This window comes from Gilliamella sp. wkB308 (genome assembly GCF_001690185.1).
GTDB classification, from domain to species: Bacteria; Pseudomonadota; Gammaproteobacteria; order Enterobacterales; family Orbaceae; genus Gilliamella; species Gilliamella apicola_I.
The window spans coordinates 1-57,671 of record NZ_LZGN01000034.1; the positions used below are offsets into that span (position 1 = coordinate 1).

General features: G+C 36.6%; 48 protein-coding genes, 1 tRNA gene, 1 rRNA gene and 1 pseudogene (1 of these 51 running past the window's edge). 25 read left to right on the plus strand and 26 right to left on the minus strand.

Features of this window, described 5'->3' with window-relative positions; translation table 11 throughout:
• The 11 genes and pseudogenes from A9G10_RS04630 to tsaE all read right to left on the minus strand — a co-directional run.
• Positions 1–1,429, minus strand: a 16S ribosomal RNA gene (locus tag A9G10_RS04630); the annotation flags it as partial.
• A gap of 299 nt (positions 1,430–1,728) precedes the next feature.
• Entirely contained in the window at positions 1,729–2,910 is a 1,182-nt protein-coding gene (purT, locus tag A9G10_RS04635) for a formate-dependent phosphoribosylglycinamide formyltransferase (protein ID WP_065558449.1), read from the minus strand.
• Between the two features lie 75 nt (positions 2,911–2,985).
• Entirely contained in the window at positions 2,986–4,284 is a 1,299-nt protein-coding gene (locus A9G10_RS04640) for an adenylosuccinate synthase (RefSeq protein ID WP_065558450.1), read from the minus strand.
• Positions 4,285–4,302: 18 nt separating this feature from the next.
• On the minus strand, positions 4,303–5,250 hold the full coding sequence (hflC, locus tag A9G10_RS04645; RefSeq protein WP_065558451.1) for a protease modulator HflC: 948 nt from the start codon (positions 5,248–5,250) through the stop codon (positions 4,303–4,305).
• A 10-nt stretch (positions 5,251–5,260) separates the two neighbouring features.
• The gene (gene hflK, locus A9G10_RS04650; protein ID WP_065558452.1) at positions 5,261–6,466 is read right to left on the minus strand and encodes an FtsH protease activity modulator HflK; all 1,206 of its coding nucleotides are present in this window, start codon (positions 6,464–6,466) and stop codon (positions 5,261–5,263) included.
• A 23-nt stretch (positions 6,467–6,489) separates the two neighbouring features.
• Positions 6,490–7,785, minus strand: coding sequence for a ribosome rescue GTPase HflX (gene hflX / locus A9G10_RS04655; protein WP_065558453.1), 1,296 nt, complete (start codon positions 7,783–7,785; stop codon positions 6,490–6,492).
• A 21-nt stretch (positions 7,786–7,806) separates the two neighbouring features.
• A complete protein-coding gene (gene hfq, locus A9G10_RS04660; RefSeq protein WP_065558454.1) occupies positions 7,807–8,052 on the minus strand; it encodes an RNA chaperone Hfq in 246 nt (81 codons plus the stop codon).
• A 292-nt stretch (positions 8,053–8,344) separates the two neighbouring features.
• Positions 8,345–9,256 carry a tRNA (adenosine(37)-N6)-dimethylallyltransferase MiaA gene (miaA, locus tag A9G10_RS04665; protein WP_065558455.1) on the minus strand — a complete coding sequence of 304 codons (912 nt, stop codon included), beginning with the start codon at positions 9,254–9,256 and terminating at the stop codon, positions 8,345–8,347.
• Positions 9,253–11,124: a DNA mismatch repair endonuclease MutL gene (mutL, locus tag A9G10_RS04670; protein WP_065558456.1), complete on the minus strand. Its 1,872-nt coding sequence runs from the start codon at positions 11,122–11,124 to the stop codon at positions 9,253–9,255. Before mutL ends, miaA begins: the two co-directional genes overlap by 4 nt.
• Before the next feature lie 20 nt (positions 11,125–11,144).
• Positions 11,145–11,849 (minus strand): annotated as a pseudogene (locus A9G10_RS04675) (N-acetylmuramoyl-L-alanine amidase); the annotation flags it as partial.
• A 41-nt stretch (positions 11,850–11,890) separates the two neighbouring features.
• Positions 11,891–12,376, minus strand: a complete 486-nt coding sequence (tsaE, locus tag A9G10_RS04680) for a tRNA (adenosine(37)-N6)-threonylcarbamoyltransferase complex ATPase subunit type 1 TsaE (protein ID WP_065558458.1) — start codon at positions 12,374–12,376, stop codon at positions 11,891–11,893.
• A gap of 133 nt (positions 12,377–12,509) precedes the next feature.
• Here tsaE and tusB point away from each other — a divergent pair, with 133 nt between their 5' ends.
• The 3 genes from tusB to A9G10_RS04695 all read left to right on the plus strand — a co-directional run bounded on the left by tusB (position 12,510) and on the right by A9G10_RS04695 (position 14,600).
• The gene (gene tusB, locus A9G10_RS04685) at positions 12,510–12,791 is read left to right on the plus strand and encodes a sulfurtransferase complex subunit TusB (protein WP_065558459.1); all 282 of its coding nucleotides are present in this window, start codon (positions 12,510–12,512) and stop codon (positions 12,789–12,791) included.
• 134 nt (positions 12,792–12,925) lie between these two features.
• Positions 12,926–13,489 (plus strand): Sua5/YciO/YrdC/YwlC family protein, encoded by a 564-nt coding sequence (locus tag A9G10_RS04690; protein ID WP_065558460.1) that lies wholly within the window; start codon positions 12,926–12,928, stop codon positions 13,487–13,489.
• Between the two features lie 4 nt (positions 13,490–13,493).
• Complete coding sequence (locus A9G10_RS04695) at positions 13,494–14,600, plus strand: anhydro-N-acetylmuramic acid kinase (RefSeq protein WP_065558461.1); 1,107 nt, start codon at positions 13,494–13,496, stop codon at positions 14,598–14,600.
• Between the two features lie 6 nt (positions 14,601–14,606).
• Here A9G10_RS04695 and A9G10_RS04700 read toward each other — a convergent pair whose 3' ends face one another.
• Both A9G10_RS04700 and hda read right to left on the minus strand, forming a co-directional pair.
• Positions 14,607–15,386 (minus strand): Cof-type HAD-IIB family hydrolase, encoded by a 780-nt coding sequence (locus tag A9G10_RS04700; protein ID WP_065558462.1) that lies wholly within the window; start codon positions 15,384–15,386, stop codon positions 14,607–14,609.
• A gap of 1 nt (position 15,387) precedes the next feature.
• The gene (gene hda / locus A9G10_RS04705; RefSeq protein ID WP_081299048.1) at positions 15,388–16,071 is read right to left on the minus strand and encodes a DnaA inactivator Hda; all 684 of its coding nucleotides are present in this window, start codon (positions 16,069–16,071) and stop codon (positions 15,388–15,390) included.
• Positions 16,072–16,646: 575 nt separating this feature from the next.
• Between hda and mnmG the strand changes: the two genes are divergently transcribed.
• Both mnmG and rsmG read left to right on the plus strand, forming a co-directional pair.
• Positions 16,647–18,539 carry a tRNA uridine-5-carboxymethylaminomethyl(34) synthesis enzyme MnmG gene (mnmG, locus tag A9G10_RS04710; protein ID WP_065558464.1) on the plus strand — a complete coding sequence of 631 codons (1,893 nt, stop codon included), beginning with the start codon at positions 16,647–16,649 and terminating at the stop codon, positions 18,537–18,539.
• Complete coding sequence (gene rsmG, locus A9G10_RS04715) at positions 18,517–19,125, plus strand: 16S rRNA (guanine(527)-N(7))-methyltransferase RsmG (protein ID WP_065558465.1); 609 nt, start codon at positions 18,517–18,519, stop codon at positions 19,123–19,125. The genes mnmG and rsmG overlap by 23 nt, the downstream gene beginning before the upstream one ends.
• Positions 19,126–19,158: 33 nt before the next feature.
• Here the strand turns inward: rsmG and A9G10_RS04720 are convergent, their stop codons facing one another.
• The gene (locus A9G10_RS04720) at positions 19,159–20,394 is read right to left on the minus strand and encodes an N-acetylmuramoyl-L-alanine amidase (protein ID WP_065558466.1); all 1,236 of its coding nucleotides are present in this window, start codon (positions 20,392–20,394) and stop codon (positions 19,159–19,161) included.
• A 1,065-nt stretch (positions 20,395–21,459) separates the two neighbouring features.
• Between A9G10_RS04720 and miaB the strand changes: the two genes are divergently transcribed.
• The 12 genes from miaB (at position 21,460) to ispC (ending at position 34,485) form a co-directional block, all read left to right on the plus strand.
• Entirely contained in the window at positions 21,460–22,887 is a 1,428-nt protein-coding gene (gene miaB / locus A9G10_RS04725; protein ID WP_065558467.1) for a tRNA (N6-isopentenyl adenosine(37)-C2)-methylthiotransferase MiaB, read from the plus strand.
• A 64-nt stretch (positions 22,888–22,951) separates the two neighbouring features.
• On the plus strand, positions 22,952–23,431 hold the full coding sequence (locus A9G10_RS04730; RefSeq protein WP_065558468.1) for a zinc-ribbon domain-containing protein: 480 nt from the start codon (positions 22,952–22,954) through the stop codon (positions 23,429–23,431).
• 24 nt (positions 23,432–23,455) lie between these two features.
• Positions 23,456–24,472 carry a PhoH family protein gene (locus A9G10_RS04735; protein ID WP_065558469.1) on the plus strand — a complete coding sequence of 339 codons (1,017 nt, stop codon included), beginning with the start codon at positions 23,456–23,458 and terminating at the stop codon, positions 24,470–24,472.
• Positions 24,433–26,427, plus strand: a complete 1,995-nt coding sequence (gene mrdA / locus A9G10_RS04740) for a penicillin-binding protein 2 (RefSeq protein WP_081299051.1) — start codon at positions 24,433–24,435, stop codon at positions 26,425–26,427. The genes A9G10_RS04735 and mrdA overlap by 40 nt, the downstream gene beginning before the upstream one ends.
• Positions 26,428–26,429: 2 nt before the next feature.
• Positions 26,430–27,536 carry a peptidoglycan glycosyltransferase MrdB gene (gene mrdB, locus A9G10_RS04745; RefSeq protein ID WP_065558470.1) on the plus strand — a complete coding sequence of 369 codons (1,107 nt, stop codon included), beginning with the start codon at positions 26,430–26,432 and terminating at the stop codon, positions 27,534–27,536.
• Positions 27,537–27,550: 14 nt separating this feature from the next.
• Positions 27,551–28,732, plus strand: a complete 1,182-nt coding sequence (locus tag A9G10_RS04750; protein WP_065558471.1) for a serine hydrolase — start codon at positions 27,551–27,553, stop codon at positions 28,730–28,732.
• 588 nt (positions 28,733–29,320) lie between these two features.
• Positions 29,321–30,058, plus strand: coding sequence for a 30S ribosomal protein S2 (gene rpsB, locus A9G10_RS04755; protein WP_065558472.1), 738 nt, complete (start codon positions 29,321–29,323; stop codon positions 30,056–30,058).
• Positions 30,059–30,146: 88 nt separating this feature from the next.
• Complete coding sequence (gene tsf, locus A9G10_RS04760) at positions 30,147–31,007, plus strand: translation elongation factor Ts (protein ID WP_065558473.1); 861 nt, start codon at positions 30,147–30,149, stop codon at positions 31,005–31,007.
• A 120-nt stretch (positions 31,008–31,127) separates the two neighbouring features.
• On the plus strand, positions 31,128–31,862 hold the full coding sequence (pyrH, locus tag A9G10_RS04765) for a UMP kinase (protein ID WP_065558474.1): 735 nt from the start codon (positions 31,128–31,130) through the stop codon (positions 31,860–31,862).
• A gap of 29 nt (positions 31,863–31,891) precedes the next feature.
• Positions 31,892–32,449 carry a ribosome recycling factor gene (frr, locus tag A9G10_RS04770; RefSeq protein ID WP_065558475.1) on the plus strand — a complete coding sequence of 186 codons (558 nt, stop codon included), beginning with the start codon at positions 31,892–31,894 and terminating at the stop codon, positions 32,447–32,449.
• A 178-nt stretch (positions 32,450–32,627) separates the two neighbouring features.
• Entirely contained in the window at positions 32,628–33,293 is a 666-nt protein-coding gene (gene deoC, locus A9G10_RS04775; RefSeq protein ID WP_065558476.1) for a deoxyribose-phosphate aldolase, read from the plus strand.
• 10 nt (positions 33,294–33,303) lie between these two features.
• Complete coding sequence (gene ispC, locus A9G10_RS04780; protein WP_065558681.1) at positions 33,304–34,485, plus strand: 1-deoxy-D-xylulose-5-phosphate reductoisomerase; 1,182 nt, start codon at positions 33,304–33,306, stop codon at positions 34,483–34,485.
• Here the strand turns inward: ispC and A9G10_RS04785 are convergent.
• Positions 34,482–35,033, minus strand: coding sequence for a sugar O-acetyltransferase (locus tag A9G10_RS04785; protein WP_065558477.1), 552 nt, complete (start codon positions 35,031–35,033; stop codon positions 34,482–34,484). The genes ispC and A9G10_RS04785 overlap by 4 nt on opposite strands.
• Positions 35,034–35,037: 4 nt before the next feature.
• On the minus strand, positions 35,038–35,997 hold the full coding sequence (locus A9G10_RS04790) for an aminoimidazole riboside kinase (protein WP_065558478.1): 960 nt from the start codon (positions 35,995–35,997) through the stop codon (positions 35,038–35,040).
• Between the two features lie 283 nt (positions 35,998–36,280).
• On the opposite strand from A9G10_RS04790, the gene A9G10_RS04795 reads away from it, so the two are divergent.
• The gene (locus A9G10_RS04795; RefSeq protein WP_065558479.1) at positions 36,281–37,750 is read left to right on the plus strand and encodes a glycoside hydrolase family 32 protein; all 1,470 of its coding nucleotides are present in this window, start codon (positions 36,281–36,283) and stop codon (positions 37,748–37,750) included.
• A 45-nt stretch (positions 37,751–37,795) separates the two neighbouring features.
• Here the strand turns inward: A9G10_RS04795 and A9G10_RS04800 are convergent, their stop codons facing one another.
• Positions 37,796–38,800: a LacI family DNA-binding transcriptional regulator gene (locus A9G10_RS04800; protein WP_065558480.1), complete on the minus strand. Its 1,005-nt coding sequence runs from the start codon at positions 38,798–38,800 to the stop codon at positions 37,796–37,798.
• 200 nt (positions 38,801–39,000) lie between these two features.
• On the opposite strand from A9G10_RS04800, the gene A9G10_RS04805 reads away from it, so the two are divergent.
• Together A9G10_RS04805 and cysE are read left to right on the plus strand one after the other, a co-directional pair.
• Positions 39,001–40,248 carry an oligosaccharide MFS transporter gene (locus A9G10_RS04805; protein WP_065558481.1) on the plus strand — a complete coding sequence of 416 codons (1,248 nt, stop codon included), beginning with the start codon at positions 39,001–39,003 and terminating at the stop codon, positions 40,246–40,248.
• Positions 40,249–40,420: 172 nt separating this feature from the next.
• Positions 40,421–41,251, plus strand: a complete 831-nt coding sequence (gene cysE, locus A9G10_RS04810) for a serine O-acetyltransferase (protein WP_081299088.1) — start codon at positions 40,421–40,423, stop codon at positions 41,249–41,251.
• A 4-nt stretch (positions 41,252–41,255) separates the two neighbouring features.
• On the opposite strand, the gene A9G10_RS04815 is transcribed toward cysE, so the two are convergent.
• The 5 genes from A9G10_RS04815 to recN are packed head-to-tail and all read right to left on the minus strand — an operon-like array spanning position 41,256 to position 46,119.
• Entirely contained in the window at positions 41,256–42,092 is an 837-nt protein-coding gene (locus A9G10_RS04815) for a mechanosensitive ion channel domain-containing protein (RefSeq protein ID WP_065558482.1), read from the minus strand.
• A gap of 54 nt (positions 42,093–42,146) precedes the next feature.
• A complete protein-coding gene (gene slmA / locus A9G10_RS04820) occupies positions 42,147–42,740 on the minus strand; it encodes a nucleoid occlusion factor SlmA (RefSeq protein ID WP_065558483.1) in 594 nt (197 codons plus the stop codon).
• A complete protein-coding gene (gene dut / locus A9G10_RS04825; protein ID WP_065558484.1) occupies positions 42,737–43,195 on the minus strand; it encodes a dUTP diphosphatase in 459 nt (152 codons plus the stop codon). Before dut ends, slmA begins: the two co-directional genes overlap by 4 nt.
• Positions 43,179–44,408, minus strand: a complete 1,230-nt coding sequence (coaBC, locus tag A9G10_RS04830) for a bifunctional phosphopantothenoylcysteine decarboxylase/phosphopantothenate--cysteine ligase CoaBC (protein WP_065558682.1) — start codon at positions 44,406–44,408, stop codon at positions 43,179–43,181. Before coaBC ends, dut begins: the two co-directional genes overlap by 17 nt.
• A gap of 49 nt (positions 44,409–44,457) precedes the next feature.
• Positions 44,458–46,119, minus strand: coding sequence for a DNA repair protein RecN (recN, locus tag A9G10_RS04835; RefSeq protein WP_065558485.1), 1,662 nt, complete (start codon positions 46,117–46,119; stop codon positions 44,458–44,460).
• 337 nt (positions 46,120–46,456) lie between these two features.
• Here recN and A9G10_RS04840 point away from each other — a divergent pair, with 337 nt between their 5' ends.
• The 3 genes from A9G10_RS04840 to metF all read left to right on the plus strand — a co-directional run bounded on the left by A9G10_RS04840 (position 46,457) and on the right by metF (position 50,451).
• Complete coding sequence (locus A9G10_RS04840; RefSeq protein ID WP_065558486.1) at positions 46,457–47,008, plus strand: YagU family protein; 552 nt, start codon at positions 46,457–46,459, stop codon at positions 47,006–47,008.
• Positions 47,009–47,189: 181 nt separating this feature from the next.
• Positions 47,190–49,463, plus strand: coding sequence for a 5-methyltetrahydropteroyltriglutamate--homocysteine S-methyltransferase (gene metE, locus A9G10_RS04845; protein ID WP_065558487.1), 2,274 nt, complete (start codon positions 47,190–47,192; stop codon positions 49,461–49,463).
• 112 nt (positions 49,464–49,575) lie between these two features.
• A complete protein-coding gene (metF, locus tag A9G10_RS04850; RefSeq protein ID WP_065558488.1) occupies positions 49,576–50,451 on the plus strand; it encodes a methylenetetrahydrofolate reductase [NAD(P)H] in 876 nt (291 codons plus the stop codon).
• Between the two features lie 37 nt (positions 50,452–50,488).
• On the opposite strand, the gene A9G10_RS04855 is transcribed toward metF, so the two are convergent.
• The 3 genes from A9G10_RS04855 to carA form a co-directional block, all read right to left on the minus strand.
• Positions 50,489–50,565: transfer RNA gene (locus A9G10_RS04855), tRNA-Met, on the minus strand.
• 390 nt (positions 50,566–50,955) lie between these two features.
• On the minus strand, positions 50,956–54,171 hold the full coding sequence (gene carB, locus A9G10_RS04860; RefSeq protein ID WP_065558489.1) for a carbamoyl-phosphate synthase large subunit: 3,216 nt from the start codon (positions 54,169–54,171) through the stop codon (positions 50,956–50,958).
• Between the two features lies 1 nt (position 54,172).
• Positions 54,173–55,333: a glutamine-hydrolyzing carbamoyl-phosphate synthase small subunit gene (gene carA, locus A9G10_RS04865; RefSeq protein ID WP_065558490.1), complete on the minus strand. Its 1,161-nt coding sequence runs from the start codon at positions 55,331–55,333 to the stop codon at positions 54,173–54,175.
• A 269-nt stretch (positions 55,334–55,602) separates the two neighbouring features.
• Between carA and argF the strand changes: the two genes are divergently transcribed.
• Positions 55,603–56,613, plus strand: a complete 1,011-nt coding sequence (gene argF / locus A9G10_RS04870; RefSeq protein ID WP_065558491.1) for an ornithine carbamoyltransferase — start codon at positions 55,603–55,605, stop codon at positions 56,611–56,613.
• A 97-nt stretch (positions 56,614–56,710) separates the two neighbouring features.
• A complete protein-coding gene (locus tag A9G10_RS04875) occupies positions 56,711–57,214 on the plus strand; it encodes a phosphatidylglycerophosphatase A family protein (RefSeq protein WP_065558492.1) in 504 nt (167 codons plus the stop codon).
• A gap of 109 nt (positions 57,215–57,323) precedes the next feature.
• On the opposite strand, the gene nadK is transcribed toward A9G10_RS04875, so the two are convergent.
• Positions 57,324–57,671: the final stretch of an NAD(+) kinase gene (gene nadK, locus A9G10_RS04880; protein ID WP_065558493.1), read on the minus strand. 531 nt of this gene lie beyond the right edge of the window; 348 of the gene's 879 nt are visible here — the last part of the coding sequence; the start codon falls outside the window, past its right edge; it ends in the stop codon at positions 57,324–57,326.

Sequence of the window (57,671 nt, forward strand, 5' to 3'; positions counted from 1 at the left end):
TCTGGTGCAACCCACTCCCATGGTGTGACGGGCGGTGTGTACAAGGCCCGGGAACGTATTCACCGTGACATTCTGATTCACGATTACTAGCGATTCCGACTTCATGGAGTCGAGTTGCAGACTCCAATCCGGACTTAGACGTACTTTCTGAGGTCCGCTTGCTCTCGCGAGGTCGCCTCCCTTTGTATACGCCATTGTAGCACGTGTGTAGCCCTGGTCGTAAGGGCCATGATGACTTGACGTCGTCCCCACCTTCCTCCGCTTTATCAACGGCAGTCTCCTTTGAGTTCCCGACCTAATCGCTGGCAACAAAGGATAAGGGTTGCGCTCGTTGCGGGACTTAACCCAACATTTCACAACACGAGCTGACGACAGCCATGCAGCACCTGTCTCACAGTTCCCGAAGGCACTCCAGCATCTCTGCCAGATTCTGTGGATGTCAAGACCAGGTAAGGTTCTTCGCGTTGCATCGAATTAAACCACATGCTCCACCGCTTGTGCGGGCCCCCGTCAATTCATTTGAGTTTTAACCTTGCGGCCGTACTCCCCAGGCGGTCGATTTATCGCGTTAGCTTCGGAGCCCATCACTCAGGGCAACAAACTCCAAATCGACATCGTTTACAGCGTGGACTACCAGGGTATCTAATCCTGTTTGCTCCCCACGCTTTCGCATCTCAGCGTCAGTATCTGTCCAGAAGGCCGCCTTCGCCACCGGTATTCCTCCACATCTCTACGCATTTCACCGCTACACGTGGAATTCTACCTTCCTCTACAATACTCCAGATAACCAGTTTTAAGTGCAATTCCCAGGTTGAGCCCGGGGCTTTCACACCTAACTTAATTATCCGCCTACATGCCCTTTACGCCCAGTCATTCCGATTAACGCTCGCACCCTCCGTATTACCGCGGCTGCTGGCACGGAGTTAGCCGGTGCTTCTTCTGTAGCTAACGTCAATTGCATGCACTTTTCATACACACAACTTCCTCACTACCGAAAGTACTTTACAACCCGAAGGCCTTCTTCATACACGCGGCATGGCTGCATCAGGGTTCCCCCCATTGTGCAATATTCCCCACTGCTGCCTCCCGTAGGAGTCTGGACCGTGTCTCAGTTCCAGTGTGGCTGGTCATCCTCTCAGACCAGCTAGAGATCGTCGCCTTGGTGAGCCCTTACCCCACCAACTAGCTAATCCCATATGGGTTCATCAAATGGCGCACGTCCTTGCGGAACCGTACTTTGGTCTCTCAACTTTATGCGGTATTAGCAGTCGTTTCCAACTGTTGTCCCCCTCCATTTGGCAGATCCCCATACCTTACTCACCCGTCCGCCACTCGTCATCAAGTGCAAGCACTCATGTTACCGTTCGACTTGCATGTGTTAAGCCTGCCGCCAGCGTTCAATCTGAGCCATGATCAAACTCTTCAATTTAAAGTTTGATGCTCAATAACTGTCTCTGACATATTCAAATGAATCTTCAGTGTCACTTATCAAGACTTAATTTTTTCAGTCCGTAGACTTTATTCTTTCGTCTCGCAAGTGCCCACACAGATTGTCTGTTTCTTCTTTTTAAAGAGCTGACAGCTTTTTTACCTTATCAAGTTTTGTTGATTTAGTTTGCTGTCTCAAGGGTTGCGTATGTTACTCACTTCACTTGATGTCGTCAACCCTTATTTTGGTTTTTTTATTATTTTTGGGTCGAGTGATTGCTTTTTATTCAAAACAAGGCGTTATAGTATAAATTTTATCTGATTTGTAACCTGTTTAGCTTTTTCTATCGCATCGTTTATATTATTTGCTCTTGCTAATGCAACTCCCATTCTTCTTACCCCTTTAACCTCAGGTTTACCAAACAGTCGTAGATCGGTTTGTTCAACGCTTAGTGCTTTGGCCAAATGAATATAAGAAACTTGATTTGAGTCACCTTCTACCATTAAAACAGCAGACGCACTCGCCCCATATTGTTCAATCGTTGGAATAGGCAATCCTAAAATAGCTCTTACATGTAACGAAAATTCGGATAGATTTTGTGATATTAAAGTCACCATTCCTGTGTCATGAGGACGAGGTGAAATTTCACTAAACCATACTTGATCACCTTTTACAAATAACTCAACCCCAAATAATCCTCTACCACCTAATGCTTCCGTTATTTTTGATGCAATCTCTTTTGCTAAGTTTAGTGCTTGGGATGACATGTGTTGTGGTTGCCAAGATTCACGATAATCACCATTTTCTTGTCGATGTCCAATCGGTTCACAATAAGATACGCCATTAATATGTCTTACTGTTAATAAGGTAATTTCATAATCAAAATCGATAAAACCTTCAATAATGACTTTACCACTGCCTGCTCGCCCACCTTCTTGAGCATATCGCCATGCAGATTCTAGGCCATTATTATTTTGTAATAAAGATTGTCCTTTACCAGATGAACTCATTACAGGTTTAATCAAACAAGGAAAACCAATTTCAGTAACGGCTTTTTCAAACTCTATAAAATTTGTCGCAAATCGATAAGGAGAAGTCGGTAATTTTAATTTTTCAGCGGCTAAACGACGAATCCCTTCTCGATCCATCGTTAATTGCGTTGCTTTTGCGGTAGGAATAACAGTAAAACCTTGTTGTTCTATTTCTACTAATGTATCCGTTGCAATGGCTTCAATTTCTGGCACGATATAATCTGGTTTTTCTTTTTCAATTACACTTTTTAGCTCATGACCGTTTAACATGTCGATAATATAGTAACGATGCGCAACTTGCATTGCAGGTGCGTTGGCATAACGATCAACGGCAATCACCTCACAACCAAACCGCTGTAATTCAATAGCAACCTCTTTAGCCAGTTCACCTGCACCACAAATTAAGACTTTCGTCGCCGTTACCGATAATGGCGTTCCTATTTTAGACATACTTTCCTCAACCACAATTATTTATTTGCAAAAACAAAAAATCGGGATAATTTCCCGATTTTTATTAATTTATTATTAAGCTTGGTATGGATCACGTAGAATCATCGTTTCACTTCGATCAGGGCCCGTTGAAATAATATCAATTGGCGTCTCGGTTAATTCTTCAATCCTTTTAATATAAGCTTTTGCTGCTTGTGGTAAAGCATCATAGCTTTTAATACCAAAAGTTGACTCGTTCCAACCAGACATCGACTCATAAACAGGTTTAACTAAACTCCACTCTTCAGCCGAAGCTGGGGCGTTTTTTATCACATCGCCATTAGGTAATTGATAACCCACACAGATTTTAACTTCTTTTAATCCGTCTAATACATCAAGTTTAGTTAAACAGAAACCTGAAACCGAATTAAGTTGCACTGCTTTTCTAACAGCGACCGCATCAAGCCATCCTGTACGGCGACGGCGTCCTGTTGTAGCACCAAATTCATTCCCTTGTTTACAAAGATACTCGCCAACCTCATCGAAAAGTTCTGTTGGAAAAGGGCCCGCGCCAACACGAGTAGAATAAGCTTTTACAATTCCCAGAACATAACCGACATAACGAGGTCCAAAGCCTGAACCCGTTGCTACCCCACCAGCAGTAGTATTTGATGAAGTCACAAAAGGGTAAGTACCATGATCAATATCAAGTAATGTACCTTGTGCACCTTCAAACATAATTCTTTCGCCTTTTTTGCGAGCTTCTTCTAACAGTGCAGGAATATCAGCTATCATGGCAATTAAAATATCAGCAATCGCTAATGTGTCATCTAGCACTTTTTGGTAGTCAACCGCTTCTGCTTTGTAATAGTTGACTAATTGGAAGTTATGATATTCCATCACTTCTTTCAATTTTTCTGCAAATGCTTGGCGATCACGTAAATCGCCTACACGAAGACCACGGCGAGCCACTTTATCTTCATATGCCGGACCAATCCCACGACCTGTTGTCCCAATCGCTTTAGTTCCACGGGCTTTTTCACGAGCTTGATCAAGCGCAATATGATAAGGCAAAATTAAAGGACATGATTCCGAAATGAGTAATCTTTCTTTAACAGGTATGCCTTTATCTTCTAACTCTTTCATCTCTTTCATTAAAGCATCAGGACAAAGTACAACACCATTGGCAATGATACTAATAACATCATTACGTAATATTCCTGAGGGAATAAGATGTAATACTGTTTTCTCACCATTAATGACTAATGTATGTCCTGCATTGTGCCCACCTTGATAACGGACAACATATTTTGCTTTTTCTGTGAGTAAATCAACAACTTTACCTTTGCCTTCATCACCCCATTGTGTTCCTAACACAACAACATTATTACTCATAGACTTTTACTCATTCTGTTAGTTATTAGATTTTAATTTCATGTATTGAAAAAATTCACTATCTGGACTAATGACCATTACATCATTACCAGAAAAACTTTGTTCATAAGCTTTTAAGCTTCGAATAAAACTAAAAAATTCTCTATCCTTACCAAAAGCATCCGCATAAAGTTTAGCTGCAACGGCATCACCTTCACCACGAATCGCACGTGATTGACGTTCAGCTTCCGAAAGTATTTTTGTTTCTTGTAATGTCGCATCTGCTCTAGTCTCTTCGGCTTTTCTCACACCTTCAAAACGCTTATCTCGTGCAATAACTTCACGTTCAGCTCGCATTCTGGCATAGATAGAACCAGAAACTTCAGCAGGAAAGTTAATTTGCTTAATTCGCACATCGATAACTTCAACACCAAATGCACGTAAGCTTGTTTTATTACTTTCTATTTCTTTATGTTCATCCGATGATACATTTTCAGTTACTTCTTGAACACCGCCATTTAGCGCATCTTTAACGCGATTCATCAAAGAATTACGAGATTGTGTATCCGCATTAGAATCATTGATAATATCTTTATTACTTAATTTACCAATCTCAGCACGTAAACGACCGTTTAGTCTTGCTAATAATAAGTCTTCAACATTATTACCACCAGCGACTGTTTCATAATAACGATTGAAATCAATAATTTTCCATTGCACAAAATAGTCGACGATTAATTCTTTCTTTTGCACATTAAAAAATCGTTGTTCTTTATTGTTATTAGAGCTATTAGTCGTTTGAATTTTGGCATCAATTACTTTAACTGTATCCATGCCCGGGATTTTAAAATGTAAACCAGGCTCAGATAATCCAATGATTTTATTGAATCTTAAAACAACACCTCGTGTACCTTCTTCAATAACATAAACGCTTGAAATATATACACCTATTAATATTAAAACTATAGGAATTAATAATTTTCGCATAATTTTCTCCTTAACGTCCCATAGTCCGCGTAGTATTTCTTACGCTGTTTGAGTTATTGTTACTGTTATTTGCTTTTGGTGATTCAGATGCCGTTTGAGACTGATTTTTTACGGCATCAGAAGAAGACACATTAAAATTATAATCACTAGTGATACTTGATGATGTTGATGGATTAGAATTTGTCATTTCTTTATTTTGAAATAACTTTTCTAAAGGTAATACCATAATGTTACCACTTTTATCATTAACAATGACTTTATTGGTTTTGGTTAATACTCTTTCCATTGTTTCAATATACAAACGTTCTTTAGTGATTTCAGGAGCTGCTTTATATTGAGGTAGGATTTTTTCGAAGCGCGCAACATCACCCGCTGCTTCAAGTTCAACACGGACTTTATAAGCATTAGCATCGGCCAAAATTCTCGCTGAGCGACCTTCTGCTTGTTGCACAATTTGGACTTTATCTGCTTCAGCCTTTTTAATTTCACGCTCACTATCACCTTGAGCACGAATAGCATCATCATAAGCATCTTGAACTTCATCTGGTGGACGCGCTACTTGGAAGTTCAAATCAACAATATTTATACCCATATCATAATGCGTAATCACATTGACTAATTCATCTTTAGTACTACTTTCAAGTACAGAGCGTCCATCTGAAATAATTGCGTCAATATTTGAACTACCGACAGCGGTTCTAAGTGCACTATCAGCCGCTTGTCGCAGACTATCTTCTACATTTGTGACATTGAATAAATATTTTAGAGGATTATTAATACGATATTGTACGTTCATCTCAACAAACACTAGATTTTCACCTGTCGTGACGATAAATCCTTTTACATTGAAATTTTTAGTACCTTGAGTATCAACAGGATAAACTTTGTCTACTAATGGTATTCTCCAATTCAATCCGGGTTGAATAATTTCAGGTTGAACTTGACCAAAACGAGTAATTACACCACGTTGGCTTTGATTTATGGTGTAAAAACCACTTGCCCCCCAGATAAGGAGTAAAATGATAAGTATGACAACAATAATGACACTTAGCGGAAATTTATTAGCCGAAGATCCGCCATTGTTGCCTGAATTACCTTTTTTTAAGAGGTCATTAATTTTATCAAAAAAACCGCCGGATAAGTTAGATGGTTTTTTATTATTATTACCCCATGGATCGTTATCTTGTCCGTTATTGCCGGGCTGATTCCACGCCATATTTTATATGCTCCATTAAACAATTAGTTGTTATTTTGCGTATTGATTAAGTATAACAGATCTGGCTCTTGTTTACACAAACGGTTCCATTCAATTGCAGGCATTCTTACATCTAAATGGAAGCTACCATCGCTATTAATTACTTCGTGTTCAACTGCATTTAGCTGATATAGACGGCTTCTTAGTTTTGCTAAATGAATTGGTAAGTTTAATTGGCAAACTTGAATTTGCCTAGCAAGTCTTTCTGTTAATGCCGTAAATAAGAGATCTAATCCTAAACCATTTTCAGCAGAAATCCAAACACGAATTGGTACACCATTTGAATCACGATCAATACTTGGCTGTTTATCTTCGATTAAATCAATTTTATTCATGACTAATAATGTTGGAATTTCATCAGCGTCTATTTCCAACAAAACCTCATCAACCGCTTGCATGTTATCTAAAAAGTTGGGATCAGCGGCATCAACAATATGTAATAATAAAGCTGCTTCTTGAGTTTCAAGCAAGGTTGCTTTAAATGCAGCAATAAGATCATGCGGTAAATGGCGTATAAAACCAACCGTGTCAGCCAGCACGACTTCACCTACATCATCAACAACTATTCGGCGTAAAGTTGGATCAAGTGTTGCAAATAATTGATCTGCGGCATAAACATCCGCATGTGTTAATGTATTAAACAGTGTTGATTTACCGGCATTAGTATAACCCACTAAAGATATAGTCGGAATATCTGCTTTATTTCGAGATTGTCTGTTTTGATTGCGCTGTTTTTCAACTTTGGCAAGTTTAGATAAGATTAATTGAATACGATGACGAATTAATCGTCTATCGGTTTCTAATTGAGTTTCACCTGGACCTCTTAACCCAATTCCCCCTTTTTGTCGCTCAAGATGAGTCCAACCACGAACTAAACGTGTCGATAAATACTGTAATTGAGCTAATTCAACTTGTAATTTTCCTTCATGGGTTCTTGCGCGTTGTGCAAAAATATCAAGAATCAATCCAGTTCTATCGATAACACGACATTCACACAATTTTTCGAGGTTTCGTTCTTGGGTAGGCGTTAGGGTATGATTGACTAAAATAACAGAGGCATCTAATTCTTTCACTTTTTGAGCAATTTCAATAGCTTTACCTTCACCAATAAAATATTTGGCTTGAGGCAACTTTCTTGAAGTTGTCACGATATCGAGAATATCTATCTGAGCTGAAGAAACTAATATTTCAAACTCTTTAAGATCCTCAATATCGCTTTCTTTAGGAAAGAACACATGCACTAATAAGGCGGATTCACCACCTTTATATCGTTCAAACAATCGAACTCTCCACTGAATTTATCAGCTTTCAGCTTCCTCTTCAGGCTGAGATACCAACCCTGAAATAGGTCTTGATGGTACGACTGTTGAAATAGCATGTTTGTAAACCATTTGGCTTACCGTATTCTTTAATAAAATAACAAATTGATCGAATGATTCAATTTGACCTTGTAATTTGATCCCGTTGACTAAATAAATTGAGACAGGAATATGCTCGCGACGAAGCAAATTTAAATAAGGATCTTGTAATGACTGCCCTTTTGACATGAGTTTATCCTTTATAGATGAAATAATAATGAAGATAAAATAATTGTAAATGCAAAAAATAATAGTATTTAATGCGACATAAGATACTTCTGTATTATCAAAATAACATAAAAAGCATCGCTATAAAACTAACGAAAAGCGATTAATGCACAAATAACTAAAATTTTAATGTATTTAAACTAAAAAATACAAAAATTATACCGAATCTTGACAATTATCCAAAAAATTTTAAGAAAATGCAATTTTCTATTCTAACTTAAAAGGTTAAAAAAGAAAATTAAAACAATTGACATCATTCTATTTTTTGGAAAACAGAATCCATATTATCCCCATTTAACCATGTGATTGGTTGCTTCCAGCCCCTGAGCCAGGTAATCTGTCTTTTCGCTAATTGCCGTGTGGCACAAATCCCTTTAAAGACCATTTCATCATAACTTATTTCACCACTTAAATATTCCCACATTTGACGATAACCGACACAACGTATAGAAGGTAAATTTGGATGTAAATCTCCACGTTCCATTAATCGTTTAACTTCATCTTCAAAGCCGAGTTCTAACATTTGTAAAAAACGTTGTTCTATACGTTGATGCAACTCCGCTCTATCTGGTGGCATGATGGCAAATTGCATAATATTGTAAGGTAATAGTTCACCACTATGTTGTGTCAATTCAGTTAAACTTTTTCCGGAAATTAAATAAACTTCCAAAGCACGATTAAGACGCTGTGGATCATTAGGATGAATTCGACTTGCCGAAACGGGATCGACTTTTTTTAACTCTTCGTGAATCGATTGCCAACCATATTTATTGGCTTTTTCTTCAATTTGCTGACGTATTTCACTATTCGCTGCTGGCAGAGGTGAAAGCCCCTCAATTAAAGCTTTGAAATAGAGCATCGTTCCCCCCACTAATAGTGGAATTCGACCATTATTCAAGGTGTTTTCAATTGCTGAAATCGCATCAGATCGAAAATTTGCAGCAGAATAACTTTCAGATGGATCGCAGATATCAATCAATTTATGAGGATATTTTTGTAATTCGGATTGTGTAGGTTTTGCTGTGCCAATATTCATTCCACGATAAATAAGCGCAGAATCCACACTAATTATATCGATAGGATAACGATCATAAAGCGCCATAGCAAAGGCCGTTTTACCTGATGCAGTGGGCCCCATTAACGAAATAATTTTTGGTTTACTCATAATAAAATTGATTGGGTAATAGTTTGAATATCAATAGTGTATAAAAACGTTTCTTGATCTAACAGTTTAATATCTATCTGTTCTAATTGAGCAAGCAATTGAATTACGTTAGCTACACTCCAACTAACCATACTGTTATCTTCGCATTCAATAGCTAACCAACTGGCAATTTGAGTAGGATCGATAGTTGTATTTTCAGCTGATAAAAAAGTAATTAAAGCTGGTAATAACTGTTGCCAATTTGTCGTACGTAACATTTTAGGAACGTTTTGCAAATGTAATTTTGCTTTTTCAAAATAAAAATCAAAGCCTAAAAAGGTTAATTGTGCCTTATAGTGAGTTAGAACTTGCTCTTCTTTGCGATTAATTAAAATGGTTAATGGAATCAGTAGTTTTTCAGATTCTTGCGATAATAATTTAATCGCATTCACTTTTTGCTTTGCAACAGCTAGCTTCATTAACATTAGTTTTTGCTCACTGTCTTCGTATTTTTCAAGTAATGCGATATCGGGTTGAATAACAGTTAAAACTCGACCAAATTGCACTAATGATGAACTATCAAATTGGTGTTGTAATGATGACTGTAAAGGTGTTGTTCGTTTCGGGAATAAAGTTTCAATCACCGCTTTTTGTGGTTCAGTAATGTGATGTTCCTGTGGTAAATCAATCTGTTGTTTTTGTTTTTGATTCTGACTGTTTTGCTGGGCATCAACATTAACAAGTTGTCCGTACAGTGCATTATTTTCTTTTACATTATTGGTTATCTTTTGAGGAAATGGCTTATTGGTAGAATAAGATGTCAGGTTAGTTTGTCGATTAAAAATGTTATCACCCGCCGCTTGTCTATTCGGTGTAATAGCGATTTTAGTTTGATTATCCTCTAAAGGTAATATGGATTCAACTGACGACTCCAATGCCATAACAATAGTTTGATAAACAAAATCATGAACAAGTCTAGCCTCATGAAAACGAACTTCATGTTTAGCTGGATGAACATTCACATCAACTTGCTTTGGATCAAGCTGTAAAAATACAACATAACTTTGTTGTTCATTTGTACGACTTACATAAGCTTGCCGTAAAGCGTGATTAAGTAATTTATCTTTAATTACGCGCCCGTTAACATAAAAATATTGTAGATCGCTTACTTGACTACTTGCAACCCATCCTTGAATCAACAAATCATCATGTTGCCAATCTAACTTGACTGCTTTTTGAATGAAAGCACGTCCACACACTGATTCAACGCGCTTGTCTAACTCAGATGCACGATATTGTTTAACTAATTTACCATTATGTTGCAAGTTAAATGTCACATCAGGACGCGCCAACGCAATACGTCTGATAAACTCTTCAATATGCATAAATTCTGTTTTTTCGGTTTTCAAAAAGCGACGTCTAGCAGGTGTATTATAAAATAGATCCAATACTTCAACTGTTGAACCCACTGGATGTGCTGCAGGTTTAATGGTGGGGGACATATCACGACCTTCAGCATAAACTTGCCAGGCTTCAGATTGTTCAGCAGTACGAGAAGTTAAAGTTAATCGAGAAACTGAACTGATACTAGCAAGCGCTTCTCCTCTAAATCCAAGACTTACAATCGCTTCCAAGTCATCTAAAGTATTAATTTTGCTGGTTGCATGACGAGCTAACGCTAAGGCTAATTCACTTTTATTAATTCCACAACCATTATCTCGAACGCGGATTAATTTACATCCACCCTGTTCCAAATCAATATCAATTTGCGTACTACCAGCATCTAAACTATTTTCAATTAATTCTTTAATAACCGACGCCGGACGCTCTACCACTTCGCCAGCTGCAATTTGATTTGCTAACTGAGGTGATAGAATATGAATAGCCATTAATGTCTTTCTCCAAATTTAGGATTTTGCTTTACATAATTTTTTATACCTAGATAAATTGCTTTGGCAATTTTATCTTGATGCGCACTACTACCAATTAATTTTTCTTCGCCCACATTTGATATAAAACCAACTTCAATTAAAATTGATGGAATATCTGGGGATCGCAATACACCTAAACTTGCATGCTCAGGTTTATTTTTATGCAATTTGATTGTACCATTCATCGCTTTTAACACTTGTGTCGCTAACTCATAGCCTACACGTTGTGAATAAGAAAATTGCAAATCAAGTACCGCTTGACTTAAATGAGCATCATGTCCATCGCTTAGTGCATCACCTGCGCCACCTAATAATTGTGACTGTTTTTCCTCTTGCTCAATCCAACGACCAAGTTCAGTATCAGCTCGCTTAGTTGATAATACCCACACTGAGGCACCAGTAGCACTACGATTCGGCGCTGCATCAGCATGAATTGATATAAGCAAATTAGCTTTACTATTACGCGCAATCTCTGAACGTTTGGATACCGAAATAAAATTATCACTCGTTCGAGTTAATACACCTTTAAATTTTGGATCGCTATTGAGTAACGTAGTCAGTTTTTTAGCAATAGAAAGGGTTACGGTCTTTTCATATAATTTATTTTTACCTATCGCACCTGAATCTTTGCCACCATGTCCTGCATCAACAGCAATCACCACTTTAGCAGCATAAGCAGAACTGCAAAGCAACAATAACATCATAAAAGTAAATAGTTTTTTCATCATGTATTCGCTAAGTGTAGTTGATTAATAATAGCTTGACCTTTTTCCGTTTTTGCCAATAAAGTTGCTGTGCGTTCAAGTTTTAAATAGCTTAAATGAACTTCGATATCTGCAATTGGCAAAATGCCTTGTGCTTGCTGTGGCCACTCTATTAAAGAAATAGATCGCGAAGCAAAATATTCACGAATCCCCATAAACTCAAGTTCTTCTGGATCATAAAGCCTATATAAGTCGAAATGATAAACCGAAAATTCATCAAATTGATATGATTCCACTAAGGTATAAGTTGGACTTTTTACATTACCAACATGCCCTAATTGTTGTAAAAAACCACGACTAAATGTTGTTTTTCCAGCACCAAGCTCACCAATTAAATAAATGACTATTGTACTATTATTATTCAATAAATAACTTAAACACTGCTTTGCTAACTGCTTTCCAAAGAAGATGGTTTGTTGTTCGTCGGCTAAAATAATAGGTTTCATAACGGATATTTTGCTTAATAAATAGTTGTTATTATATACTAATAACCTTTAAAGATGTACTAACCAAAATGAACTCAATTTTTGAGTGAATTTTAACTTTAATATCATGTCTTGACATAATAAGTGAAAAAACATGCTACATACTATTTCAACGGATAACCAATCAATAATCGATCCACAACTTATCTGTGCCCAAGATGCGGTCTTATTTTGGCAAAATGGCGTATTTGTTGCGTTACAAAATACTCCTGTGCTTAATGCTATTTTAGAAAAAACTCAACATTGTTATATTTTAGATAATGATATAACAGCGCGTGGACTTGATCCGTTTATTGATAAAAGATTGCATATCATTAATATGCAACAGATGGTTGAATTAACCGTTCAATATTTTCCCCAAATGAATTGGCAATAATCAAGTAACCTTGTTAACTTTGATTTTTACTTCCTGTATCAACAATATTTCAAAATAGACAGAGCCAATTTGCAATTCAATACACCTCGGTTTAATATGATTTTCATATCCTATAATTCTATATCCAACTGTAAATGGTAAATTTATTATCAATAAAAGAAATTAATGGCTTGCTAAAAAAAGGCGAAGTTGTTGCTTATCCAACCGAATCCGTTTTTGGATTGGGATGCGATCCTGATTGTCAAACCGCAGTAATGAAACTGCTTGATTTAAAACGCCGTCCCATTGAAAAAGGGTTAATTCTCATTGCCAGCCATTATGATCAACTTATCCCTTACATCGATGAGTCAGCACTGACCTATCAACAAAAACAGTTAGCTCATGCCAGTTGGCCAGGTGCAGTTACATGGATTTTTCCTAAGAATAAAAATACCCCACAGTTTTTAACCGGTCAATTTGATTCGATTGCAGTACGTGTTACTGATCATCCATTGGTATGTACATTATGCGACCTATTTGGTAAACCTTTAGTTTCAACAAGTGCTAATCTTTCAAATTATCCGCCTTGTTTTACCGCAAACGAAGTGGCATTACAATTTGGTGAACAGTTTCCTATATTACAAGGTGAAACAGGACACAGGGCTTCACCTTCTGAAATTAGGGATATAAAAACCGGCCAAATAATACGACAAGGTTAGTATTATGCACAATTTATACATTGGTATTATGTCAGGTACCAGCATGGATGGGGTAGATATTGCGTTAGTTGATATTACCGCAGGAAAAGTTAAATCAATAGCCAGCGAATGTTATTCGCTGCCAGATGTTATTAAACAACAATTACTGACCCTTTGTGAAACCAAACAGACTTCATTACAAGATTTAGGTGAACTGGATCATCAGTTAGGCTTACTTTATGCCCATCATGTGAATCAATTTTTAACACACCATAAAATAGAACGTAATAAAATTAAAGCAATTGGATGTCATGGACAAACTATTTACCATTCACCATTAGGTGCAAACCCTTTTACGATGCAAATTGGCGATGCCAATATCATTGCCGCCCTAACAGGCATTACTACCGTCGCTGATTTTAGACGAAAAGATATTGCTTATGGTGGTCAAGGCGCACCTTTAGTGCCTGCTTTTCATAAATCACAACTTGAAAATACTTCAATAAATCGTGTGATAGTAAATATCGGTGGAATAAGCAATATCACGGTACTTATTCCTCATCAACCCGTCATCGGTTACGATACCGGGCCGGGTAATGTATTGCTTGACGGTTGGATAAAGGCTTGTCTTGGTAAAAATTATGATAACGATGCTAAATGGGCAAAAACAGGAAAGATTGATTACAAACTCCTCAATACGTTATTAAACGAAGATTATTTTCAATTACCCGCCCCTAAAAGCACAGGACGAGAACTGTTTAACCTATCTTGGTTACGTCAAAAATTGACAGCTACCACATTAAAATCTGAGGATATTCAAGCAACACTGGTTGAATTGACTGCATTATCTATCGTGCAAGAAATAACAAAATTATCTATCAATACAGAATTACCCTGTGAACTTTTAGTATGTGGTGGAGGCGCAAAAAATCCACTTATTATGCAAAGACTATCTGCGTTATTACCCAATTGGGAGGTGTTATCTACTAGTGAAAAAGGAATAAACAGTGATGATATGGAAGCAATAGCATTCGCTTGGCTTGCTTATTGTCGACTTAATAATATTCCGTCGAATATTCCAGAAGTGACTGGTGCAAACCAAGCTGTATCTTTAGGGGTGATTTATCAATAACAATATTTAAATCAAACCAAATTTTTTTAAGGCTTTTGCAATCCCATCATTATCATTGGAATCAGTGACAAATTCAGCTTGTTCTTTCAATTTGTCCACAGCATTAGCCATTGCTATCGGGTGATTAACGGTCGTAAACATCTCAAAATCATTCATTCCGTCACCAAATGCATAGGTAGGCACATCAGTAAATCCTTTTTTTTGCAATAACTGATTAATACCATTGCCTTTAGAGCCACCATGATTAAAAACATCAACACAATATGGTGTGTTACGTATAAATGTTAATTCCAGAAAAACATCACGATAAACAGATTCACCTTCTTCGCACAACAATAACATCATTTGAATTGGTTCGTTTAGATAAAGCTGATCATCAACAGGGGGAATAGGTTGTTTAAGATAGTGATAAAACGTTTTTGCGGCTTGAGTACACTCAGAAATACGCATTGTTTCATCATTATAAAAAGCCAAAGGAATATTCATTTGCTGTTTTGAAAACTGATCCATTCTGGCAATCAAATCTTTATCAATATTATTCGTAAAAACTTTCTCACCTTTATATAGAACGATTTGCCCATTCATACCAATAATAGAATCAATTGACAATTTTTTCATTAAATCGGTCACTTCACAAGGTGTACGACCTGTTGCAAGCATTGGAATAATATTATTTTGCTTTAGCTTTGTTATTGCCTCAACTGAACTTGCTAAAACCTCTATTTGACTATTAAATAAAGTCCCATCTAAATCAAAAAAAACGATAGCTTCTGGCTTGTTACTCATATTACAAATCCAAAATATTTTTTATAAAAGGAATCGTTAACTTACGTTGTTCCGCTAATGTTGCTACTTCAAACTTTTCTAACAAAGAAAACAGGGTACGCATATCGCGATGGACGCGCTTTAATAAAAACAATCCAACTTCAGTCGATAATTCAAAACCACTTAATTGTGCTCGTAGTTGTAACGCCTTAAGCTTATCATCATCACTTAATTCTTTTAATTGATAAACTTGCCCCCAACTAAGTCGTGAAACCAAATCAGGTAATATAAAAGAAACCTGCTTAGGTGGTGCACTAGCAGTAATCAATAATTTACTAATATTTTTTTCAGTCAGACGGTTAAATAAATCAAAAATAGCTTCTTCCCAATCCCGATTGCCTGCAATAGCATCAATATCATCTAAACAAACTAAATCATAATTATCCAACCCTTGTAAAATTTCGGGAACAAGATGGAAATACTGTTTTAAAGGAATATAACTAGCCAGTTTATTTTGACTTGAAGCATGCAATAGATGAGTACGACCAGCAGCACTTGCCGACCACATATAAAATACATTGAAACCTTGCTTAACCAATAAAGTTTGCAATGAATCAAGTAATAATTGATTATCACCTATATAAAAACTATCGAAAGTTTCACTGTTTGGTAATGAAAAAGGCAACGGTAATTGTGAAAGAGTAATAAAGAAACCTCACACTAAAAAATTAATCTAATTAAGTATAAATTTGCTTTTGTAAAAATAAAAGAATTTTATAAAAAAGGAACAATTTAAAAAAATAAAGAATCGTTATTCAAAAATTCCTCGGTATATTTTATCAGTAAACTATTAAAAAACAGCCAATAAAAAGACCAAAAAACAAGCAATCAAAATATATTTTTGTGGATAACTCTGTGCTAAAAGAAAGTAATAAGCTGTGATAAGGCTATTAATAAGCTAAATGACAAAACCAATTGTGGATAACTAAGCTAATTATCAACAAGTTTAGATCAACAAAGATCCGATCAATTAACAGTGTTACACGATCAATAAGATCCTATAAAATAATTACTATATCCAGTTATCAACAGAAAGGATCCACACTAGTAGTAATAAAAATAAAAAGATCACATAAAAGATCTTATTTAATTTAAATGGCGATCAAATTAGATCATTTGACGTATTCAAAAAGATGAGTAAAATCGCTATCGCTAATTTAGATCAAAACAACATGTCTGAACTAACGATCATCTTCATAGAAAATAACAACGAGGCTTTATATGTTTTATCCAGATCTTTTTGATGTCATTATAGTCGGCGGTGGTCATGCTGGCACAGAAGCTGCCATGGCATCAGCAAGAATGGGCCGCAAAACACTACTTTTAACCCATAATATCAATACATTAGGACAAATGTCATGTAATCCTGCTATAGGTGGTATTGGTAAAGGTCATTTGGTTAAAGAAATCGATGCCATGGGCGGTTTAATGGCTCATGCTATTGATCTTGCTGGGATCCAATTTAGGATCCTTAATAGCAGCAAAGGTCCTGCTGTTAGGGCAACACGTGCACAAGCGGATCGATCGCTTTATCGAAAAGTGATTAGAACAACGCTTGAAAACCAAGAAAACTTAATGCTCTTTCAACAATCCGTCGAAGATGTGATCATTGAAAACGATCAGATCACCGGCGTTAAAACACAAATGGGCGTTTCTTTTAAAGCTAAAGCCGTCGTCTTAACGGCTGGTACTTTTCTAAATGGAAAGATCCATATTGGTCTTGATAATTATAGTGGGGGAAGAACAGGTGATCCTGCTTCAATTGGACTATCTAAGTCATTACATCAATACCCATTTAGAATGGGGCGATTAAAAACAGGTACACCACCTCGCATTGATGCCCGAACAATTGATTTTTCTAAATTAGGTACACAATATGGTGATGATCCGGTTCCGGTATTTTCATTTTTAGGTAATGCTAATCAGCATCCAAAACAGATCCCATGTTATATAACAAGCACAAACGAAACAACACATGAGATCATTCGTAATAGCTTAGATCGAAGTCCTATGTATACCGGTGTTATTGAAGGTGTAGGACCAAGATATTGTCCTTCAATTGAAGACAAAATTATGCGTTTTTCAGATCGTAATTCGCATCAGATCTATTTAGAGCCAGAAGGATTAGATAGTAACGAAATATACCCAAATGGGATCTCAACCAGTTTACCGTTTGATACGCAACTTGCTTTTGTCCGTAGTATGAAAGGTCTTGAAAAGGCGAATATCATCAGACCAGGGTATGCGATCGAATATGATTATTTTGATCCTCGTGATCTCAAACCTACGCTTGAAAGTAAAGTGATCAAAGGGCTATTTTTAGCCGGACAAATTAATGGGACAACAGGGTATGAAGAGGCAGCTGCTCAAGGTATGTTAGCAGGTTTAAATGCCGCACGATTCGTTTATGATCAAGATCAATGGTATCCAACGCGTGATCAAGCTTATTTAGGTGTACTGGTTGATGATCTTTGTACATTAGGAACCAACGAACCTTATCGAATGTTTACTTCTCGTGCTGAATATCGTTTGATGTTACGTGAAGATAACGCTGATATTCGCTTAACTGAAATTGGTCGTAAGTTAGGCATGGTTGATGATTATCGTTGGCAAAAATTTAACGAAAAATTTGAAGCGATAGAACAAGAAAGATCGCGTTTACGTGATATATGGGTGCATCCACATATTGAAACTATTGATGAAGTGAATGCCGTTTTAAGTGCTAATTTAACCAAAGAAGCAAATGGTGAAGAGTTACTTAAACGCCCTGAAATGAGCTATAACACATTGAAATCATTATCACTATTTGCGCCTGGATTAACTGATCCTAGTGCTGCAGAACAAGTTGAAATTCAAGTTAAATATGATGGATATATCAAACTTCAAATTGAAGAAATAGAGCGCCAAAAACGTAACGAAGAAACATTAATTCCTGAGCATATTGATTATGCTGAAATTTCTGGATTATCAAACGAAGTTGTCGCAAAATTAAAACAGCATAAACCGGTATCGATTGGGCAAGCTTCACGTATTTCAGGTATAACACCGGCGGCAATATCAATGTTATTAGTTTATTTAAAAAAGAAGAATTATGTTAAAAAAGAAACTCACTAATCTTATTGATCAAACAGATCTTTTGATCACAGATCAGCAAATTGATCTGCTTATTGCGTATGTTGAAATGCTGAATAAGTGGAATAAGGCCTATAATTTAACTGCTGTGCGTGATCCCAATGAAATGTTAGTAAAACACATTATGGATAGTTTAGTGGTATCGCCCTATTTAGTGGGCGAACATTTTATTGATGTCGGAACAGGACCGGGGTTACCTGGTATTCCATTAGCGATCATCAATCCTGATAAACAATTTGATTTGGTTGATAGTTTAGGAAAACGTATCCGCTTTTTAAAACAGGTAAAATTTGAATTAAAACTGAATAATATTAATCCGGTGCAAAGCCGCATAGAAGACTATACCGAACAACAGTTTGATGGTGTCATTAGCCGAGCGTTTGCTTCATTGCAAGATATGCTTACTTGGTGTCAGCATCTACCAAATCAACAGGGATCGTTTTATGCTTTAAAAGGTAGTGAACAAGATCCTATCCCTGAAGGGTTTGAACTTAAACAGAATATTAAACTGACTATTCCACAATTAAATGCGGATAGATGTTTAACGATTATTAATAAAGTTAATTGACAATAATTTTAATTCTTACCTGAAAAAGAACTATTAATTTTTACGCTTTTTCAGGTAATCTTTAATACCACTAACAATCGCTTTTGATACTTGATTTTGGAAAGAAGCGGTTTTTAATTTTTTTTCTTCGTTAATATTACTAATAAAAGCGGTTTCGACCAAAACAGAAGGAATATCAGGGGCTTTTAAAACAGCAAAACCCGCTTTTTCAAGTGAAGGTTTATGTAGATTATTGACGACTTTTAAGCGATTTAATATAGCATTGCCTAATAATACCCCGTTGCTAATGGTTGTTTTTTGGACTAAATCTAAAATAGTATTATCTAAATATTTGTCACCACTGCGACTCACGCCACCTATTTGATCGGCATTATTTTGTGTTTGAGCCAAATAATTTGCTGCTGAACTTGTCGCCCCACGAGTAGATAATGAAAATACAGAAGATCCTTTCACTGATCGACTGGTAAATGCATCTGCATGGATAGAAATAAAAAGATCGGCATGTAAAGATCGTGCTTTAGCCACTCGCACTTTCAATGGAATAAACACATCTTCATTACGGGTCATATAGACTTTAACATTCGGCTCTTTTTTCAATAAATTAAATGTTCTGCGTGCAATTTGTAAAACAATATCTTTTTCTCTTGTTTTGTTATAGCCAATCGCACCCGGATCTTCACCGCCATGACCTGGATCGAGCATCACAATAATCGGGCTATTTTTCTTTTTATTAATGGGTGGTTTGATCTCAGCTTGCTGTTGGTTTAGATCACCTTTTGTATATTCTTCTAACAGTGCTAATAAAGGATCATCATCTGTTATTGAAGATTGTTTTGAAGGATAAAGATCGATGACTAAACGGTTTTTAAATTCGGCTACAGGGGGTAACGTAAAAGTATTGGGATCTATTCCTTGCTTAGCTTCGATCATGATTCTGACCGTTTTAGCATCAAGCTGGGTAACTTGAATTGATTTGATGTAAGGATCGTGACTTAATACTTTCGATGAAATACTTTTTAAAACAGGATTTGAATTGATATTATCAATATCGATTACTAATCGATCTGGGTTAAATAATGCAGCACTTTTATATTTAAGCTTACTATTGGATTCTAACGTAATTCGTGTGTAAGTAGAGGAAGGCCAAATACGAACAGCGACCATTTGTGCCATTGCTGAAGCAAGACCAACACGAGTGACAGACAATAAACAAGTCGCAAGAATACCTTTAACTAAAAGGCGCTTTGTTGGACTGAACGTTTTTGACATATCTAGGCACTTTCAATAATTAAATTAGGGCGGATAATAACATAAATTATTGTGAATGGTAAAAGTTACCAAGAATTATAACTGTTTCGCATCGTTGCAAAAAAAGGATTTTGCTTTAATTCGAAAACATATTCATAAAATCAAAAAAAAGAGAGTAACAGAAGTTACTCTCTCACTCAATTGGAAGCACTTTGAAAACTACCAAAAGAGTATGTTATAAACTGTATTTAGCAGTTATATCGATTCCTTTAAAAAAGGAGGACTACTGATAAATAACGAGTTACTTCTCGTTAAATTTATCCCAACAAACATTAACGAGAAAATCTAGCTTAATGGCCAGTCAATTCAGTGCTAAAGTATTGTTAGTTGTAGTCCTCCAACATTTGCACCTACTGTTAACTAAAGTCAATCTTTAATTTAATAAAGAAAGCATTTAGTAACTGTTAAGTAGTATATCATTTAGAATAAAAATATGAAAGGTAATTTAGTGACTAAAAATTAAAAATATTTAATTGATTGATAGAGTTATTAAGAGCATTTGAAATAAATATAAAGATTATCGTTACAAAAAGACGAGTAACCTAAGTTACTCGCCCTCATTATGTCATTGAAAATCTAAATAGCAATAGTCTAAAAAACGACTACACTAGATGGATTTATTTTGTTTAAATATTTCTGAATTATTCAAATCATTTTGAAATATTTAAAATAAGTTCTGACGAGAAATTCTAACAAATGGTTAGTCATTCAAGTTGGTAGCATAACTTTGTGTAGTTCCTGCTGTCAACTATGTTAACACTGAAAAATCCTATGGTAGAACCAAATGATAGAAATCAGTGGTAACAATCATAATCCAAAAAAATAAAAAATATAACAATTAATTAGTAAGTTTATGTTAACTGTTTTAGGTACAAGTTAAAAAGGTCAAATTAAAATTATTTTTTTTAAATAACAATTATTATTTTATTATAGACCCTACATTCACAAAGGATTACAATATGGCACGCTAAAATCGCGGATTTAAACCCGTTTTCATTTTAACAATTAAATATAGCTGAGTTATTGATGAGCAAAAAATTACATATCAAAACTTGGGGCTGCCAAATGAATGAATATGATTCAACCAAAATGGCAGATCTCCTTGAATCCACCCACGGTTTAACATTAACAGACAACGCAGAAGAAGCAGATATTTTATTATTAAATACTTGCTCTATTCGAGAAAAAGCGCAAGAAAAAGTCTTTCATCAACTAGGTCGTTGGAAAAATTTAAAACAACATAATCCCGAAATTATCATTGGGGTTGGTGGGTGTGTTGCGTCGCAAGAAGGGGCGCATATTCGTAAACGTGCGCCTTTTGTCGATATTATTTTCGGTCCGCAGACTTTTCACCGTTTACCGGAAATGATAGAGCAAATTCGAAGTGGTAAAGGAAATCATGTTGTCGATGTTAGTTTTCCTGAAATTGAAAAATTTGACCGTTTACCCGAACCTCGCAGTGAAGGGCCGACAGCGTTTGTCTCAATTATGGAAGGATGTAATAAATACTGTACTTATTGTGTGGTACCTTATACCCGTGGTGAAGAAGTGAGTCGACCTTGTGACGATGTAATTTATGAAATAGCTCAACTGGCAGAACAAGGTGTGCGTGAAGTTAATCTGCTTGGTCAAAATGTTAATGCTTATCGAGGACCAACCTTCGATGGTGATATTTGTTCATTTGCGGAATTACTTCGGTTAGTCGCTGCCATTGATGGTATTGATCGTATTCGTTTTACAACCAGTCATCCAATTGAGTTCACTGATGATATTATCGATGTTTATCGTGATACGCCTGAATTAGTTAACTTTTTACATCTACCCGTGCAAAGTGGCTCAGATCGTGTTTTAAATTTAATGAAACGTACGCATACGGCACTTGAATACAAATCAATTATCCGAAAACTACGCAAAGTCCGTCCAGACATTCAAATTAGTTCTGATTTTATTGTTGGATTCCCGGGTGAAACACAAGAAGATTTTGAACAAACCATGAAATTAATTGCTGATGTCAATTTTGACTTAAGCTATAGCTTTGTCTATTCTGCACGCCCTGGTACACCAGCCGCAGAAATGGAAGATAACGTTTCTGAAGACGAGAAAAAACAACGTCTTTATATCCTACAAGAACGTATCAATCAGCAAGCAATGCAATTTAGCCGTCGAATGCTAAATACTGTGCAACGAATTTTAGTCGAAGGACCATCTAAGAAAGATCTGATGGAACTAACGGGTAGAACTGAAAATAACCGTATTGTTAACTTTGAAGGGCATCCAAATATGATTGGTAAATTTGTTGATGTTGAAATTACTGATGTTTATCCAAATTCATTAAGAGGTAAAGTTGTGCGTACCGAGGATGAAATGGATCTGCGTGTGAGTGAATCTCCTATATCTGTAATCTCAAGAACCCGTAAAGAAAACGATTTAGGTGTCGGTATCTACCAACCATAATAAAAATAACATATTGAATTATTAAAAAAATAATATTTTATCATAATGGAAAGGAAACAAAAAAATGCTTATTATATTCGGCTCGAGAGGTCGTGAAGTAAACGAAAAAACAGGGCAATTTAATTGCCCTAGTTGTTGTACACAGCAAAACATCAAAACTGATGAAAAACAACAACAATATACGCAAGTTAAAGTGGCAAGATATTTTACATTGTTTTTTATACCAATATTCAGTTTTCAAACATTAGGAAGATACATTAGATGTAATCATTGTCATTCAGAATATAATGAAAATGTTTTAAAATATGTACCGCCTACATTAGAAGAAGAAATTGGTCAGGATGTTGAGCAAGAATTAAAAAGTGGTACACCAATCTCAATGATGATCAATAAACTAAAAACGCAAGGATTAGATGAACAACAGGCTACAAAACTGGTTGATCAGATAGTATCGGGAAATATTGTTACTTGTCATCATTGTAAAAAGGAATTTTTAAAAGGTGTGGAAAAATGTCCTTTATGTGAAGGATATCTTAGCAATTAACATGAATGATTAGAGGGCTTATCATTGAAAATTATTACACATCAAACCGTGCTTGAACCAGATGATAATCAAAGATTAAATAGTCTTTGTGGCCCTCATGATGACAACGTAAAACAACTTGAACGTCGACTTGGTATTGAAATTAATCATCGAGGTAATCTATTTTTGATTACCGGTGATCAAATTTGTGTTAACGCAGCCGATCAGATTTTAACGTCACTTTATCAACAAACTAAAACCAAAAATAACATTATTGATATTGAACCCGAACACATTCATTTAGCGATAAAAGAATCCAGTGCGCTTGAAAAAATGAAAGAACATCTTCCAGCTTATACTGATCAGCATGGAAGTAAAATGGTAATGATTAAAACAAAACGTGGGGTAATCAAACCAAGAACCCCCAATCAGGCTCAATATATTGCGCATGTTTTAGATTATGATATATCGTTTGGTATTGGGCCTGCAGGAACGGGTAAAACGTATTTAGCGGTGGCTGCTGCTGTTGATGCATTAGAAAAGCAACAGATTCGTCGGATAGTACTGACTCGACCCGCTGTTGAAGCGGGGGAAAAGCTTGGATTCTTACCAGGTGATTTAAGCCAGAAAGTCGACCCATATTTACGTCCACTTTATGATGCGCTATTTGAAATGCTGGGTTTTGAAAAAGTCGAAAAACTGATTGAAAAAAGTGTGATTGAAGTTGCGCCATTAGCGTATATGCGTGGTCGTACCCTAAATGATGCATTTATTATTCTCGATGAAAGTCAAAACACCACAATAGAACAAATGAAGATGTTTCTAACACGCATTGGCTTCAACTCAAAAGCTGTTATAACAGGGGATATCACTCAAATTGATTTACCTCGTCACCAAAAATCCGGTTTACGTCATGCAATTGAAGTTTTAAGCCAAGTTGATGAAATTAGTTTTAACTTTTTTAATAGTGAAGATGTTGTTCGTCATCCGGTAGTTGCCAGAATTGTCAACGCTTATGAACAATGGGAACAACAAGAGCATCAATCAAAAAGAAGTATTTAAGGAGTATTATTATCCCTATTACAACAAAAAAAAAGCGAACTAATATTCGGGATCATTCAGCAGAAACAAACTTATTCCTGCGTAGAGCTTTGTTTGCTTTTGTGGTAATTATCTTTTTGATTATTATTTTATTAGTGAATTTAGCGGATCTTCAAATTGCTAATTTTAGTTATTACAGTACTAAATCAAATAATAATCGTATCGAAATTATACCTATTCCTCCTAGTCGCGGCATGATTTATGACCGTAATGGAACGCCATTAGCTAGTAATAATATCACCTATCAACTAAATATTATTCCTGATAAAACCAAAAATCTGAATGAACAATTTGAACAATTAAAAAAAATTGTTGATTTAACAGATGAAGATATTGAAAATTTCCAAAAAGAAAGACGAAATTATCGCGCTCACAGACCCGTTCCGCTAAAAGATAACCTTAGTAAAGAACAAATTGCACGATTTGTTGTCGATCAACATAGATTTCCTTTTGCCTCAATTGTTAAAATACAACACCGCTATTATCCCTATGGAGCAACACTAACTCACATTCTGGGTTATATCTCAAAAATAAATAGCCAAGATAAAAAGCGGTTAGAAGAAGAAAATAAAACCAGTAATTATGTTGCGACGCTCAATATCGGAAAAATGGGCATTGAACGCTATTATGAAAACATATTACATGGCACAGCTGGTTATGAAAAAGTTGAAGTTAATAGTCGAGGGCGTATCGTCCGGCTCCTTGAACAGCATCCACCACAAGCAGGCGAAGATATCTATTTATCAATAAATCTCAAATTACAGCTTTACATCGAAAAACTTCTTGATGGGCGCAAAGCTGCTGTGGTGGCGATTGATCCCAATAATGGGGAAGTCTTAGCGATGGTATCAAGCCCTAGTTACGATTCAAATGATTTTGTTGGCGGGATATCAAGTGCAAAATATAATGAATTACTCAATGATCCGAACAAACCTTTATTTAATCGGGCTTTATTAGGGGCTTATCCACCTGCTTCAACCGTAAAACCCTTTATTTCTGTAGCTGCATTAAGTGAAGGGGTTGTAACGCCCAAAAGCGTGGTTAACGATCCTGGATGGTGGCAATTACCAGGAACTGAAAGACGTTACCGAGACTGGCTAAAATGGGGACATGGTCGGGTTGATGTACTAAAAGCGATAGAAGAATCAGTAGATACCTATTTTTATCAAGTTGCTTATGATATGGGGATTGATCGTTTAAGTTTATGGATGACAAAATTTGGATATGGTCAACGCACAGGAATTGATATGTCACCAAGCGAAGAGACACGTGCTGTTATGCCAAGTCGAGAATGGAAAAGTAAACGTCATAAAAAATCCTGGTTACAAGGGGATACTATCCCTGTTGGTATTGGTCAAGGATACTGGACTGCAACACCAATGCAAATGGCAAAAGCATTAACTATCTTAATTAATAATGGAAAAACTTATACTCCTCATTTTTTACTGTATAAAAAGAGTGATATTTTAAATTCCAATGAAGATCAGTTTCACATTGATCCTGTTCAATTTGAACAGCCAAATAATTTAACAGAAGTTAAAACAAATTATTGGGATTTAGCGAAAGAAGGTATGTATAGAGTTATGTTTGGTTCACGAGGAACAGCACGTAAAGTGTATGCTGGCGCTCAATATCAAGCAGCAGGAAAATCAGGAACAGCACAAGTGTATGGTTTAAGAGAAAACGAAACTTATAATGCAAACAATATTCCTGAGCATTTACGTGATCATGCATTATTTATTGCTTATGCCCCTTACGATAAACCTAAAATAGCATTGGCTATTGTACTTGAAAATGGGGGGGGCGGAAGCTCAAATGGTGGTGCAGTTGCACGTAAAATTCTTGATTTTTATCTATTAGGCAATCACTCCACTGATCTCGATGATGTAGCTCAAGATACAGGATATGAAAATTAATTATGAATAACATCAAAAAATCTTTTTGGCAAAAGATACATATTGATCCGCTTTTTTTTCTATTTATAACGCTACTACTCTGTTATAGCTTATATATACTTTGGAGTGCGAGTGGGCAAAATATCGATATGATACAAAAGCGAGTAATACAAATATTTCTTGGTTTTTTTGTAATGATATTTCTAGCTCAATTTTCACCTCGAACCTATGAAAAATGGGCTCCCTATCTTTATATTTTTTGCATTATCATTTTACTGTTCGTTGATATTTTTGGTTACACCAGTAAAGGTGCACAAAGATGGTTAGATTTAGGCGTATTACGATTTCAACCATCTGAAATTGCTAAAATAGCCGTGCCATTAATGGTTGCTAAGTTTATTCATCGTGACGGCTGTCCCCCACCTTTAAAAACGACATTACAAACCTTAGGTATTATTGGCGTGCCGACTTTACTTGTTGCTATGCAACCGGATTTAGGTACGGCTATATTAATTGTCATGTCCGGAATATTTATTATCTTTTTGGCAGGTATTGATTGGCGATTCATTATTGTTGCTATTATCTTAATTGCTGCTTTTTTACCTATCATGTGGTTCTTTTTAATGCATGATTATCAACGTGAACGGGTGTTAACACTTTTTAATCCCGAGCGAGATCCAAATGGCACGGGTTATCATATTATTCAATCTAAAACCGCCATTGGTTCTGGAGGGATATGGGGTAAAGGATGGCTTGAAGGCACGCAATCACAATTAGAATTCCTACCTGAAAGACATACTGACTTTATTTTTTCTGTAATAGCAGAAGAATTTGGTTTTATTGGTACTATCGTTCTGTTAATTCTTTTTTTATGTTTAATCGTTCGTGGGTTAATTATTGCATCACAAGCACAAACGACATTTGGTCGGATATTATCTGGTGGTTTGATTTTAGTCTTCTTTGTTTACGTGTTCATTAATATCGGTATGGTCAGTGGAATCTTACCGGTAGTTGGTGTACCATTACCTTTAATAAGTTATGGTGGCTCATCATTAGTCGTTTTAATGGCATGTTTTGGCATTATGATGTCTATTCACACACATCGATATATGTTATCTAAAAATATTTAACGGAATTCAAATAAATGAAAAAGAAATTTAAATTATCTTTTGCTATCTTAATGCTGTCAATTTGCTCATCAGCATCCGCTGATATGCCTTTTCCTATTCCAGCTATTCCCCAATTAAATGCTGAATCTTATATTTTAATGGATGCCAAATCAGGCGAAATTTTAGCGGAATATAACGCTGAACAACAACGTGATCCAGCCAGTCTTACCAAAATGATGACAAGCTATGTAGTTGGTCAAGCTTTACACACAGGTCGAATTAAAAATGATGATATGGTTGTAGTCAGTAAAGATGCCTGGGCAACAGGTAACCCTGTATTAAAAGGATCATCATTAATGTTTTTGGAAGTGGGTAAAACCGTTTCTGTTTCAGATCTTAACAAAGGTATCATCATTCAATCAGGTAACGACGCTTGTATTGCAATGGCTGAACATATCGCAGGTAGCCAAGGTGCTTTTGTAAATTTAATGAATGACTATGCCAAAAAAATAGGTTTGGAACATACTCATTTTGAAACCGTACATGGACTTGATGCGCCAGGACAATATACTACAGCCAAAGATATGGTGTTATTAGGTCGTGCACTGATTCGTGATTTACCTGATGAATATGCGATTTATAAAGAAAAAGAATTTACTTATAATCTCTCTAAACCACAATTAAATCGTAATGGTTTACTATGGGATACCACATTAAATGTAGACGGAATCAAAACAGGTCATACCCAAGCAGCCGGTTACAACTTAGTTGCCTCTGCTGTCGAGGGTAATACACGTTTAATATCGGCAGTATTAGGCGGACGAACCTATAAAGGTCGGGAAGAAGAAAGCAAAAAATTATTAGTTTGGGGCTTTCGATTCTTCGAAACGGCTAACCCTATAAAAGCGAATATGCCTTTATTTACTGAATCCATTTGGTATGGAGATGAAAATAAAATCCAATTAGGTTCAATAGATGGTGCTTATGTTACTGTACCAAAAGGTCGTTCAGCTGATCTACAAATAAAATATGTCATTGATAATTATATTTATGCACCGATAATGAAAGGAAGAACGGTAGGTAAAATACAATTTTTATTAGATGGCAAAGTGATTAATGAACAACCATTAGTCGCCCTGCAAAATGTTGCAGAAACTGGGTTCTTTGGATCTGTATGGGATTGGATTTGTCTGAAGTTTACTCAATTATTCAACTAAATTTTATTAAACCATTTGATAAGTAAAAACTTATTGAATGGTTTTTTTACATTATAAAATAACACCTTTTGGTGTATATTTAATTTTGTTAGTGAGAACATTACTTAATAAGTTAGTATTTTAAATTCTAATACTATTTAGAGTATTGGATTTTAATTAGAAAGTTAATTAATGCCTAAATACACCAGTTAATGATAGTAACAAACCTAATCTTTAACGAGTAAAAACATCATGTTAATAAAGTCAACGCTTTTTATTTCTTGATTGAAAAAATACTTCAAAACCTCATGAAATTTGCCCAAATTTTTACATTTTTAATATGACTTTTTTAAAGTGCAACATAATTTTTCCATATTATAAAAAAATAACGCTAGTAAATTTTATCTAAATATGGTATAAAACGCGCGCTACTTTTCACATTCATTTTTCAAAAAATCGTTGTGAGAGTCAGTACAAATTTTAAAATTTAATTAACGTTATAACACACACATATCATTACTCTTTTCCGGGGTGCCTTTTGTTTTATGCAATAAGGTCGGTTAAAGCGGATATGTGGAGGCATAACCCCAACGTCAAAATGAGGAAATCATGACTACAGTATCAATGCGCGATATGTTACAAGCAGGTGTACACTTTGGACACCAAACCCGTTATTGGAACCCAAAAATGAAACCATTTATTTTTGGTGCGCGTAACAAAGTTCACATTATCAACCTTGAAAAAACAGTACCAATGTTTAACGAAGCGTTAGCTGAATTAAACAAAGTGGCTGCACGTAAAGGTAAAATTTTATTTGTTGGTACAAAACGAGCAGCAAGCGAAGCGATTAAACAAGCCGCTGAAAGCTGTGGACAATACTACGTTAATCACCGTTGGTTAGGTGGTATGTTGACTAACTGGAAAACAGTACGTCAATCAATCAAACGTCTTAAAGATTTAGAAACACAAGCTAGTGATGGTACATTTGACAAATTAACCAAAAAAGAAGCACTAATGCGTGCTCGTGAAATGGCTAAATTAGAAAATAGCTTGGGTGGAATTAAAAATATGGGTGGCTTACCCGATGTGATTTTTGTTATTGGCGCAGACCATGAACATATCGCTATCAAAGAAGCTAACAATTTAGGTATTCCAGTCGTTGCTGTTGTTGATACCAACTCAGATCCAGATGGTATTGATTACATCGTTCCAGGTAATGATGACGCAATTCGTGCAATTCAATTATATGCAAACGCAGTTGCGGAAGCCGTTCGTGCTGGTCGTGAACAAAATCAATCTCCAGTATCTGAAGAAAGCTTTGTTGAAGAAGCTCCAGCAGCTGAGTAATAAACTCAAATATTTTCAGGGTCGATAATATAAATAATCGACCCATTCTAATGAAAATCATCACAATGGTTAAATAGAGGATTTAAAAATGGCTGAAGTTACCGCTTCTATGGTAAAAGAACTGCGTGAAAGAACTGGCGCAGGTATGATGGAATGTAAAAAAGCATTAGTTGAAGCAAATGGTGATATCGAAGTTGCTATCGACAATATGCGTAAATCAGGTCAAGCAAAAGCGGCTAAAAAAGCAGGTCGTGTAGCGGCTGAAGGTGTAATTATTTCTAAGATTTCTGCGGATAAAAAATCGGGTGTAATTTTAGAAATCAACTGCGAAACAGACTTTGTTGCTAAAGATGCAGGTTTCTTAGCGTTTAGCGAAAAAGTTGCTACAACTGCATTGAACGATAACATGACTGATCTTGCTGCGTTACAAGCAAAATTTGAAGAAGAACGTACAGCATTAGTTGCAAAAATCGGTGAAAACATCGGTATTCGTCGTATTCAACAAATTTCAGGTGATGTTGTTGGTAGTTACCAACATGGTGCACGTATCGGTGTATTAGTTGCTGCAAACAGTGGTTGTGATGAAGAATTAGTTAAACATATTGCAATGCACATTGCTGCAAGCAAACCAGAATATGTTAGCCCAAGCGATGTTCCAGCTGATGTTGTTGAACATGAGCGCAATATTCAAATCGAAATTGCAATGCAATCAGGTAAACCACGTGAAATCGCTGAAAAAATGGTTGAAGGCCGTATGCGTAAATTTACTGGTGAAGTTTCACTTACTGGTCAACCATTTGTTATGGATCCAAGTAAAACTGTTGGTGATTTACTGGCTGAGAAAAAAGCGACTGTTGCTTCTTTCATCCGTTTTGAAGTGGGTGAAGGCATTGAAAAAGTGGAAGTTGATTTTGCAGCCGAAGTTGCTGCGATGTCGAAACAATCTTAATTGTTTCGTAAAAAACCGCCGTCAAGGCGGTTTTGTTTATCTACAAATTTTTTTAAATTATTGCTAGCTAGCCATTTTTAGCTTGTCAGGTAATTAAATAACGAAATAGTGAGACTTCATATGGTAACCCCTTTCTATAAACGTATTCTTCTTAAACTCAGTGGTGAAGCACTACAAGGCGATGAAGGTTTTGGTATTGATCCCACCGTTCTTGACCGCATGGCGCAAGAAATTAAAGAACTTATTGAAATGAATGTTCAAGTTGCTGTTGTTATTGGGGGCGGTAATCTATTTCGTGGAGCTGGTCTTGCAAAAGCCGGTATGAATCGTGTTGTTGGCGATCATATGGGGATGCTAGCAACAGTAATGAATGGTCTTGCAATGCGTGATGCGTTGCATCGAATTGAGGTTAATGCGCGTTTAATGTCAGCTATTCCACTTAATGGAGTATGTGACGATTACCGCTGGACAGAAGCAATTAGCTTGCTTCGTCATGGTAAAGTGGTTATTCTTTCAGCAGGAACAGGTAATCCTTTTTTTACAACTGACTCAGCAGCGTGTTTACGTGGTATCGAAATTGAAGCAGATGTGGTGTTAAAAGCAACAAAAGTTGATGGTGTTTATTCGGCCGATCCTGTTAAAGATCCAAATGCAACACTTTATAAAACATTAAATTATGAAAAAGTGCTTGATGATGAATTAAAAGTAATGGATTTAGCTGCGTTTACGTTAGCACGTGATCATAACCTGCCGATTTGTGTCTTTAACATGAATAAACCAGGTGCATTACGTCGAGTGATTTTAGGTGAATCCGAAGGGACATTAATTAATAATCAGGCAACAGTAAGCTGTTAGTCTTATTTATTCAATATAAGGTTTTTATTATGCTAAATGAGATTCAAAAAGAAGCGCAAGTGCGCATGGAAAAAAGTATAGATGCGTTTCAAACTCATATTTCTAAGATTAGAACAGGACGGGCATCGCCAAACTTATTAGACGGTATTATGGTTGAATACTATGGTAGCCCAACGCCGCTTCGTCAATTAGCAAATGTGGTGGCTGAAGATGCAAGAACATTGGCTATCACCGTATTTGATAAATCATTAACACCAATGATTGAAAAAGCAATTTTATCTTCTGATTTAGGGCTCAATCCAGCGTCGGCAGGTACGGTGATTCGAGTACCATTGCCACCACTAACAGAAGAACGTCGTCGTGATTTAACGAAAATTGTTCGTAACGAAGCAGAACAAGGTCGTGTGTCAATTCGTAATATTCGTCGTGATGCGAATGATCAAGTCAAAGCATTATTAAAAGATAAGCAAATATCAGAAGATGATGAACGTAAATCACAAGATTTTATTCAAAAAGCAACTGACGCAGCCATTAAAAAATTAGATGCTGTACTTGTTGATAAAGAAAAAGAGTTAATGGAATTTTAATTTTTAAAATTATAAGCCTGATTTAAACCGTCAGGCTTTTTTGTCTTTCTGTCACTTCACCTATTTTATCTGTTTACTGTGTTTTATCCCTAAAATCTTTTATAATATTTGGCATTTATTGCTGTTAGCGAATTATGCCTATAACTCGCTATTTATTGAACAATTTAAGGAAATTATTATGAATTATGCAAAGTATATCGATCATACTTTATTAGCAATGAATGCGACAGAAGATCAAATTCGTAAACTGTGTGATGAAGCGAAAGAATACCATTTTTATTCTGTTTGTGTGAATTCTGGTTATGTCCCGTTAGTGGCAAGCTTACTAAAAGGGAGTGATGTAAAAGTTTGTTCTGTGGTTGGTTTTCCTCTTGGTGCAATGCTAACTTCGGCAAAAGCTTATGAAACCGAAATGGCTGTAAAAGCAGGAGCTGAAGAGATTGATATGGTTATCAATGTTGGTTGGTTAAAAAGCCAAGATTGGGATGCGGTGAAAAATGATATTGAAGCTGTGTTTAAAGCATGTGGCGCTGTACCATTAAAAGTTATTTTAGAAACATGTCTATTAACCAAAGAAGAAATTGTCAAAGTCTGTTTGATCTGTAAAGAAATCGGCGTTGCTTTTGTCAAAACCTCAACAGGATTTAGCACATCGGGCGCAACCGTTGAAGATGTTAAATTAATGCGTGAAACCGTTGGACAAGAAATGGGCGTTAAAGCGTCAGGCGGTATTCGAGATCGTCAAACTGCTGAAAAAATGGTACAAGCGGGCGCAACACGGTTAGGTGCTAGTGCAGGCATTGCTATTGTGTCTGGTTCATCAACTTCAACAAGCAGTTATTAATATTATTGATATGAAAAACATCGCAATTTTAGGTTCAACAGGATCAATAGGCTGTAGCACTTTATCGGTCATTCGGCAAAATCCAACATTATTTAACGCTTATGTGCTAGTGGGTGGCAGTAATGTAGAGAAAATGACTGAACAATGCCAAGAATTTAAACCCCACTATGTGGCAATGGCAAGTGAACTAGCTGCACAGCAGCTTAAAGCAAATCTTGTTGATCTAAAATTGGATATTGAAGTATTAAGTGGTGAACAAGCTATTTGTGATTTAGCACAGTTGCCCGAAGTTCACCAAGTCATGGCTGCCATTGTGGGCGCTGCTGGATTAAAACCGACGCTTGCGGCAATTGAAAAAGGTAAACGTATTTTACTGGCTAACAAAGAGTCTTTGGTGACTTGTGGACATCTGTTTATGCAAGCAGTGAAGCGTTATGGGGCAGAACTGTTACCCGTTGATAGTGAACATAATGCAATTTTTCAAAGCCTGCCTACCGCCGTTCAGCATGATCTTGGGTTTGCTAATTTGGTTGATCATGGTGTAACCAAAATTGTGTTAACTGGCTCTGGTGGCCCTTTTCGAGATTGGGCAGTCAATCAATTATCTTCGGTATCACCTGCACAAGCAATTGCGCATCCTAATTGGTCAATGGGAAGAAAAATTTCTGTTGATTCGGCAACGATGATGAATAAAGGTTTAGAATATATTGAAGCACGTTGGTTATTTAATGCCAGCGCTGAGCAAATGGAAATCATCGTCCATCCACAATCAATCATTCATTCAATGGTTCGTTATCAAGATGGCAGTGTTATTGCTCAATTAGGTGTGCCTGATATGCGAACACCTATCGCTTATTCTATGTCTTATCCATTACGTATCACATCTGGTGTGGCTGATTTAGATTTTACTCAGATGTCATCACTGACGTTTAATACACCTGATTTTAATCGTTATCCTTGCTTAAAATTAGCTATTGAGGCTTCTTGTCAAGGGCAAGCCGCAACCACTGCCCTTAATGCGGCCAACGAAGTGGCGGTTGAAGCATTTTTGCAAAATAAAATTGGTTTTATGGATATTGCCAAACACGTGTCGGCAACATTAGATAAACTTGTTTTACCTGAACCAACCACTATTGAGGACGTTGTGGCAATCGATACTTGGGCTAGAGCACAATCAGTCAAGGTGAATTAAAGCGTTTTATACTTTCGACAGGGTGCGCCCATGGCGACCACATTTGAAGGGATATCGCGATCAACAATGCTTCCGGCTGCGATAACAGTATTATCACCGATAGTCACATTAGGCAGTACAATCACATTACCGCCAATCCAAACGTTATGACCAATAGTAATTGGTTTTGCAAATTCAAGACCACGGCATCGTGTTTGACTATCAAGTGGATGCCCTGAAGTGTAAAAGCCACAATTAGGTGCAACAAGCACATTATCACCAAATGTAATTTTAGCCGCATCAAGCATGATGCAATTAAAATTGGCGAAAAAGTTTTCACCAATTTCAATATTATAACCGTAATCACATTGGAATCCCGGCATTATCGTAAACTGCTCTCCTGTTTTTCCGAGTAGCGTTTGAAATAGTTCATATCGCTGTTTTTCAGCAAGGGGGGATAATTGATTGATTTGAAAGCAGAGATCTTGAGCATAAAGCCGATCGTTAGCCAATAAATGGATACTAGGATCATACAATAACCCAGCTAACATTTTTTCTTTTTCTGTCATTGAATTACGCCATTTGTTTAGCCGTTAATGCGGGATTATCGCTAATAAATGATTGTAAAAATGCGCTATCAGGCAGTGCCGTTAATGCGCCTTTTTGAGTTGTGGCTAAAGCGCCACAAGCACTGGCAATAGTCATCATACTTTCTAGCATGAGTTTATCTTCTGGCATTCCCGATGACGCAATGCTACTTAATAAACCTGCGACAAAAGCGTCACCAGCTCCGGTTGTGTCAACACTATTGACATGGTAGGAATCAAATGAAAATGTTTTACCTTGCCATACGACAATGCTGCCATCTCGTCCTTTAGTCACCAATTTTAGTGGGGCATTATAGTGTTGTTGAAGTTTATTTAATGCTTCATGCCAATCTTGACTTTCTGTCAACCAAAACAGCTCTTCATCAGATAGTTTAAGAATATCTGCATCGTGACAAAACTGCGTAATAATGGTGCGCATTTCGTCTTTATCTTTCCACATTTGCTCCCGTAAATTAATGTCAAAACTAATTAACCCCTGTTTAGCTGTTAGATCTTCAATAGCGGTTTTAAGTGTTTGTCGACAAGTTTGCCCAACTAATGCCAAAGAACAAAAATGTAAAATGTCTTGATTAAAATGGGGTATTGCTTGTTTTGAAAGAAATTGATCGGCGGACGGCGAGACTAAAAAAGTAAAGCTGCGTTCGCCATTTTTACCTAAATCGACAACAACTGTACTGGTTCGATGAAGATCGTCTTTTTCAAGGCTTTGGCAGTCTACATGATATTCTTTGAATGTTTTTTCCATAAAGTGACCAAACGGATCATTACCGACACGGCCGATAAATGCCGAAGGAAGACCTAACTTAGCCACACCAATAGCAACATTTGCAGGCGCACCCCCTGCACAAGCTTGATAATTCATATCGCCAAATGGCAATAAATCAATAACCGCATCGCCAAGAGACCAGACTTTAGTATTATTCATTTTATTACTCGATATAATATTTGGTTAATAGGGTTTAAGGTGTGTGAATAAGTTGACGATATTTTAATTGATATCGTCTTTTGCACACAGATTAAACCAAGTTTAATAATTAGTCATTCGCCATAGACTAAATCATTTCAAAAAAAATTCATTGTTAACGTTAAAAATGTGTGACTTTCATCACATATTTTATCGCTTAATTTATCTATAGTTAACGTTAACAATTAAATTAATATACCATATAATCAGATAAATCTGATATTGGGTGAACAAAGGGGATTTTATGTCTACTGCTATTGATAAAGCAAATCAAGCTGTTTTGCAATTAGAAACGACCATGAATAAACAGTATTACCCACATTTTCATTTAGCACCACAATCGGGATGGATGAACGATCCAAATGGTTTGATTTACTTTAAAGGGCGGTATCATGCCTTTTATCAACATCATCCTTATGATGAAAACTGGGGACCGATGCATTGGGGACACGCTGTTAGTGATAACTTAGTGACATGGCGAAGATTACCTATAGCCATTGCACCCGATCAAGAGTTTGATAAAAGTGGCTGTTTTTCTGGTTCAGCAGTCGAAAAAGATGGTGAATTATGCTTAATTTATACGGGTCATATTTGGTTAAATGGTCAAGGGAACGATGAGCAAATTCGGCAAACCCAATGCCTTGCTATTAGTAAAGATGGTATCCATTTTGAAAAACAGGGAACGATTTTAACGCCCGAAGATGGCATCATGCATTTTCGTGATCCTAAAGTTTGGCAACAAGATGGGATATGGTGGATGGTTGTCGGTCAGCGAGATCGCAACGATGTGGGCAAAGTTTTACTGTTTCGCTCACACGATCTTAAAAAATGGCAATTTGATCATGTTGTGATTAGTGATATTGATCCTGATGTTTATATGCTCGAATGCCCTGATTTTTTTCCATTAGGTGACAAATGGATTTTAATGTTTTCTCCGCAAGGTATGAAAGCTAAAGGTTACCAATATCGTAATCGGTTCCAATCAGGTTATATTGTTGGTGATTGGCAACCAGGACAGCAATTTTCGGTTATTAAACCTTTTCAAGAAATGGATTTTGGTCATGATTTTTATGCCCCTCAATCGTTTCTTGCAGCAGATGGACGCCGAATTATTTTTGCTTGGATGGATATGTGGGAATCAGTCATGCCAAGTAAAAAAGATAAATGGATGGGAGCATTTACTTTACCCCGTGAATTGATCCTAGATGCAGACAATAATGTTCGTAACCGACCGATTAAAGAACTTGAAGTATTACGTGAAAAACCTCAATCATTAACCAATATTTTGCTGAGTAGTGAATTAAAAAATACGTCGATTGAATCAATTAGTTGTGAACTTAACGTCGAAATTGATCTTACTGAAAGTAATGCAGAACGTTTTGGCTTGCAACTGGCAGCAACTGAAGATGGTAAACAAGCGACATTGTTATTTATTGATTTACAATCTAATCGTATTGTACTTGATAGAAGTCTTTCGGGTTTAGAGCTTAAAGGTTACCGTAGTGTGCCGTTACCAAAAACCGATAAGTTAAGCTTACATATTTATGTTGATGCATCATCAGTAGAAGTTTTTGTGAATAATGATTTATATAGCTTGTCTAGTCGAATTTACCCTAAATTACCTGCGACAAGAAAGGTGAATTTATTTGCAGAAAATGGGCAGGCTAAAATAATTAAATTAGAAAGCTGGCAATTAAAATCAATCTATCAATAATGAGTCATTAACCCACCATTATATCTGGTGGGTTTGTCACTATGTCTATAAAGATTGGCGTTGTAAAAATGCTGATGCAACTTGTGTTACCGTTTTTTGGGTTTGACCTGTAATGATATGTAAAGCTGCTTGTTCGCCTATTTCATAATGGGGAAGCTGTACCGTCGTTAAAGGGGGATAAAAAAGCTCGCCGGTACCTACCATATTATCATAGCCTAAAACAGCAATATCGTTAGGTATATGGAAACCATTACTTAATAAATATTGATAAGCCACAAAAGCGATCCGATCATTACCACAAATTAATACATCAAATTCAGGTTTTTTAGCACAGTGTTGTTTTAATATTTCAACTGTCATCATATATTCTTGTGCAAGATTACCTTGAGATGTGGATGTATGATAACTAATTAGGTCATCTAAATTTTTACCTGCATCAAGCCAAGCTTGTTCTGCTGCTTGACGTCTAATGCTACCGGCTAAAGTATGTTCGGATAAATAGATACAAAGCGGTTTTTGATAACCTTTATTAATGACTTGCTGCATTGCTTGGTACTGACCCGAGTAGTCATCAGGAATATAACAAGCTAACTGTTCAGAATCACTAATACAGTTGGCGAGCACCACATTTTTACCAAGTAATCTTTCAGGAAGTTCAACTTTTCTTAGTCCCATGGTGGTGTAAATAATGCCATTAGGGCGATAAGACAATAATGTGTTAATGGCATGATTTGCGTCTTTATCGTCAAATAAATTGACAATAAACGTATTCCAGCCATGTTGTTGGGCTGTTCGTTCAATAGCTTGTAGCAGTTCAACTGAAAACGGTGTCGTGGCGGTTTCTAGTGCTAAGACACCGATAGCATGTGGGCCAGAATGATCACCACGTATTTTTCGTGCCGATAAATCGGGAACATAATTGAGTTGTTCAATTGCTTCTTTTACCCGTTTATACGTTTCTTTATTTAATTTTTCAGGATTATTGATTGCACGCGAAACAGTCATCAAAGAAACCGATGCTAACTTTGCGACATCCTTAAGTGAAGCCATAGTTAAATCCTTTTGCTCAGCATTAAAAGGTTAATAATTAGTAATTACTTAATGTGATGATACCACAAATAAAAATGATAAAAAGTGTGAGGAATGTAACATTTATGATATCTGATTCTATCTATTTAGTTTCATTTATGACAATAATGTTAACATTAACATGTTAACGTTAAACTTCCATAATATAAGAGTACTAAAATATGAAAACGATAGAAACGGTAGAAAATAAAAATTATTGGTTCTCATCAGGTTATCTTATAACCTTTTATGCAGCATGGTCTCTTTGGTGGTCTTTTTACGCCATATGGCTAAAAAGTACAATTGGATTATCGGGCGAGCAGTTAGGAATTGTTTACGCAGCCAACTCTGCCGCCGCAATGTTTTTTATGATCTTTTATGGCATTATTCAAGATAAATTGCAAATCGGTAAAGCAGTTATTACGTTTCAAAGTATTATGATGTTGCTGATTGGCCCATTTATGATTTATGTCTATGAACCCTTATTAAAACACGATTTTATTCTTGGTGCTTGCATTGGTGCGCCGGTATTAAGCGCTGGGTTTATCTCTGGATGTGCTTTAGTTGATTCTTTTATTGAGCGGATTAGTCGATTATTTGGTTTTGAATTTGGTCCAGCGCGTTTTTGGGGATCATTTGGTTATGCTGCAGCAACCTTTTTTGCCGGTATTTTATTTGGTATAAACCCACATATTAACTTTTGGATGGCATCGGCTGTTGCCGCAATCTTTTTTACTATTAATATCGTATTTAAACCTAAACATTATTCGGAATCCTCATCAGGAAGTGATAACAATCTTGTTGCTGAAAAAACATCAACTATTCCAACGATGAGTGAAATAGTGTCCTTATTTGGCATGAAAAAGTTTTGGTTATTTGTTTTTTTTATTATTGGAACCAATAGTTTTTATACCATTTACGATCAGCAATTATTTCCTAATTTCTATACCACCTTTTTTACTCAACAAGAATGGGGTTACAAAGTATATGGTTATTTGAACTCCTTCCAAGTTTTTTTAGAAGCTATCTGTATGATTTTAGCCCCATACTTAATTTATAAAATTGGCGCTAAAAAAGCGTTGTTAGTGGCGGCATTAGTGATGATTTGTCGAATTGCATTATCAGCAACATTAGATAATGTGTATTTGATTTCATTAGTGAAACTTTTTCATGCTATTGAAACCCCGTTATTTATTTTAGCTGTATTTAAATATGTTGTTGCGAATTTTGATGAAAGATTATCTTCGACATTATATTTAGTTGGTTTTAATATCTCATCAAATATTGGGGTTATTGTGCTTTCATGGTTAGTCGGAAAATTATTTGATACTACCGGATATTCAACTACATTTTATACCCTTGCCGGTATTGTTCTCTTCATTTTGGTCATTGCTATATTTACCTTGTGTGATGAAAAAAAGCTAAGCTAGAATCTTCATTATCATCGTAAAAATCGTCAAAAAATGGAAGCAGATTGTTTCCATTTTGCTATTTAAATGATGATAATAAAATACAATACTTGCTTACTTGATAAGTTTGCGAAACAATGTTGACTATTGTGATTAATATTTATAGGTCGTCGTTGTGAACATTACGAAAAAAGTGGTTGAAGCAGATAGGTTGTGGCATACCATTCGGCAAGAAGCTTCCCAATTAGTTGAAAGTGAGCCAATGTTAGCAAGTTATTTCCATGCAACTTTACTCAATCATAAAAACTTGGGTAGTGCATTAAGTTATATTTTAGCGAATAAACTCGTTACCCAAGTAATGCCGGCAATTGAAATTCGTGAAATTGCACGACAAGCTTATGAGGCAGATACCACGATTATTCAATCAGCAGTGACGGATATCTTAGCTGTTTATGTACGCGATCCAGCAACTAACTACTATTCGACCCCTTTACTTTATTACAAAGGTTTTTTATCGTTACAGGCTTATCGAATTGCCCATTGGCTTTGGAAACAAAATCGTAAATCGCTAGCTATTTTTTTACAAAGTCAAATCGCCATTGTTTTTGGTGTTGATATTCATCCAGCGGCGCAAATTGGCTGCGGTGTAATGTTTGACCATGCAACCGGTATTGTAATTGGTGAAACAGTTGTTATTGAAAATGATGTATCGATTTTGCAATCAGTGACCTTAGGTGGTACAGGTAAAGAAAACGGTGATCGGCATCCTAAAATTCGTGAAGGGGTAATGATAGGCGCTCACTCTACGATATTAGGCAATATTGAAATCGGAAAAGGGGCAAAAATTGGTGCTGGTTCGGTCGTGTTAGAGCCTGTTCCTGAGCATACAACTGTTGCCGGTGTGCCAGCGAAAGTGGTTGGATGCCCTGACTGTGAAAAACCAGCCTTAAATATGAATCAAGATATCTTATATGAAAAAGAGGTGGTTTCAATTTCCGTCGACATTGATCGACGGAAGAACTAACCCATTAGTGGTTGGTGGTGACATTCACATCCATTGTTGGATAAGGAATATTAATATTATTTTCAGTTAATGCGTTTTTAATATTTTCGAGTAATTCAGCTTTCAATGCGCCATAATTTTCGTTTAAAGTCCATACTAAAACGTTAAAATTCATTGATGATGCATCAAGTACATCTAAACGAATAGTTGGTTTTTTAGTGGTTAATATATTGCTGGTTTGATTGACCGCTTGATTAAGTACTTGATAAACTTTTTGGATATCGGAGTTATAACCAACATTAATCACTAGATCTAAACGTCTTTCGGGTAGACGGCTATAATTTATAATATTGGCACTCACCACTTGTCCATTCGGGATGACAACCATTTCATTAGTCGGTGTGACAATTGAGGTCGAGAAAATTTGAATTGAATCAATCACACCTCTTTGATTATTAATCACCACCGTTTCGCCGACTTTAAATGGACGGAAAATGATTAAAATCACCCCAGCAGCGAAATTCGATAACGATCCTTGCAGTGCTAAACCGACCGCTAAACCAGCAGCACCAATGACAGCAACAATTGATGCCGTTTGAACACCTAATTGCCCTAATACGGCAACTAATGTCATTATGATAATGGCATAATAAGCCAAAGCACTAACAAACTTTACAACTGTTGGATCAACTTGGCGAATGGTTAATATGCGTTTTAGCTGACGGCTAATGAACTTGGCAATGATTCGACCAATGATAAAGATGATAATAGCAAAGCAGAAATGAAGAATATAACCAAGTACTACACCGTCATATTTATCAATAAGTGAGACTATCTGCTTTAAAATATTTTCAAAATCCATATATTATCCTCAATAAAGATTATAGAGCAGTTAGTTAAAGATTATTTTATATGTTTAAATTAATTGTTTCGCTAATAACGCCCAACGTGTATCAAAATTGGTGGTTGGTAAATATTTAAAGCCAGAACGAGAATAGCGAACCATCATTCCTTCACAAAAAGCTAATAATTGACTGGATAAAATTCGCTCATCGGTGGTAAATGCAACGCCTTCACGAATTTTTCGTTCACGTAATACTTGCTTAATTTGGGTTTCAATTCGTTCAAACAGTTGGCTAATACGTTCTTGAAGCTGCTCTTGTTCAAACATTAAGGCATGACCAGTCATAATTCTGGTTAATCCGGGATTTTTTTCAGAAAAACCCAATATTAATGCAAGAATTAACTGTAAACGAACAAAGGTATTTAGCTCATCTTGCATAATGACATTAATGCGAGAAAGTAAAATATCTTCAATGTAGACAATTAAACTTTCAAACATTTTAGTTTTACTCGGAAAATGTCGATAAAGTGCCGCTTCTGATACACCAACACTTGCCGCTAATTTTGCTGTGGTAATGCGTTGGGTACCTTCATTAGATTCAAGCATGGTGGCTAAAGCTTGCAGTATATCTTCTTTCCTATTTTTATTTTTGCTGCTCACAATCATTTTTTACCCGAATGCCCAAATCCACCTTCGCCGCGTGCTGACGCTGTAAATTCATCAACAATATTAAATTCTGCTTGTATGACAGGAACAATAATTAACTGAGCAATACGATCACCTGCTTCAATTACAAATGGAGTTTGACTACGGTTCCATACCGGTACAAATAACTGACCTTGATAATCCGAATCAATAAGACCTACTAAATTACCAAGTACAATTCCATTTTTAGATCCCAATCCTGACCGTGGTAAAACTAATGCCGCTAAAGTAGGATCTGCTATATGCATGGATAAACCTGTTGGCGTTAAAATGGTTTCCCCGGGTTTTATCTCAGTTGTTTTATCAAACATTGCTCGTAGATCAATGCCAGCCGATCCTTCGGTTGCATAGGTTGGAAGCGGAAAATCATTACCTAAACGTTTATCTAATATTTTAATATCAATTTTTCTTTTCATCATGACTCGCTTTATATCGTGTTATAACAACTTCAAGTAACTGTGTTGCTAATTGTTGTTTACTGCTTAATGGTAATGTCTGTTCACCATTTTGCCAATAAAGTGTTAATGCATTTTGCTCAGAATTAAAGCCAATTTTTTTATCAGAAACATCATTAGCGCAAATTAAATCTAGGTTTTTAGCCGTTAATTTTTTTAAGGCATAATTTTTAACATTTTCGGTTTCAGCCGCAAAACCAACCACAAAAGGGCGCTGTTCTTTTAACGCTGCAATATGCGCAATAATGTCAGGATTTTTGACTAACTTAATAATTAATTCATTACTATTATCTGTCTTTTTAATTTTATTTTCGGCGATAGTTTCAGCTCGATAGTCGGCAACGGCGGCACACCCAATAAAAATAGATGATTGTTTAGCGAATTTTAACGCTTCGTTATACATCTCATTGGCACTTTTTACATCAATTCGATTCACATTTTTAGGCGTATCTAAATTTACCGGACCACTTATTAGGGTTACCTTTGCACCCATTTCAGCGGCAACTTTAGCAATAGCAAACCCCATCTTTCCTGAACTATAGTTACTTATATATCGGACAGGATCTAACTCTTCTATCGTTGGACCAGCCGTGATGGTTAGCGATATGCCTGATAATGCTGATGAAGTTGAAAAACAACGTTCAATTTGTTCGACAATTGCTTGAGGTTCAACCATTCGCCCTGGGCCGTAATCACCGCAAGCTTGAAAACCATCGTCAGGGCCTAAAATGAATGTATTTCGGTTACTCAGTACAGATAGATTATGTTGGGTTGCAGCTGCTTTGTACATCTGTTGATTCATGGCTGGTGCTAACGCAATATTTGCTGATGTTGCTAAACAAACCGTTGATAACAGATTATCGGCAATGCCATTGGCTATTTTAGCAATAATGTTAGCTGTTGCAGGGGCGATTAACACTAAATCCGCCCATTTTGCCAGTTCAATATGGCTCATAGAGAGTTCAGCAGAAGGATCAAATAAATCAGTTGAAACAGGATTGCCTGAAACGGCTTGTAACGTCATAGTTGTGACAAAATGGCTAGCCGAGTCAGTGACGATTACTCTTACGTCAGCTCCCGCTTTTTTTAAATGGCGAACAAGATCCGGGCATTTATAAGCAGCTATGCCTCCTGTAATTCCTAATAAAATATGTTTACCAGAAAGATTCATGATCAAGTTTCCTTCACCTTTAAACCAAAAGCACTATATTACCACAATTCATTTAGATAATAAGTAACTCTTTCGCATTGGCTAATGTTGCATCAGTAATTTTATCACCGCCTAAAAGTCGGGCTAATTCATTTAAACGTCCATTATTGTCTAATTTTTGCATATCAGTTGATGTCTGTTTGCTGTTAGTTTGCTTACTGACAAAGTAGTGTTGATTAGCTTGTCCCGCAACTTGTGGCAAATGAGTGACGGTAATAACTTGGGTAGATTGTCCAAGCTGTCTTAATAATTGCCCAACTTTAGAAGCAGTAGGGCCGCTAATGCCCACATCGATTTCATCAAAAATCAATGCCGGTGTATCCATTTTTTGAGCCGTCAAAACCTGTATGGCTAGGGCAATACGTGATAATTCACCGCCCGATGCCACTTTGGCAAGGGGCAAGGCATGCTGTCCGACATTGGTCGTAACTAAAAAAGTAACTTGGTCGGCACCGTCTTCATTTAAACGTGTTTCATCAAAGGTTATATCGATACTAAATTGTCCATTAGGCATGGATAATTCATGCATAATAGCGGTGACTTTTTTAGCTAATGCTTTACTGCTGGTTAAGCGTTTTTGATGTAATTTTTTGGCAAGTTCAAGTGCAAATTGATGATATTTGGTGATATCCGCTTTTAACTGTTCACTTTGTTCATCTTGTTGATTAATCTGTTTGAATTCGGTAAGCAAATTCTGATGCAATTCAGGAAGTGCCTCTGGTGCAACATGGTGTTTACGAGCAAGCGCTATTTGCTTTGATAGCCGTTGTTCAAGTTGCATGACACGCGCTGGATCGAGTTCTAAACTTTCGCTGTAATGGCGCAGTTCATAACTGGCTTCTTTGATCTGGATAGCGGCTTCTTCCAGCATGTTAAACACGTTACTTAAATTTGGATCAAGTTCGCATAACTCCTGCACACTGTTTTTAACACTACCAAGTAGATTACTGACATTGTATTCATCAGCTTCATCTAAAAGCATCACTGATTGTTGGCTAAGCTGAATTAACTGTTCACTATTTGATAAACGTTTGTACTCTTCATCAATTTGTTGGTATTCCCCTTCAATAGGCGAAAACTCATTAAGTTCTTTAAGTTGATATTGTAATAACTGAATATGTGCTTCTCGTTCTTGCCGTGAAGCTTGATATTGCTCATAAGTCTGGCGTGCTACTTTCCATTGCTTATAAGCTTGCTGCATTTGATTGAGCAATGATGGCTCATTCATATAATGATTAAGTAATAACTGCTGATATTCACCTCGTAAAAGACGTTGGGGTTCATGTTGTCCATGAATTTGGATTAACATCTGTCCTAAATCTTTGAGTTGGGATATGGGCACAGCACGACCATTAATAAAGGCTTTTGAACGTCCATCTTGGTTGATAACTCGTCGTAATATACATTCATTACCTTCGTCTAGCTGATTTTCAGTTAGCCAAGCAAAAGCGGCAGGTGTATCATCAAGCACAAAGCAGGCTGAAATATCAACACGTTCAGCACCTAACCGGATAGATGAAGCATCGGAACGATTACCTAAACAGAGCCCTAAAGCATCGATAGCGATCGATTTTCCTGCACCGGTTTCACCGGTTATAGCAGTCATCCCCGTTGTAAAGTCAACTAATAGGTGATCGACGATAGCAAAATTATTAATAGTAAGTTGAGTTATCATAAAAAATTAATCAGTAATGCTAGTGAAAATGTGAGCAGTATAGCAACAAAAATACTGTAAATAAATACAGTTTAATCGTGTTTTGTGAGAAAATTGGTGTTTATTTATTATCTAAGTGTCTAACTTTTATCTCGATAAAATAGCAAAATATCAATTCATTTTCGATGAAATATGAATAAATTGAATGTTTTTCTTTTGTAAATCGATTTTAATTCAAATTTTACCAATTACTATAATAGATTTTCTTGTATATTAATCTTATCGCCCCCTCTTTTAACCCTAATTATTATGCAATATAATTTCCAAAAATTATTAACAATAATTAAGGACATTTAACATGTTTGGAAATAAAACAAATCGTCAAATTATTATTTGGACAACTCTGATTGGTGGATTCATTAGTGCGTTAGTTAAATGGGGTTCAGAAGTCAATATGCCTCCACGTGTACCCGGTGAAGTTTCTCCTCCTGCAGCACATATTGATGCATGGCTCGGTTGGTTAGGTATTAATTCTCACTCGCTTGATTATGCTTATCAAACGGCTATCGTTTCAGGTGCAGTAACGCTTTATCACTGGCTATTTAGTTTTGCTTTTGCTTTTGTCTATGTGTTTATTGCCTATTTTTGGAATAAAATCCGATTATGGTATGGTGCATTTTACGGCATTATCATTACTGTCACCATGCATGGCTTTTTAATTCCACTACTTGGTTTCCGTCATCCTGCTTACGATCCTGAGGGTACAGTGGGTTGGCTATGGAATTTAAATGGTTATGAACTTTGGAGTGAATTTTTAGGACATATCTACTGGGGTGTGTCGATTGAAATTTGTATGATTGCCGTACTTGCTTATTTTTCAAGACCTATTCGTGGTGAATGGCGTAAATAATCAATTTTCCTAAAAAATTAACTAAAAATCCTTCTAGCAATATAACGTTAGAGGGATTTTTTTTGATGTTTTGATATAGAAAAAAACTATATCAATCAATAAAAAACTAGAATTATTCAATAACAATTTTTTTTGTTATCTTTTTTGCTACTTAAGAAATGTGATGAAAGGAAAACAAAAAATGAATACTGCTGTAATTGGATATCCTCGTGTTGGTAAGCTTCGTGAACTTAAATTTGCTACCGAAGCTTATTTTAAAGGCAATAAAAGCCAGACTGAATTATTAAATGAAGCAAAAGCATTACGTGCTGAGCATTTGCAACAACAAGCATCACATAACATTGCTTTTATCTCCTCAAATGATTTTTCGTTTTATGATGCAGTATTAGATACCGCTTGTTTACTCAATGTTATTCCAAAACGTTACCAAGATTTAAGTTTACCGGAATTGGATCGTTATTTTGCAATGGCACGGGGTTATCAAGGTGAAAAAGGTGATGTTCGTGCATTGGCAATGAAAAAGTGGTTTAACACCAACTATCACTACTTAGTGCCTGAAATTGAAGATTCAGTACAGATTAAATTAGCTGGCACAAAGCCTTTTGATGAATATCAAGAAGCGAAAGCACTTGGTATACAAACTAAACCAGTTGTTATTGGTGCGTTAACGTTTTTCAAACTTGCACAGTATTTAGGAAATAAAAAACTGGTTGATTTTAAAGCTGATATTATTAAAGCTTATCAAGACATCATTCAAAAATTTACGACACTTGGTGCACAGTGGATTCAAATTGATGAACCAATTTTGGTGACTGATTTAAATAAAGATGATATTGCTTTATTTACTGAACTTTATCAGGCGATCTTATCGGTTAAAGGGACAACTAAAGTCGTGTTACAAACCTATTTTGGTGATGTTCGTGATTGCTACAAAGAATTAGTGGCGCTACCATTTGATGGTATTGGACTGGATTTTGTTGAAGGCAAGCAATCATTAGCATTACTTGAAAATCATGGATTTCCATCTGATAAAGTGTTATTTGCTGGTGTAGTTAATGGTAAAAACATTTGGAAAAATAATTATCAAAAAACATTGGCATTAGTGACTAAAATTAAACAAAAAGCGAGTAAAGTGGTGATCAATACGTCATGTTCTTTACTTCATGTACCTTACACATTGCAAAATGAAACCAAGTTAACGATTCAACAACGTGCTTATTTTGCTTTTGCCCAAGAAAAACTTCAAGAACTTGCTGAACTGGGGCTATTAGTTAACGAGTCTCAACCTGAAAATCATGCAGCGTTTAAAGCTAATCAAACGTTATTTACACGTGAACGTGAAGGCGCCAATCAAGCAGTACGTCAGAAAGTCGCTGCATTAAAAGAATCCGATTTTACCCGTGTACCGGAATTTTCAGTCCGTGAAGCAGCACAGAAAAAAGCCTTCAATTTGCCACTTCTACCAACAACAACGATTGGTTCATTTCCACAAACACCTGATGTACGTTTAAATCGTGCAAAATTCAAGAAAGGTGAAATTTGTTTGAATGAATATACCGAGTTTAATAAGCAAAAAATTGCAGAATGCATTAAGCTTCAAGAAAAGATTGGTATTGATGTGTTAGTTCATGGTGAATTTGAACGTAATGACATGGTCGAGTATTTTGGCGAAAGCTTAAATGGTTTTGTCTTTACTGAAAAAGCATGGGTGCAATCATACGGTACTCGTTGTGTTAAGCCGCCTATTGTATGGGGGGATATTTCACGCTCTAAACCCATTACCGTTGAGTATTCACAGTACGCACAAAGCCTAACAGATAAACCCGTTAAAGGCATGTTAACTGGCCCAGTCACGATCCTGAACTGGTCGTTCCCTCGTGAAGATATTTCACAAAAAGAATCGGTCTTCCAAATTGGTTTAGCAATCAGTGATGAAGTGTTAGATCTTGAAGCGGCGGGTATCAAAGTCATCCAAATTGATGAGGCGGCGTTAAAAGAGAAATTACCACTACGTAAAGCGGATTGGAATAGTGAATATTTAGATTGGGCTATCCCAGCATTTAGATTAGTACACAGCAAAGTACAAGCTGATACACAAATTCATACACATATGTGTTACAGCGAATTTGCGGACATCATCAAAGATATCGATGCCATGGATGCTGATGTGATTTCGTTTGAAGCTTCTCGTTCAAATCTGCAATTGATTGACGTACTTAAAGCTAATCACTTTAAAACAGAAGTTGGGCCAGGTGTTTACGATATTCATTCACCTCGTGTCCCACCGATTGCCGAAATTAAAGCAACCATTGAGAAGTTACTGGCTAAAATTGAAAAGCAAAAATTATGGATTAATCCAGATTGTGGTTTAAAAACGCGTGGCGAAAAAGAAGTTGTTGAAAGCTTAGAACATTTAGTTCAAGCGACGTTAGAAGTCAGAAAAACACTTAATTGATAAGTTTTTTTCAACGCTAAATAACGTTGATAAGCCTTATTATTCCGCCGCCAATTTTGGGCGGCGGAAATGTCAGTAAGGACAATCGTTGGCACACGAATGGATGAAACAAATGAAAACAAATTTACTTTTTAATAAAAAAACGGTGTTCTCTTTTGAAGTGTTTCCACCTAAAAAAACGTCGCCTTTAGAGACTATCTATAGCACATTACGCGAACTTGGCTATTTTAAGCCTGATTTTATCAGTGTAACTTATGGGGCTGGTGGCAGTTTGAATGGCCAAACCACTATTGATATTGCCCACTCGGTCAAACACACTTATGGTATTGAAAGTGTCGCTCATTTACCCGGTATTAATTTTGATAAAGCAGAAATGCAAAAAATTCTTCATGATCTTAAATGTGCTGGTATTGATAACGTCTTAGCGTTGCGTGGTGATATTAGTCCGAATGTACAACCCAAAAATGATTTTCGTTTTGCCAGTGAATTAGTGTCGTTCATAAAAGAAAATGGGGATTTTAATGTGATTGGCGCTTGTTATCCGGAAGGGCATCTTGAAACCTCAACCCTAAAACAAGATTTAATACATTTAAAAGAAAAGGTTAATGCTGGAACGGATCAACTTATTTCACAACTCTTTTTTGATAATGACTATTTTTATACTTTTTTAGATAAAGCACATGATATGGGAATTAACGTACCGATAGAAGCAGGTATTATGCCGGTGACCAATAAAAACCAAATAGAGCGCATGGTATCGATGTGTGGGGTTAATCTTCCTAAGAAGTTTAAACAGATGATGGAAAAATATGAACATCATCCTGATGCATTCCGTGATGCAGGAATTGCTTATGCTATAGATCAGATTGTTGATCTTGTTTCACAAGATGTTGATGGCATCCATCTATATACAATGAATAATAGCTATATTGCCAGAAGAATCAGTGAGGCAGTATCAACGTTACTTGCAGTACCTAAATCGGCATAATGTGTAACTAATAGAAAAGCTGAAAGTATGGAAGAATTGGTTGCGGGGGCTGGATTTGAACCAACGACCTTCGGGTTATGAGCCCGACGAGCTACCAAGCTGCTCCACCCCGCGTCAAAGAGGTCGCTATATTATAGGATTAAAATAATAAAGCAATACCTTTTTGGCGTAACTGCCCCATTTTTGAACATATTATCTATAAATAGACACTTTCTTTACTAAAATGTACGCCTTTGCTTAAATTCTTTTAGACAAAAATCAATTTATTTTTTTGATTAATAGCTATTCTACTATTTACTGCATATTAGAATAATTGTACTTTATTCAAGAAAGAAAGAGAAAAAAATGTCTAATCAATATCATGGTTCATGTTTATGTGGAAAGGTTAAATTAACAGTACCTTTTAAAAATATCCTTAATACTATATTTTAATAGTATTAAGGTTCTTGTTTTGCGCATCTGTCAGCCACTATCTATTTTACAGGCTTACTTTTTACCCAATATTTATGCGTAAAGTGTTTGCAATGAAACAACATATTGTGCTGGATCGCAGTCTAATGCAACCGTTGTGGCGTAAGCGGCGTTCATCGTTGTATCATAGTGAACTTTGTACTGTATTGCACTACGACGCAGAATTTTCGATGCTTCAATGGCTGCGCGTCCCGAAGTGGTATTAAGAATATAACTATATTCACCGTTTTTGATATGGTCATGAATATTCGGGCGTCCTTCGTTTTCTTTTTTGACTATTTGGCATGGTATGCCAGCTTGTTGTAATGTCTTAGCGGTGCCAAAAGTCGCATCAATACTAAACCCATGCGCAATGAGTCGTTTAGCGATCGCTAACAAGCGAGTTTTGTCCTGATCACGAACTGATAAAAGCGCTTTCCCCGATTTTTTCATATTCGATAAGCTACCCAGCTGTGCTTTAGCAAAAGCTTCGGCAAAGGTTTTACCGATTCCCATTACTTCACCAGTGGATCGCATTTCTGGCCCTAAAATTGGGTCAACACCACTGAATTTATTAAATGGTAAAACCACTTCTTTTACTGAGTAATAAGGTGGAATAAGCTCACAGGTCATGTTTTGTTGCGCAAGTGATTGTCCTGTCATTACTCTAGCTGCGATTTTTGCTAAAGGCAAACCGGTAGCTTTCGATACAAATGGTACTGTTCGGGCTGCACGAGGATTGATTTCGATCAGATAAATATCATTATTTTTAATCGCAAATTGACCGTTCATCAAACCTTTAACATTAAGTTCTAACGCTAATTGTTTAGCTTGCTTGCGCAATTTGTCTAAAATTTCTGGACTTAATGTATAAGTGGGTAATGAACAAGCGGAATCGCCTGAGTGAATACCCGCTTGCTCAATATGCTCCATTATGCCGCCGATCATAATTTGTTCGCCATCGGCAATCACATCAATATCAACTTCAATTGCGTCATCTAGAAAGTGATCAAGCAATACAGGAGCGTTGTTAGATTCGCTGATAGCGGTTTTAAAATATCGCCTTAAATCAGATTTATTATAAACAATCTCCATTGCCCGACCGCCAAGCACGTAAGAGGGTCTGACTACTAATGGATAGCCAATCTGTTCGGCTTTAATGACGGCTTCTTCAATATCCGTCACGGTAGCATTAACCGGCTGTTTCAACTTTAGTTTTTCAACAATCGCTTGAAAGCGTTGACGATCTTCAGCCTGATCGATTGCATCAGGTGAAGTACCAATTATTGGTAATCCTGCTGCTTCCAGTGCTCGAGCCAATTTAAGTGGTGTTTGTCCACCGTATTGGACGATTACACCGTTTGGCTTTTCAACGTAGGCAATTTCTAGCACATCTTCCAATGTAACAGGCTCGAAATAGAGTCGATCTGATATATCATAATCAGTTGATACCGTTTCGGGATTACAGTTAACCATAATGGTTTCATAACCATCTTCACGTAATGCCAGCGCTGCATGCACGCAACAGTAATCAAACTCAATACCTTGCCCAATCCGATTCGGTCCACCGCCTAATATCATAATCTTAGGGCGAATGAATTGTGGTTTGGCTTCGCACTCTTGTTCATAGGTTGAGTAAAGATAAGCTGTATCGGTTGAGAATTCTGCTGCACAAGTATCAACCCGTTTATAAACCGGATGAATATCGTATTGGTTTCGAAGATTACGCACATCTTGTTCTTTGACATTCAGCAGTTTAGCGATTCGTAAATCTGAAAAACCTTTACGCTTAAGTTGCCATAATGATTCTGAATTGAGACTAGCTAATGATTGCGATTTTAGTTGGTTTTCAAGGCTGATAAGTTCTTCAATCTGCACTAAAAACCAGCGATCAATATTGGTTAATGTGAAGACGTCGTCTAAACTGAAACCGGCACGAAAAGCATCCGCAATATACCAAATTCGTTCAGAACCGGCTTCTTGTAGTTCATAACGTATTTTATTGAGGTTTTTTTCATCATTATAATTGTCAATTTTCGGATCAAAACCACACGCACCGACTTCAAGTCCTCGCAGTGCTTTTTGTAATGATTCTTGAAAAGTACGCCCAATCGCCATCACTTCGCCTACTGATTTCATTTGCGTGGTTAAGCGATCATTACAACCGGCAAATTTTTCAAAGTTAAAACGTGGAATTTTAGTAACGACATAATCGATCGAAGGTTCAAATGATGCCGGTGTTCTACCGCCTGTAATATCATTGGCAAGTTCATCAAGGGTATAGCCAACTGCCAGTTTGGCGGCGATTTTGGCGATAGGAAAACCAGTTGCTTTTGACGCTAATGCGGATGAGCGTGATACTCGTGGATTCATTTCAATGACAATCAAACGTCCGGTTTTGGGATCGACCGAAAATTGAACATTTGAACCGCCCGTTTCTACCCCAATTTCACGTAGTACTGCTATCGAAGCATTACGCATAATTTGATACTCTTTGTCGGTTAAGGTTTGAGCAGGGGCAACAGTAATGGAATCGCCGGTATGAATGCCCATAGGATCAACATTTTCAATTGAACAGACAATGATGCAGTTATCATTTTTATCTCGCACAACTTCCATTTCATACTCTTTCCAACCGATCAATGACTCATCAATGAGTAGTTCTTTCGTTGGTGATAAATCTAATCCTCGAGTACAAATTTCATCAAATTCTTGAGTATTATAAGCAATTCCACCCCCTGTACCGCCCATTGTAAATGAAGGACGAATAATGCAAGGAAAGCCCACTTGTTCGAGTACAGCGTAAGCTTCTGTCAGTGAATGGGCAATCCCCGAACGCGCTGTATCTAGACCAATTTTTTTCATGGCTTGATCAAAACGTTTGCGATCTTCGGCTTTATCAATGGCGTCAGCGGTGGCACCGATCATCTCAACATTAAATTGTTTTAAAATGCCTCTTTTATCCAGTTCTAACGCACAATTGAGCGCTGTTTGTCCGCCCATGGTGGGTAAAATTGCATCGGGTTTTTCTTGTTCAATAATTTTGCCCACCGTTGTCCAATGAATCGGTTCAACGTAAGTTGCATCTGCCAGTTCAGGATCGGTCATAATGGTAGCAGGATTAGAATTCACTAAAATAACCCGATAGCCTTCTTCACGTAGTGCTTTGCAGGCTTGTGCGCCTGAATAATCAAACTCACATGCTTGACCAATAACAATCGGGCCTGCGCCAATAATTAAAATAGTGTTGATGTCTGTTCGCTTAGCCATGTTATTGCTCCTGCTGGTAAGATTTAATTAACTCAATAAAGTGATCAAAAAGAGGCGCGGCATCATGTGGACCAGGACTGGCTTCAGGGTGTCCTTGAAAACTAAAAGCGGGTTTTTGATTATGATGAATACCTTGCAATGAGCCGTCGAATAGGGATTGATGCGTAACACGTAAGTGAGCCGGTAAACTGTGTTCATCAACGGCAAAACCATGATTTTGCGCGGTAATCATGACACGATCATGCTCAAGATCTTTAACCGGATGATTTCCACCATGGTGACCAAATTTCATTTTTATGGTTTTCGCACCACATGCCAGCGCTAATAGCTGATGTCCAAGACAGATGCCAAATATCGGAATATTGGTGGTTAAAAACTGCTTAATGGCATCTATGGCATAGGTACACGGCGCTGGATCACCAGGCCCATTAGATAAAAAGATACCATCAGGATGTAACGCTAAAACTTGTTCGGCACTCGTTTTAGCCGGCACAATGGTTAATTTGCAACCCCGTTCAACTAACATTCGTAAAATATTTTGTTTAACACCAAAATCATAGGCAACAACATGATAGGGTAAAACACTTTCAGGTTTTGGTGTTGGATGCTCATTTTGTCTTGTCCAAATGCCTTGCGTCCAACAATAACTTTTAGCACACGTCACCTCTTTAGCTAAATCAAGTCCGGTTAATCCTTTAAAATTGAGTGCTATTTGTTTGGTTGCTTCTGCATTTTCGAGTAAAGTCTGTTTATCTTTGCCCGTTACAATAACGCCATGTTGTGCGCCTTTTTCACGTAAAATACGGGTTAAACGGCGGGTATCAATATCGGCAATGGCTACAACATTATGTTGTTTTAGATAACTGGAGAGATCTTTTTCACAGCGATAATTACTGGCTAATAGTGGCAAATCACGAATAATAAGTCCTTTTGCGTAAACTTGATTTGATTCAGCATCTGCATCATTAGTGCCCACATTACCAATATGTGGATAAGTTAAAGTAACTAATTGTTCACAGTAAGATGGATCGGTCAATATTTCTTGATAGCCAGTCATTGAGGTATTAAAAACGACTTCGCCAACAGTTTGACCTTCAGCGCCGATAGATGTACCGATAAATTGTGAACCGTCTTGTAATATAAGGAGGGCATAAGTTTGCATGATTAAAAAGACCTTTAAGAATAAAAAATCATTATATATGAATAAAAATTCATTGCTATTGATCTTGAAAAGATAATATTTAGCCATTTTATTACACTTTTTTATACAAAAAAAGCAATATTATTAAAATTAATTGAATAATAATGTCTCATTTTTTAGACTTATAACAAATAAAAATAAATTATCAAAGATATTATTAGGTTTAGCTTGAAAGTGAATAATTATTCAAATAGAATGGCGTAAATAATAATCTCGATTAGGAGCTCGTCATGCATGGTTTTTATCAGCGCCACTTTTTACGTTTACTCGATTTCACCCCAAGCGAAATTAATCAATTAATCGATCTTTCTATTCAATTAAAGCACGCTAAGCGACAAGGCACTGAAAAAAAACATCTGGTGGGTAAAAATATTGCCTTAATTTTCGAAAAAGACTCAACCCGTACGCGCTGTGCTTTTGAAGTGGGCGCATTTGATCAGGGGGCCCAAGTGACCTATTTAGGTCCAAGTGGGAGCCAAATAGGCCATAAAGAATCTATTGCAGATACAGCCCGTGTATTAGGTCGGATGTATGATGGTATTGAGTACCGAGGTTATGGACAAGATATTGTCGAAACCTTAGCGAAGTATGCCGGTGTCCCTGTGTGGAATGGATTAACCACCGAGGCACACCCTACACAGATTTTAGCTGACTTTATGACCATGAAAGAACATATTGGCAATCGGGCATTGAGCAGTGTTAAATTCGCCTATCTAGGAGATGCCCGTAATAATATGGGAAATTCGTTAATGGAGGGGGCAGCATTGATGGGAATGGAGATTCGTTTAGTGGCGCCTAAAGCGTGCCAACCCGAATCGGAACTGGTCAAACAGTGCCAAGATATAGCGAAAACGACAGGCGCTAAAATCGTTTTAACAGAAGATGTTGCTGATGGTGTAAATGGCGTTGATTTTCTGTATACCGATGTGTGGGTTTCCATGGGAGAACCTAAAGACGTTTGGGATGAAAGGGTCAAACTGTTAGCGCCTTATCAAATTAATCAAAATGTGATTAATCTTACTCATAATCCCGATGTGAAATTTATGCACTGTTTGCCTGCTTTTCATGATATGAATACCACCGTCGGCAAGCAAATGGCAGCGCAATATGGTTTAACAGATGGTTTAGAAGTGACTAACGAGGTATTTGAATCTCGACACAGTATTGTTTTTGATGAAGCAGAAAATCGTTTACATACCATTAAGGCCGTAATGGTTGCAACGTTAACCAAAGACGAATAATATAATACTCATCAATAAAAATGCTAATTAACTATCAGCATTTTGCTATGTTTGCCGACGTTAAGTCGGCATCATTTTATTAAATTCAAAAGTTAACATGACAAAACAAGCACGTAATAAAGATTTTAAAAAACACTTAAAACTTACTAATCCGATTCATTTTTTAGCGGTTGGATTAGGAAGTGGCTTATCCCCAATTATGCCTGGCACAATGGGGTCATTAATGGCGATTCCGCTGTGGTTGTTATTTAAAGATTTACAACCAATTTTATATTGGATCTTTATTATTGTGACATTTATGTTTGGCTGTTTTCTTTGTCAAAAGACATCAGATGATACGCATACGCATGACTCAGGGCATATCGTTTGGGATGAATTTGTTGGTATGTGGATAACGCTATTTTTTATCCCACAATATTCACTACTATGGATTGCGATTGCCTTTGTTGCTTTTCGAGTATTTGATATGGCAAAACCTTGGCCTATTCGTTGGTTTGATAAGCGTGTGCCCGGTGGTTTTGGTATTATGGTAGATGATGTAATTGCAGCGATTTTTTCATCCTTGACTGTTTATGTGTTGGCTTATGTGATTCCCTACTGATTTAAAATAACAACGCTTTAACCTTCTTGGTATGCTCGCAGATTAAAATGATTACCTGCGAGCCATAATCGATAATGATTTTCTGTCTAAAAGTGGTTAGCTAAATAAATTAATACATTTTTTGTGACCAACCCAATTTACTAGAAAGGTTATTAAAATAATCATAATCTTTAGAATGAATTAAATTAAATTCATATTCAGAACGGCGAATGATCACATCATGGCTTGGTTTGACCGGTAAAATAATTTGGCTATCGCAAGCAATATTCAAATCTAATGCAGTGGTTGGAAACTTAAGATGGATAGGGTTATCACTTTTGATGACTAATGGCCTTACCGCCAATGAGTGTGGAAACATTGGTGTAATAATGAGTGCATCTAAGTGAGGCGCTAAAATTGGTCCACCAGCAGACAAGGAGTAGGCGGTAGAGCCAGTTGGGGTTGCGATAATTAAACC

Coding starts and splice junctions, on each gene's coding strand:
- tsf (WP_065558473.1), top strand. CDS start 30,147: ATGGCTGAAGTTACCGCTTCTATGGTAAAAGAACTGCGTGAAAGAACT.
- metF (WP_065558488.1), top strand. CDS start 49,576: ATGAAAACAAATTTACTTTTTAATAAAAAAACGGTGTTCTCTTTTGAA.
- tsaE (WP_065558458.1), bottom strand. CDS start 12,376: ATGAAACCTATTATTTTAGCCGACGAACAACAAACCATCTTCTTTGGA.
- A9G10_RS04840 (WP_065558486.1), top strand. CDS start 46,457: ATGTTTGGAAATAAAACAAATCGTCAAATTATTATTTGGACAACTCTG.
- A9G10_RS04875 (WP_065558492.1), top strand. CDS start 56,711: ATGACAAAACAAGCACGTAATAAAGATTTTAAAAAACACTTAAAACTT.
- A9G10_RS04695 (WP_065558461.1), top strand. CDS start 13,494: ATGCACAATTTATACATTGGTATTATGTCAGGTACCAGCATGGATGGG.
- rsmG (WP_065558465.1), top strand. CDS start 18,517: ATGTTAAAAAAGAAACTCACTAATCTTATTGATCAAACAGATCTTTTG.
- hfq (WP_065558454.1), bottom strand. CDS start 8,052: ATGTCAAAAGGGCAGTCATTACAAGATCCTTATTTAAATTTGCTTCGT.
- dut (WP_065558484.1), bottom strand. CDS start 43,195: ATGAAAAGAAAAATTGATATTAAAATATTAGATAAACGTTTAGGTAAT.
- deoC (WP_065558476.1), top strand. CDS start 32,628: ATGAATTATGCAAAGTATATCGATCATACTTTATTAGCAATGAATGCG.
- carB (WP_065558489.1), bottom strand. CDS start 54,171: ATGGCTAAGCGAACAGACATCAACACTATTTTAATTATTGGCGCAGGC.
- A9G10_RS04730 (WP_065558468.1), top strand. CDS start 22,952: ATGCTTATTATATTCGGCTCGAGAGGTCGTGAAGTAAACGAAAAAACA.
- miaB (WP_065558467.1), top strand. CDS start 21,460: ATGAGCAAAAAATTACATATCAAAACTTGGGGCTGCCAAATGAATGAA.
- hflK (WP_065558452.1), bottom strand. CDS start 6,466: ATGGCGTGGAATCAGCCCGGCAATAACGGACAAGATAACGATCCATGG.
- slmA (WP_065558483.1), bottom strand. CDS start 42,740: ATGATTGTGAGCAGCAAAAATAAAAATAGGAAAGAAGATATACTGCAA.
- A9G10_RS04805 (WP_065558481.1), top strand. CDS start 39,001: ATGAAAACGATAGAAACGGTAGAAAATAAAAATTATTGGTTCTCATCA.
- A9G10_RS04700 (WP_065558462.1), bottom strand. CDS start 15,386: ATGAGTAACAAGCCAGAAGCTATCGTTTTTTTTGATTTAGATGGGACT.
- carA (WP_065558490.1), bottom strand. CDS start 55,333: ATGCAAACTTATGCCCTCCTTATATTACAAGACGGTTCACAATTTATC.
- A9G10_RS04750 (WP_065558471.1), top strand. CDS start 27,551: ATGAAAAAGAAATTTAAATTATCTTTTGCTATCTTAATGCTGTCAATT.
- A9G10_RS04815 (WP_065558482.1), bottom strand. CDS start 42,092: ATGGATTTTGAAAATATTTTAAAGCAGATAGTCTCACTTATTGATAAA.
- argF (WP_065558491.1), top strand. CDS start 55,603: ATGCATGGTTTTTATCAGCGCCACTTTTTACGTTTACTCGATTTCACC.
- hflC (WP_065558451.1), bottom strand. CDS start 5,250: ATGCGAAAATTATTAATTCCTATAGTTTTAATATTAATAGGTGTATAT.
- mutL (WP_065558456.1), bottom strand. CDS start 11,124: ATGGCTATTCATATTCTATCACCTCAGTTAGCAAATCAAATTGCAGCT.
- recN (WP_065558485.1), bottom strand. CDS start 46,119: ATGATAACTCAACTTACTATTAATAATTTTGCTATCGTCGATCACCTA.
- A9G10_RS04640 (WP_065558450.1), bottom strand. CDS start 4,284: ATGAGTAATAATGTTGTTGTGTTAGGAACACAATGGGGTGATGAAGGC.
- mrdB (WP_065558470.1), top strand. CDS start 26,430: ATGAATAACATCAAAAAATCTTTTTGGCAAAAGATACATATTGATCCG.
- A9G10_RS04800 (WP_065558480.1), bottom strand. CDS start 38,800: ATGGCTTCACTTAAGGATGTCGCAAAGTTAGCATCGGTTTCTTTGATG.
- A9G10_RS04785 (WP_065558477.1), bottom strand. CDS start 35,033: ATGACAGAAAAAGAAAAAATGTTAGCTGGGTTATTGTATGATCCTAGT.
- mnmG (WP_065558464.1), top strand. CDS start 16,647: ATGTTTTATCCAGATCTTTTTGATGTCATTATAGTCGGCGGTGGTCAT.
- ispC (WP_065558681.1), top strand. CDS start 33,304: ATGAAAAACATCGCAATTTTAGGTTCAACAGGATCAATAGGCTGTAGC.
- A9G10_RS04790 (WP_065558478.1), bottom strand. CDS start 35,997: ATGAATAATACTAAAGTCTGGTCTCTTGGCGATGCGGTTATTGATTTA.
- mrdA (WP_081299051.1), top strand. CDS start 24,433: ATGGGAACAACAAGAGCATCAATCAAAAAGAAGTATTTAAGGAGTATT.
- A9G10_RS04720 (WP_065558466.1), bottom strand. CDS start 20,394: ATGTCAAAAACGTTCAGTCCAACAAAGCGCCTTTTAGTTAAAGGTATT.
- frr (WP_065558475.1), top strand. CDS start 31,892: ATGCTAAATGAGATTCAAAAAGAAGCGCAAGTGCGCATGGAAAAAAGT.
- purT (WP_065558449.1), bottom strand. CDS start 2,910: ATGTCTAAAATAGGAACGCCATTATCGGTAACGGCGACGAAAGTCTTA.
- metE (WP_065558487.1), top strand. CDS start 47,190: ATGAATACTGCTGTAATTGGATATCCTCGTGTTGGTAAGCTTCGTGAA.
- tusB (WP_065558459.1), top strand. CDS start 12,510: ATGCTACATACTATTTCAACGGATAACCAATCAATAATCGATCCACAA.
- A9G10_RS04795 (WP_065558479.1), top strand. CDS start 36,281: ATGTCTACTGCTATTGATAAAGCAAATCAAGCTGTTTTGCAATTAGAA.
- pyrH (WP_065558474.1), top strand. CDS start 31,128: ATGGTAACCCCTTTCTATAAACGTATTCTTCTTAAACTCAGTGGTGAA.
- miaA (WP_065558455.1), bottom strand. CDS start 9,256: ATGAGTAAACCAAAAATTATTTCGTTAATGGGGCCCACTGCATCAGGT.
- rpsB (WP_065558472.1), top strand. CDS start 29,321: ATGACTACAGTATCAATGCGCGATATGTTACAAGCAGGTGTACACTTT.
- A9G10_RS04690 (WP_065558460.1), top strand. CDS start 12,926: ATGGTAAATTTATTATCAATAAAAGAAATTAATGGCTTGCTAAAAAAA.